The following is a 57,671-nucleotide window of genomic DNA, read 5'->3' as shown; positions in this document are numbered from 1 at the left end:
GGGCCTACCAAAAGTACTCCTTTAGGAATTTTTCCGCCCAGTTTGGTATATTTTTCAGAATTTTTTAAGAAATCAACGACTTCCTGTACTTCTTCTTTAGCACCTTCCAATCCTGCAACATCTTTAAATGTTACCTGAATTCTTTCTTTTTCATCAAAAAGCTTCGCTTTGGATTTTCCGATAGAGAAAATTTGTCCACCGGGACCTCCGCCACCGCCCATCTTTCTGAAAAGAAGGAAATAAAACAGTCCTAAAATTGCAATCCAGATTAAGGCTGACACTAAGATATCCATGAACGGGTTTTTCCCTGCTCCATAATCTTTTGTGGTCTTAATCGCCGGATCTGCGGCTTTTATCTGATCAAATTTTTGAAGGAAAAGCTGAAGGTCACCATATTTTACAGAAAAATCTGCTTTAGGAGCCATATCAAATGCAGAAAGAGGGTTATTTTCGCTGGCAGATTTATTCACCATGGCCGTCTTTGCTGCTTTAGTCAAGAAAACATCAGCTTTCTCCGTGTCTTTGTATATAATAATATTCTGGACTTTCCCTGCCTGCATTTCTCTAAAGAAACCATCTTCATCAATAGATTTTGCACTATCCCCTCCTAAGAAATTGGAACCAAAGAATAGCAAAAGAGCTATGATTGCAATAGGAAAAAACCAGTTGAATCCTTTATTGTTCATTTATACTTTTTAAAATTTATAATTACTCGTTTTCAATTTTGGTAATGACAGCGTCACCCCAAAGCTCTTCTATGTCATAGTACTCACGTACCTGTTTTTGAAATATATGAACTACCACCGAAACATAATCCACCAGTACCCACATTGCATTCTCAGTTCCTTCTACATGCCAGGGCCTTTCTTTCAGCTCGTTTCTTACTTTCTTCTCTACACTTCCCGCCAATGCTGCTACCTGTGTATTTGAGTTTCCACTGCATATTACGAACGTTTCTGCCACTGAGTTTTCGATGTTTGAAAGATCAAAGACCATGATATCTTCTCCTTTTACATCCTGGATAGCTTCAACGATTTTATCTAATAATTCTTGTTTTTCTGTTGTTTTATTCATTAAAAATATACTATAATCTGCAAATTTATTGTTTTTTCTTTACTTTAACCTTACTTTTACCCCCTTAATGTCTTAAAGTTTTCTTAAATGAGTCAACTATTCTACCTGAAAGAGTGTTCTTCTACTAATGACGAAATATCAAAGTTTTTACTTTATGAGAGTTCAGATTTTATAGGCCTCCATACTTTTAATCAGACAAAAGGTCGTGGCCAGTATGGAAATGTATGGACTCAGACTGCCGAAAAAAAATCTGGCGTATACGCTGGCAGTGAATATTCAAAACATCCTGTGTTCCGACTTTATCTTCAATTATTATACCGCAATTATTATCCGGGATTTCCTTGCCAAATTGGCTGATTATGATGTAAAAATCAAATGGCCGAATGATATCATACCTTAAAGGATAAAAAAATCGTCGGAATTTTAAATTGAAAAGAAAAAAAATTAATCAAAATAATTATTTCATCATAGGAGCCGGAATCAATATCCTTCAGGATAAATTCGAAGCTATATCTAACGCAGGCTCTCTTCTGACACAGACAGGCAAGCAATTTGACCTTGAAGAGCTGGCATTGAGCCTTCATGAATTCGTGTCTGAAAAACTGAAAAATATTCCCAGCGACCGGGAAATTCTTGATGAATTCAATAAACATTTGTTCCGAAAGGATGAGATCTCAGTTTTTGAGATTGAAAAAGAACGACAAAATGGCATCATCCGGAAGGCAGATGAACGAGGTGAACTGTGGATCGAACTGGAAGACGGAATGCGCTCTTTTTATCACAAAGAAGTAAAGCTTCTCTACTGATTGGCTCTTTTAAGGTAAAGATAAAGCGTAAGGGGCAGGAATACCAGATTGGGCAGCCACATCGCTAAAGCGGGAGGTAAGCTTTTATTTTCCGAAACAACTTTCAGGGCTTCAAAAGAGAACACAAAAAGGAAAGCCAATGAAATCCCTATTGCCAGGTTAATTCCGAGCCCTCCTCTTTTCTTTTGAGAAGAGAGCGAGAGCGCCAAAAAGGTCAGGATAACAATAGAAACAGGCATTGAAGTCCTTTGATACAGCTCATTCAGGTAAGAATTCAGGTTGCTGTTTCCTCTGGCTTTTTCCCTTTCAATAAACTTTAAGAGCTCAGGAGTGGTTTTGTTCTGGCCAAGGAGTTCATTAGGAAAAAGTTCTTCGGGGGAATGTCCGTAATTTTTTCTCAACTCCGATCCGTTACCTAATTTTTCAGTATTGTCTTTATTGATCGTTTTTTCAAGGTAATTATTCAAAACAAACTGCTTTTTGGAATTATCCCAGTATACTTCTCCTGCCTTCAGCTCATAAATCATCCTTCTGTTTTTATCAAACTTCTGATAAATAAAGCTGGAGCCTCTTTTTTCTCTTTTGTTCCAGGAATCTACAAAGATATACTCCGTTTTACTCAGCTGTGAAGAGGCAGGAGCTGTCCCTAATATTTTTTCCTTATTGGCTGCATTGTAAGTATAGGCTTCCAGTTCATTTTTTTTGATATTGGCCCATGGCAGTACCATATGATTCACCGTAAGGGAAATCAGGGCGATCAGTATGGAAGTATACAGATAAGGTTTTGCAAACCGGTGAAAGCTTGCCCCACTACTGATAATGGCAACAATTTCAGTATTATTGGCCATTCTCGAGGTAAAATAAATTACTGTAATAAATACCAGAATAGACAGGAAGGTCACCACAAGATTAATAATCCAGAAAGGATAAAAATGGATGAGGAAATACACCAGATCCAATTTAGGATCTATGGCTTTGGCATTTTCTATCCTGGGAATCTTTTGCTGGACATCGATTACGAGTACAACTATAGACAACAGTATCAGCATGAAACTGAACGTTCCAAGATATTTTTTGATGATATATCTGTCTATAATTTTAAGCATACTTTTTTTTTATAGTCTTTGTCTCAGGATTGGAACTACAGCGTTTTTCCATTCGTAGAAATCTCCTGCCAGGATATGTTCTCTTGCCACTTTTACCAGATCCAGATAAAATGCAAGATTATGAACAGAAGCAATCTGTTTTGCCAGATATTCCTTTGACACGAATAAATGACGAAGGTACGCTTTTGAATATTCTCTGTCTACAAAGCTGGTTCCGAATTCGTCCAATGGCGAGAAGTCACGTTTCCATTTTTCATTTTTAAGATTCATGACCCCATTCCAGGTAAAAAGCATTGCGTTTCTTGCATTCCTTGTAGGCATTACGCAATCCATCATATCAATACCCAATCCGATAGATTCCAGGATATTCCACGGAGTACCTACCCCCATCAGATATCTTGGTTTTTCTTTTGGAAGAATATCGGTAACCTCATCGGTAATTCTATACATTTCTTCTTCGGGCTCCCCTACCGAAAGGCCTCCGATTGCATTTCCTTCTGCACCTGCTTCTGAAATAACTTCAGCAGATATTTTCCTTAAATCCGAATAGGTAGATCCCTGCACAATCGGGAAAAGCCTTTGCTTATGTTCGTATAGCTCGGGGTTATTATTGGTCCAATCGATACATCTTTTCAGCCAACGATGCGTCAGCTCCATGGATGATTTTGCCTGGTTGTAATCACAAGGATAAGGAGTACATTCGTCAAAAGCCATAAAAATATCGGCCCCGATCTGTCTCTGGATCTCCATTGATCTTTCTGGGGAGAACATGTGATAACTTCCGTCGATATGAGATTTGAACCTCGCCCCTTCTTCTGTCATTTTCCTGCTGCCCGCCAATGAAAACACCTGGAAACCTCCCGAATCTGTAAGTATAGGCAGATCCCAGTTCATAAATTTATGCAATCCGCCAGCATCCTGCATTGTTTCCATACCCGGACGCAGGTAAAGGTGATAGGTATTACCCAAAATAATCTGGGCTTTTATGTCTTCTTTTAATTCTCTCTGATGAACTGTCTTTACACTTGCTACAGTTCCCACAGGCATAAAAATGGGAGTCTGAATTTTCCCGTGATCTGTGGTTATCTCCCCTGCTCTTGCTTTTCCTTCAGAGGTTTTTTCTATATTAAAAAATTTCATCCGTATTCTTTTTACATATCATCGTTACCCGATGACCGTTGCTTTTACTAAAAACGTGCCTTACCTTACAAGGGCCGGCGGGTTTCCGTTTTGTTTCAGCTTATCTTTTACATATTGAGCTGCCTTCGGATCTTTCTTTAATAAAATTTCCTGGGCATCGTTAGCAATATCCTGCATTTTTTCTTTAATCACATAATACTTGAAGCTTTCAATAAAGTCATCAGGTTTTATATGATGAGATTTCAGAATAAATCTGGTTCCGGCCTCCATATTTTTATCCGGATAAACGAAATTTGCCTGATCATTGATCATCAAATCTGCAATGACTTCCGCCATCACATTCTCATCAATAAGGTTTTTAGGTTTATCAATATAATCACTGCAGGAAAACATGGCCAATATCACAAAAACACAGATCAGCTTTTTCACCAGCCCATCTTTACATTTTGCAATGGTCTCCCGGAACTTCACATATACATGTTTTTCCATAGAAAAATTGTTCATGCAGTGTTTCATAACCTGTTGATTATTGATTTCCACTTTAAGTTTAAAACTCCAAACACAGCTTCATGGATAATTCCCCCGTTCATTTTGCTTTCTCCCAGCACCCTGTTGGTGAATATAATAGGAACCTCTACAATTTTAAAGCCTTTTTTATATGCCCTGAATTTCATTTCTATCTGGAATCCATAGCCTTTCAATCTCACATTATCCAATCCGATTTCTTCCAATACTTTCCGGGAAAAGCATACAAAACCGGCTGTAGTGTCATGAATCGGAAGTCCTAAAATAAACCTCACATATTTTGACGCAAAATAGGAAAGCAATACCCTTCCCATTGGCCAGTTAACCACATTCACTCCTTTTGAATAACGGGAACCGATAGCCATATCCGCGTTTAAACAAGCTTCAAAAAGCTTGGGTAAATCATTAGGGTCATGCGAAAAATCGGCATCCATTTCAAAAATATAATCATATTTATTTTCAATGGCCCATTTAAATCCATGGATATAAGCCTTTCCCAAACCGTCTTTAACATGTCTTACCGACAGGTGCAGATATTGGGGATAGTTCTTTTGCATTTCTTTTACAACCTCTGCCGTTCCGTCCGGAGAAGAATCATCCACTACTAAAACATGAAAGTCATCTTCCAATGCAAAAACCGCGGAAATAATATTTTCAATATTTTCCTTTTCGTTATAGGTTGGGATAATGACTAGTTTTTTCATTTCAGTTTGCAAAGATAGTTTATTTAACCTTTTTATTTTATACAAAATAATCTATAATTTTGCAAAAATATTTATCATTGGATTCAATGAATTAAATGAAAGCGTTATTCAGCTGTTCTGATAATTTGTAATTAATGATAATATATTTTAACGTCAGATTCACAGATCAGGTTAAAAGAGAAATCTATGCCAGCTATGTTGTTTGCCGTTAAATAACCCCAAAAAACGTAAAATTTGCCGTCATCACAAAACTTCATCAATCATGTAAGAATACCTGAGAACAACGATTGGGTAATCTTCATCCTCGTGGGTTGTATATTTTTATATGTTTTTATGATGAACATCATAGAAAGAGACGCCAGCCTGAAAGATTTTCTGCTTCAAAAATACTTTGATGCAAGCAATAACCTGCCAAGCTGGTTCATTACCTCTTGTGTAACGGCTCTTACCCTTTCTGTTTTAATTTCACAATACATTCCTGTGGTTCCGAAATATATTGCGGATTTGCAGGTACTGGGCTATCAGCTGAATAAATTTGGATATACCTTCCTGATCGTTGTATTTTTTTATGGTATAAAATCAGCATTAGGATTTTTATTTTATCAAAGTATAGGAGATGGAAAAAAATGGACAATTTTTTATTTTACCTCTACCAAATTTTATTTCATCCTGTCATTTTTACTGATAATCTTATGTGTAGCCCATTATTACTTCCCTGTCGACAGAAATAAAATGTTTTTATACTACTTCTGTTTCTTTTCTTTTGTGTTCATTTTCAAAGTATTTTTCTACTTATTTCACAAGAACAAGATTCTTCCGGAAAAATGGTATTATAAATTTTTGTATATTTGCACCCTCCAAATCGCACCATTATTACTGCTTTGGAAGTTGTTATTTTTTTAATAAATGTCAATGATGAGAATAAAGTCCATATTGGTTTCTCAACCAGCGCCTAGTGAATCTTCTCCATACTTGGATATTGCGAAGAAGGAAAAAATAAAGATTGATTTCCGTCCATTTATCCATGTCGAAGGAGTTGACAATAAAGAACTGAGAACTCAGAAAATAGATCTGACGCAATACACTGGAATTATTTTTACCAGTAAGAATGCGATTGACCATTATTTCAGATTGGCAGAAGAGCTGCGTTTTGCAGTTCCTGATACGATGAGATATATCTGCCAGTCGGAAGCCATTGCCAATTATCTGCAGAAACATATTGTCTACAGAAAAAGAAAAATCAGCTTCGGGGAGAAAAATTTCTCTGACCTGCTTCCTCTTTTTAAAAAATTCCCAACTGAAAAATACCTGTTGCCATCTTCAGATGTTTTAAGTCCGGATATTGTGAAGACTCTGGATTCTGCCAATGTTGAATGGACAAGGGCCATTATGTACCGTACCGTATGCAGTGACCTGACTGACATCAACATTAAGGACTACGATATGCTGATCTTCTTCAGCCCCCAGGGCATCAAGTCTCTGCAACAGAACTTCCCTGATTTCAAACAGGATGAAACAAAGATCGGAGTTTTTGGAAACACCACGATGGCTGCTGCGGAAGAAGCCGGATTAAAAGTAGATTTAATGGCCCCTACGAAGGAAACACCATCCATGACTATGGCCCTTGAAAAATATATTAAAGCACTTCACAAGTAGTCTTTAAACCCGAAAATAAAACTGCCATCTTTTCAATACGAGGAAAGATGGTTTTTTTTAACTAAATTTGAACAAAAATTAATATTAAATGAAAACGTCCTTTATTAAAGGTTTTCAAAAGGAAAAATAAAAAAGGACGGACCCGACCTCAAATAAACCATTAAATTATCCGGATGAAAGCTCCACAAGCAAAAAAAATAGAAAAAATAATAGAAACTCATGGCGACAGAAGAATTGACAATTACTTCTGGCTCAACGAGAGGGAAAATCCCGAAGTCATCAAATATCTTGAAGAAGAAAATGCTTACGAAGAATTCATCATGAAAGACACTGAAGCCCTTCAGGAAGAGCTTTTTGAAGAAATGAAAGCACGTTACAAAAAAGATGACGAATCCCTTCCTTACTTCTTCAATGAATATTGGTATATCGTACGTTACGAAGAAGGCAAAGAATACCCCATTTTCTGCAGGAAATACCAAAGCCTGGATCATCAGGAAGAAATTGTACTGGATGTTAATATACTGGCAGAAGGTAAAGAGTATTTCGAAGTGGGAAGCGTTGCCGTAAGCCCTGATAATGAACTGGCCTCTTTTTCGGCCGATGATGTAGGAAGAAGAATCTATACCCTGAACTTCAAAAATTTAAAAACAGGAGAAATCCTCCCTGACCAGATTCTCAATACAACCGGAAAAGCAGTATGGGCTAATGATAACAAACATGTTTTTTATATCAGAAAGGATAAAAGCCTCCGGGCCTTTCAGGTGTATAGACATGAACTGGGCACTGATGCATCAGAAGATGTTTTGATTTTCCACGAAGAGGATGAAACTTTTTGACGTCAATGTTTTTAAAACAAAATCTTTACAATATATTTTTATCGCAAGTTCCAGTACTATCTCAGATGAGCACCGTTTCATTCCTGCAGATAATGTTTTTGCTGACTGGACAATTATTCAGCCAAGAATAGATGACCTGGAATATTCCGTAGAGCATTATGAGGATGAATTCTATATCATCACAAACGCTGATGATGCTTTCAATTTCAAAATTGTAAAAACAAAGATCAACCATTGTGGTATGGAAAACTGGGTAGATGTAATTCCGCACCGGGCTGAAGTTTTATTGGAAGGCTTTGAAATTTTTAAGGATTATCTTGTCCTTGAAGAAAGAGAAAAAGGCCTGCTCCAAATCAGGATTATTGATGAAAAAAAACAGGAATCTTATTATCTCCCTTTCTCAGATCCTACTTACACCGCCTATATTGGCATCAATCTGGAATTTGATACGGAAGTATTACGCTATGGCTATACTTCTCTGACTCAGCCAAGCTCTACCTATGAGTATAATATGAAAGAAAAGACAACAAAGCTTTTAAAACAACAGGAAGTTTTGGGCGGAAAGTTTTTTCCTGAAAATTATATCTCTGAAAGAATCTGGGCTGATTCCCGGGATGGTAAAACGAAAATTCCGGTTTCTCTAGTTTACCATAAAGACACTCAGAAATCTGCCGATACTCCGCTTTTATTATATGGTTATGGCAGCTATGGACATACTGTGGATGCAAGCTTTTCAAATGTAAGGTTATCCCTTCTTGACCGTGGCTTTATTTATGCCATTGCTCATATCCGTGGTGGAGAATACCTGGGAAGGGAGTGGTACGAAGACGGGAAAATGCTGTTTAAGAAAAATACATTCTTTGATTTTATTGATGCCGGGAAATATCTGATCAAAGAGAATTACACGTCATCAAAACACATGTATGCTATGGGCGGCAGCGCTGGTGGTCTTTTGGTAGGTGCTGTGGTTAATTACAAACCCCGGTTGTTTAACGGAATTGTAGCACAGGTTCCTTTTGTAGATGTGGTAACAACCATGCTGGATGACACCATTCCTTTAACCACCGGAGAATATGATGAATGGGGAAATCCAAATGATAAAGAATATTACCAGTATATGAAAGAATATTCTCCTTATGACAATGTAGAAGCTAAAGAATATCCGCATATGCTTATTACAACAGGCTTTCATGATTCACAGGTTCAGTATTGGGAGCCTGCAAAATGGACTGCAAAACTGAGAGAACTCAAGACAGACAATAACATTCTGATCTTTAAAACAGATATGAGCTCTGGTCATGGCGGTGCAAGCGGAAGATTTGAATCTCTGAAAGAAGATGCGCTTGAATATGCGTTTTTATTGAAGATTGATAACAAAGGATAAAAGAGTTAATCATATAAGATTAAGATAACTTCTCCTTTTAAAAATAACCAGAGGAAGAAATTAAACAGTAACAACATTAATTATTAATCATCATTTATCAATTATATGAACGAGTCCGAATATTGGAAAAAGATAGAACAGTTTTTTGAAGATAACTTCCAGACTGAAAAAAATCCCCCGATTGAAACCCTGTTGTTTTTAATAGGACTGCAGGAACTGGGGAGTGGACAGCAGAAATATACCAAAGATGATAAAGTCAACCTGATTCATATTGCCGTATGCAGGCTGCTGGAGCCTTTTGGGTATTATAAGTTCACCCACTATGAAGACGGATGGCCACAGTTTGAAAAGCTGGAAGACCTTCCGGAACTTAAACCTAACGAACAAACTTTGCTTATGAAAAAAGCAATTATTCAATATTTCCAGGAGGAAGAATTGATTTAAAAGAGCTGTATCCGTGGATTGACGCCTGTTTTAGGGAACCGGTAATCCGCAGAACCTCATGAAATACTACCAAATGCAGGCTTTAAGGCCTGCATTTTTCATTAAAAATGAACAATTTGTTAATAAATACCATATTGTAAATAACATTTAGTTAACATAGGATTCGTGTTCATTCCCAATATATTACAATTTAAAATGGAGTTTTCTTTGTTCTTCATTTCATTGTGATCAACAAAAAAATTGCATTTTCTCCCATAAACAGGGCGTTTATACCATATTAGTTTTGTATTTTAGGCTCACCAGACCACATTCTTTCAGCCCTTTTGCTGTGCGCTGATTTCCCTCAGAATATTATGGTCAATTTCTTCAAACCCCAGGTTTGGAAAAAAAGGCAACCCATGTATATCCGATTCATTCTATGAATACGGACAGATAAAATATTGAATAAAAATACACCATCTAAAAAATTGAAAACCATGTATTTCAAAAAAATACTTCTGAACAAAACGGATTTTAAAATTAAATAGAATCGAATATGAAAAAAATTAACACTTCTTTGATGTTGATCATTTTTAGTCTGGCCTTTCCACAAGTAGGAATTTCAAAAAACAAAAAGTGCCGGGATTCACAGTAAAGCTATTTTACAGGTAGATGGCCAATATGGCGGAAAAAGTTGGGGAATGTTACTCCCCGAAGTTTCCACTCCGGAAAACCTTCCCCTCTACAATGCAGCTCCTGATAAAGAAATGACAGGAATGATGATGTTTGAAAAGACGCATGCTACCTTTTACTCTTATGACGGAACGCAATGGAATAACGAACCTGCACCTGCAGCTACCGGTTTCAATAAAAAGCAAAGCAGGTTTCTATCTACGGCCAATGAAGAGACGAGTGTGGTTTGCGTCCTTCTCGGATGTGGGCGGCACGTAGGCCTGGGATTCAGTGCGCCGGTTGATGGCATCCAGTCTTATAATAATCTTAATATAACAAGGGAGACAGCCATAGTACCGGGAGGAGGCTTATATGGCGACAAAAGTTTTGATAACGCAAAATTTGTAATTAATGAACCCGGTGTCTATGATATCTATCTGAATATTCCATCGAAAACCGGTGGAGCCGTTTCTTTAACGAGCGGACCTCAATATCAGTTAAGAGCTTATCTAAAGCAGGATGACGGAAGTTACAGTGAGGCAAAACTCAGTACTTTCTTCCCTGATTATTATGGAATCCTTGGTATTGGCGGCGATACCAACACTGCAGCGTTTACCACCACCAGAATTCGTTTGAAAGCCGGAGACTATATCATATCCAGGATACATTCTCCCCTGGCAACAGTATCTGTAGTGGTTACTTTAACGGCCGCCACGGGGATTAATATTGCCAAATATTATCCACGAGAAATAATGTTCACTAAAATAAGCGATTAAAATGACCATAAAAACACTTACCCTCAAAACCATTATTCTGATCACTACAGGACAATGGGGATATGCTCAGGTAAAAATGGGCAACAGACCTGAAATCATACATCCAAGAGCTGTATTACATGTAGAAAGCAATACAAAAGGCATCATGCTCCCTGTCGTGGAAAACCATACTGAACTTCCCCATTATAATTCCGCATTACCTGATCTGTATGAAAACAGCCCTGAAGATAACGGGCTCGTGTTTTATAATAAAGAAATTAGAGATGTTGTAAAATACGATGGATACAGATGGATAGCCGCTACAGAAAAAAGTATTAAAAATTATAAAAATGTAAGCATCCTGGGCTCTAACGCTTCAGATCATACTGTTGCCAATGTATTAGGAATTACGGGGCGTCCAACCTTAGTATTTAACATTCTTAATGATATTGACAGGAATAATGTAAATAACTTGGGGGTAACCGTCAATTCTAACGGAGAAATCACCATTCCGGCCGATGGCTTTTACAGAATCAATCCATCGGTAAAAACAAGTAGTGCCGGAGGATTATCTGTAGGTAATGCAGCAACTATTGTTTCCCTGCAGGCTCTGTACGTGAATGCCCAGGGAGACGGCTGGCAAAAAATACATGAAAACAGCTTTCTCTTATATGGATTACTGGTCACAGCAGGTAGCTCCAATTCCATCAACAGTTTTTCCACTATAAAATTTCTACATGCCGGAGATCAAATCCGTCTGAGAGCAGGCATCCAAGCTGATACCGGATTGAATGTAGGAACAGGAGTTACCTTTAAAATGAGCGATAAGGATACCTTTTTATACATTGAAAAATTAAATTAATATGAGAAAGAATATATATACCATCGGGTTATTGCTAACCGCAAAGCTGGCATTTTCCCAGGTTATCATAGGCAGTCATTCAACTCCAAGTTCCCATTCCATGCTTACTGTTGTCAATAAAAAAGATCATCCTGACACCTCCAAAGGAATGATTATTCCAACAGCTGATACCGAATCTGCCTTACCTTTATATAACATACATCAGGCCGATCACTTTGACGATGACCCCACTATGCAGGGAATGATCATGTATCAGAAAGATATCAAAAGAGTGGTGGTATATGATGGTGAAAAATGGAAACCCACTTTTTATGAAGACGGAGGCAGAATAACCCGTGCCAGCATGAATCCGGCAATGCCGGAAAACGAATTGCCCTCTGTAGCCTGTATACTTATCGGTTGTGGACAGAAAGATGTTCCGTTCGGATTCTATAACAGCACATCAGATATCGATAAACTAGGTATTATCGATCCTCAGGGAACAGTGAACAATAACTTTACTAATTTCACTTTCAGAGAATCTGGCTTTTATAAAGTGCTTATCAGCTTAAAGGTAAAAACATCGGGATTGCACGTGAGCCCGCCGACCATTTCTTTCAGAGCTCTTAAAAACGGAAATGTGCTCGCCCGAAATGATGTTTCTTTAAATGAAGCTATTCTCATTACAGCCGGAGCCAACAGAGTAGGAACGATGGAGTTCCTTGCCATGTTTGATAAAGGAGATCAGCTTAAGGTACAGGTTTCAGGAGGTGTTTCTATTCTCACCGTTGCCGATGTCTATAAAATTATTCCTACAGACGGAACTTTTATAAGTATAGAAAAGCTATGATTCCAACCATCATCTGAACAATTAAAGTAATAAAAGCAGGAACCTTTCTACGAAAGCCCTGCTTTTATTACCGATGTTTACTCGCCATCTCACTGACTAATTCCCGATAATTTCTTCAAGCTGATTCAGTCCCATGGCAAAGCCTTCTTCAAAGCCCATATCAAACATTTTTTTCATTATTTCCGCTGACTGATAATGAATATTGACTGTCACTTTGGTTCCTTCTTCTACTCCCGTAAAGCCAATCAGCCATTTTGACCTGGGAAAATCTTCATTGATCATTCCTTTTTCATCACAGAAAGCACTCATCCAATCCAGGCTTCGGTGTTCTATGATCTCACCATACTGAGACTGAGAGTAATGTTTCTCTCCATCAGGTCCCACCATTGCATACAGCCAGATTCCACCTTCTTTAAAATCCTGACGCAGCGTTTCGCATCTCCAGGGCTTTGGGCCCCACCACTGATCCAACAATTCGGGCAGGGTGAAATAATTCCATACTTTTGAAACATCTGCATTGTAAATTTTCATTACATAAGCAGTATTTGAATCAAAATCTTTGTTGAAAACAATATTAGATTTCATAAATAATATTTTAATAAAGGTAATATTTTATTTATTGACCGGACTTTTCCTATGACAAGTAATACATATTCATAAATAATTGTTAAAAAACTCTGTTTTAAGAAAAAAAATACAATTTTTTGGCTCGTTTTTTGTTTATGAAGTCTTAAAACAATTAATTTTAACATTCATTTTTCGAATATATATAAGCTACAATAATGAATAATAAGTTCATCCCAATAATTTCGGTGTTTATGACGATCTCACTGATTGTTTTTGTAACGCTCCAATTTTATTGGTTGAAAGGCTATTACGGTGCGCTGGAACAGGATTTTTCCAATAAAGTTTATTCCGCCCTGGAAAACACCTCAAAGAGTATAGAGGAAATTGAGGCCGACAAATATCTGAGTAAAGACAATAGAAATACAATCCTCGCCAACAATAGTCAGCCTTCTTTAACCACCATTCAGCAGGTAGAAGATTCCGGCACCCAGAGACAAATTATCTATTCAAAAAATATCATTTCAAAAACGCAGCTGCCGATCTCGCAAAAAGGGGATTCTGTAAAGCTGACAACTTTGTATACGGATGAGGCAGCCTATAAAATTAAAAGAGACACCACGAACCGTGAGCTTCTTACAGCCGATCTGAATACGGATATTGAAAATGGAGATTACGCCATCAAGGAGTTTGTAAAAGTATATGGAAACAATCTGCCGATTGCTAAAAGAGTTGATCCGGTTATTCTTGATTCTGTAATTGCTAAAGAGCTTAAAATAAGGGGTATTACTGCCAAATTCGGGTATGGCGTTGTTGATAAAAACAACAAGCTTACCAGTGTAGCCAATAAAGTATATAAAGAGAAAAAGGACAACAACACTTATACTTATCCTCTTTTTACGGATAAAAAAGACCGTACGCTTTATAGCCTGGCATTGGTTTTTCCCAAGAAAGAATATTCCCTGGCAATGAATAACTGGCCGATGTTATTGGGGACGTTTCTTTCATTACTTACCATTTTAGGGATTTATATTATTTCCATCAATTATATGATGAGGCAGAAGAAGCTTGCTGAAGTAAAAACAGACTTTATCAACAATATGTCGCATGAATTTAAAACTCCTCTGGCGACTATTTCAGTAGCTACGGATTCTTTGGCCAATGATAAAATTGCAACAAACCCGGATAAAGTAAAATATTATTCTGAACTGATCAAGCAGGAAAATCTAAGAATGAAAAAGCAGGTAGAAAATGTTCTTAATATGTCCAAGCTTGAAAGAAACGAAGTAGAACTATTCCTGAAAGAGACCAATGTAAGGGAACTGATCAAAAAAACGACAGAGTCTTTTAATCTTATCGTAGAGCAAAGAAACGGCTCTCTTACCCAAAAGTTTAATGCAACGAATTATATTTTTAAGATAGATGAATTCCACATTTCCAATATGCTGGTCAACTTATTGGATAATGCCAACAAATATTCCCCTGAAGCACCCGAAATACATGTAGAAACAAAAAATGAAGGACACTGGTATGTAATTGAGGTGTCGGATAAAGGAATGGGAATGGAAACCCAGAATAAAACAAAGATTTTTGAAAAATTCTTCCGGGAAGAAACCGGGAATATTCATAATGTAAAAGGACAGGGTCTGGGACTGTCTTATGTGAAAAAAATTGTGGAACTGCATAAAGGACAGATTATAGTAGACTCTCACAAAGGAAAAGGAAGCAAGTTTACCATCAAACTCCCGATGAGCTAAGTGAACAAGCAATAAGACGAACAGTGATCTATAGCCGGACGGCAATGGTCATATAACAGTTATAATAAATTGTATAACCAATAACAAAATATAGGAAGATAGAGTGAGAACGTTCATTCTTATTTATTAATTTTTAATTATTAAAATTATGAGCAACAGAATATTATTAGTAGAGGACGATCAGAGTTTTGGAGCGGTACTGAAAGATTATTTAACGATCAATAATTTTGAAGTTACCCTTGCAACAGATGGAGAACAGGGTCTTAAGGAATTTACAGAAAATGAATTTGACATCTGTATTTTTGATGTGATGATGCCTAAAAAAGACGGTTTTTCATTAGCTGAGGATGTAAAAAAGATTGATAAAAATACACCGATCATTTTCCTTACCGCAAGAAACATGAGAGAGGATATTTTAAAAGGATATCAGCTGGGTGCTGATGATTATATTACAAAGCCATTTGATACCGAACTTCTTCTATACAAAATCAAAGCAATTCTTCAAAGAAGCTCTACATTGGAAAATGAAGAACAGGAACAGTTCAAAATCAGTAATATTTTCTTCGATTCAATGCTGAGACAGTTAAAAGTAGGAGACAAAGAATACAAGCTTTCTCCGAAAGAAAATGAACTTTTAAAACTTCTTTGTGTCCATAGAAATGATTTCATGCCAAGAGATCTTGCTTTAAGAAAGATCTGGAAGAAGGAAAATTATTTTACGGCAAGAAGTATGGATGTTTATATTGCCAAGCTTCGTAAATTATTAAAAGATGACGAAGGGTTAGAAATCATCAACGTACACGGAGAAGGATTCAGACTTTTAGTGAAGAATTAATTCAAAAACCGGATTATAAATAAAAAATTAGCAAAACAATTAAAAATGTTTTGCTAATTTTGTTTCATACCTATGGATATGAAAAATACATTTTTAGGCCTGATAGCCATATCACTATTGACCATTGCCTGTAAAAAAGATGAAAGGGCAACATACATACAGGAAGAAGCCGGCACCCAGCAGCCCGGAATAGCTGTTAACAGTACTTCTAAAACATCATTAATGGATCAGGCCGGCATTCAGTCTGCTTCCAATCAGGCCCCTGTTGCCACCGCTCCCGGAATGAATCCTCCTCACGGACAGCCGGGACACCGATGTGACATTCCCGTAGGACAGCCTTTAAACAGCAACCCCGCTCCGGCTCCATCACCTGCTCCAGTATCACAGAATATAACGGTTAACGGAAACAATACCATTCAGATTGACCCCAATGCTGTATCTCCCGGAAAAATTGCCATTGATAATAATGGCAAACAAGTAAAAACAGCCCCGGGAATGAATCCTCCACACGGACAGCCGGGACACCGGTGTGATATTCCTGTAGGCCAACCTTTAAACAGTAAACCTGCTCCGGCTCCACAACCTGCCCAGAATACAGCACAAGCTACTCCTGCTCCTGCAGAACAAAACCTGGTTATGGGAGAAAAACCAAAAGCAAATCCTGCGCATGGAGAACCCTGGCATAACTGTTCGGTAAAAGTTGGTGATCCATTACCATAATTTTTGTAATTTTGCAGTCATGAAGCTGTTTCACCTATTTGCAATAGTTTTTTGTTTAGGAATTTTCTTGGTTCCTAAAGATAGCTTCTATGCCCAATCTATGCAACAAACCTGCTGCAAGGCAGACACTGGAAAAAGTGATTGCTGCAAAGATCACGGCTCAAAAAATGATCATAAAAACAATGGTTCAAAACCGTCCTGTAATGATGATTGCTGCTCATCATGTATTGCATGTTTCACTTATATAGAAACCCCGTTTTCTAAAAACCTCCGGCTGGAACTTTCTTATTATAAAGCCAATAAGAATCCGGAGTTTCAATATTCAGATCCTTATTTATCAGACCGTTTAAAAGAAATATGGCAGCCGCCGAAAATAGGTTAGTTAAAAATCCCAAGTTTGTTACATCCTGTAATGAACCGTTTTTAATTAATTTAAACTTTTAAACAATGAAATTATATATTTCCAGGTTGTTACTTGGTACATTATTCTTATTTACACAATTTATTGCTGCTCAAAACCTTTCAAAAAATCAGTTCAGAGTAAAAGGGAACTGTGAAATGTGCAAAACCAGAATAGAAGGTGCAGCTAAAAAAGCAGGAGCAAAAACAGCAGTTTATTCCATAGATCTTCAGACGCTGACCCTGGAGACAGATCATATTCCGGCAGATGAAATTTTAAAGAAAGTAGCAGAGGCAGGTCATGATAATGAAAAATTCAAAGCACCTGATACAACCTATAATGGTCTTCCCGGATGTTGTCATTACGAAAGAGACCTTCAGCCTATTCAATCAGAAACCTACCCTCATCATCCTGCTAAAAAAAATAATGAATTTTATGTAAGGGGGAACTGCGGCTCATGCAAAGCAAGAATTGAAAAAGCTGCAAAAGATGCCGGGGCTGATGGCGCTGAATGGAATGCAGAAAAGCAAACTGTTACCCTGGATTTCGATTCGTCAAAAACTTCATCAGATAAAATTTTAAAAGCCATTGCTGATGCAGGCCATGACAATGAAAAGTACAAAGCAACGGACGCTGTTTATAACAGTCTTCCCGGATGTTGCCTGTACGACAGGGATTTCACCTTTGGAGAAGCTAATCCTAAAGTACATGATGAAGAGAAGGCCACCAAACATGAAAACCACGATGAACACGGAACATCACCTGCCGATGGATCTCACAGCAAAAAGGAAAAAAGCATTGACGGTGTTGTTGTAACAGGTTCCAGAGCGGCCACTTCTTTAAATAAAAAAGAGACCGGACTTGTCTTCAATATTGATAAAAAAGAACTTTTAAAGGCTGCATGTTGCAATTTATCGGAGAGCTTTGAGACCAATGCAACCGTAGATGTTTCTTTCAGCAATGCCGTTACCGGAACCAAGCAATTAAAAATGCTTGGATTGGATCAAAAATATACAAGCCTCACTAAAGAGCAGCTTCCTGAAATTCGTGGGCTGGCTTCTGCTTATGGACTGAACTTTATCCCGGGAAGATGGATAGAAAGTATACAGCTGACCAAAGGAGGAAGTACGGTAACTAACGGGTACGAAAGTATAACAGGACAAATTAACACCGAACTTTTGAAAAATGCAAAGGCTCCTGAGACTTCTCTGAACCTCTTTTCTGACTTCAACGGAAGGGCAGAAGCCAACATTACCAGCGTATCTCCCATTAATAATAAATGGTCACAGACATTTTTACTGCATGGGAACGGGACCTTCGGAAATACGGATATGAATCACGATGGTTTCCTGGACAGGCCAAAAGGAACACAACTCAACGCAGCTTACTTATTAAACTATAATGATTTGGAAAAATCCGGATTCGGGTCCCATTTCGGAATCAATTTTATCCGGGATGAGAGAACAGCCGGGCAAATAGGTTTTGATAAAAAACTGGCTCAGAACGAACAACCTGCATATGGTGTAGGTATTGATATTTCAAGATTCCAGGTCTGGAACAAAACAGGATATGTTTTTAAAGGAAAGCCTTATCAGAGTATTGGCTGGATGAACCAGTATGTATATCACCAGCAAGACAGTTTTTTTGGATTGAGGAATTATTCAGGACAACAGCATACCTATTATTCCAATCTGATTTTTGAAAGTATTATTGGTAATACCAATCATAAATACAAAACCGGAGCAAGTTTTTTATATGACGGTTATAAAGAAACCTACCTTACCGATGATTTCAGAAGAAATGAGATTGTACCCGGGATTTTTGCCGAATATACTTTAACAGGGCTAAAGTATACTTTAGTAGCGGGCGCAAGGGTTGATTTCCATAACCTGGCAGGAACACAGTTTACCCCAAGATTAAATTTCAAATATGATATCACTCCTCAGACCATCCTGAGATTGTCTGCAGGAAGAGGGTTCAGAACGGCAAATGTTTTCGCTGAAAGCCAGCACTATTTTGCTTCCAACAGAAGTATCAATATTATACCGAATGGAGGAAACATTTATGGATTAAAACCTGAAATTGCATGGAATTATGGTGCCAGCTTGCAACAGGAATTTAAGCTTTTCGGAAGAAAATCTTCCATTATTGCTGATTTTTTCAGAACGGATTTCCAGGATCAGGTATTGGTAGATCTGGACCAGTCTCCACAGCAGCTTACATTCTATAACCTGGAAGGGAAATCTTTTGCCAACTCTTTACAGACCCAATGGGATTTTACTCCTTTCAGGAACTTTGATGTAAGGCTTGCTTATAAATATTATGATGTACAGGCAGATTATACCGGAGGAAGAAGAGAGGTTCCTTTCATGGCGAAACACAGAGGATTCGTAAACCTGGCCTATGCTACCAATAAGAATGACAAAGGAGGATTCTGGAGCTTTGATACCACTTTGAACTGGGTAGGTAAACAAAGACTTCCGGACACCTCAAGCAATCCGGCAGAATTCCGGTTGCCGGTATATTCCGAATCCTACGCTGTATTGAATGCTCAGGTTTCGAGAAACTTTAATAAAAAGATCAGGGCTTACCTGGGTGGAGAAAACCTGACTTCCTATTATCAGAAAAATGCAATTGTAGATTTTAAAAATCCATTTGGAAGTTATTTTGATGGTGGAATGGTATATGCCCCGATCATGAAAGCTAATTTTTATGTTGGTCTTGATGTAACATTCTGATTTCTATTACGTAAAACAAAAACAGCACCGGACCGGTGCTGTTTTTCATTACGAAAAATTAAACTTTAAAAAAATTACAGGTTTACAATATATAGAATTAATATATACTGGTATTTTAGGCTAGTCATAAAGATCTTTCTCTATAGGAAGACAAAATATATTACCTTTTTTGACAATTTTTAAATCATCAAAATAAAAATCAGCTTCTAGGTCCTTAATTTCTTCAACAGTTTCTCCGTTGTCATAGGAGCAACTGAGATTAAACAGGTTGTCACCGATCCTTTCAAGTTCCCAGTTCTGAACTTCATCATCCAGCTCGGGAAACAGTTGTTGATCTACAATAAGGTCCAGCAGCCAGAAACAATTTTCATAAACAGCTATATCATTTACCCCTTCTGTAAGTTTGTACCCATTCTTATACCCATGCAGTTTGTTCGGAAATGTATAAATATCATATAGTTCATTAGCCGAGTTTTTAACTTTGTTATGCTTATTAGTGCTCATGAAATTATTAATTTTTGTATTTCTGGTTTAATTATTAATTTTATTCCCTTATTATTTAACATTGCTATGTTAAATTTGTTTTCTATCTTTGACAAATATAGTCTAAATTTAGACCAATTTAAGAAATTATGGACAAAATTCAAACCATAAAAGAAAGAATTTTCTTTTTCCTTGAGAAAAAGGGCATTAAAAAGGAAACTTTTTATAAAGAAACAGGCATGTCTTCCTCTAATTTTAAAGGAGCAGCATTGAAAAGTGACCTGGGTGTTGATAAACTTGCAAAAATTTTGATTGTTTATCCGGAGTTAAAGGAAAATGAGAATCTGATATGGCTTATTACCAGTAACGGTGAATTGAATCTACATTCAAACCAGGGAAAAGATCAGCCGGCTGCCGAACTTCAGCATGAAGACACGCACGAAAAACTGGGGGATTTGCTTGCCAATCTGTTTGCACAATATAATACTCAGGATAAAAGTATTTTATTTGTCCAGAACCAGATTTCAAGGATCGAGAAAAAATATGACGAAGCGATCTTACAGCAGAATAAGTATTTGGAAGAAATCTTAACCTTAGCCAAGCTTGTAGCCAAATAACCTAATTTCTATTAATAATTATTTTTTCTGAACCTCCTAAAAGGGTTTTTGTAGGAGTATTTAAAATGAGGTATCCCAGGTCTTTTGCAAAAAGCTCAAGATCCTGCATTGTAGCTATAAATCCATTATTAATTTCTTTCTTTACCAGATAAATCTTTTTTAGATATTCTTCCTCCGAGATAAGGGTCTCAGAATAATCTTCCCATAATTTATCAGAAAGTGCTACAAGAATTTTTAATCTTTCTCTATGGCTATTCATTTTCTTTAATATCATTACGTTTAAAAAGAATATTAGAGAACCTGTCTAGCGTACTATTATTAAATTTATCAAGCAAATGTAATTTTCTATAATAGTTATCCAATCTAAAAAACTAAAAAAAATGATTAGTATCAGAAGCAATATAATAGCCATATCTGCTATTGCAGATATTTTATTCTGATTAAAAAATATGAATTTTATGTAGGTTACCAAATGGAAATAACCTGCCACCAATGCCACATAAAAAGTATATCTGTTGGCTTTAAACAAGCCTCCTAAAGCTAATAATATAAAGCATGATGATATTGATAAAAAATAAATAGATGAATCAAGATCAAGTCTTCTTTCTCCGGCATTATTATCTAACTGGACATTTACATCAATAAAATATCCAACTATATTATTCAGAAATGGTAATATAGCTGAAATTAAGACAAATGCTGAAGCTATTATTTCAATAGTCAGTTTATTTAGGCCGATCCGGTTTTGTTGGATCGATTGTTTCCTGGGCTGTTGCATTGACGTCTCCTTCTTTACTGTGGGTTCCATTTAAACTATCTTTTTTAATCAGGGAGTCATCCAAAAATCTCGCAGTTTCGGCTCTGTTCATTTCAATTTTATCTCCTTTTTGACCGGCTGGTGCATCAATTTCTCCTTCTCTATCTGAACATGCTGTTACAATAGATAGTAATAAAACTCCTGATAGTAATAATCTTGCTTTCATATATATTATATTTTTTAACAACTTAAAGATAAGACTTACCTCTTAAATTTGAGCCACAAAAAATATAATAATATTTCCTACTTTAAATAATTTTATAAAAATATTTTATATCACTATTTGTTGAAACCAAATGTAATAAATATTCTTGTGTTACCATTACATAATTGCAAAAAAAATCAATACAATTAAATAAAATAACAAAAAAACAAATAATCCTGCATCAATACTACAAAATCCAAAGAATCGACAATCCTATTTCTGCCCATAATTCACTATATCGCTGTTATTTTTTTCGGAAAATTTAGAATTTTGTAATCAAAATACACCAATTATAAGTAAAACATCAGTCAAAAAATTTATTTAAATTAAAAAAACACCTATTTATCAGAATAGCTATTAAGACAGAATTTAATGTAATCTCATATAAAAAGAAATCCCATTTTAGCCTTGATAAGTATCAAGCTGCTAAAATGGGATATTTTATTTATTTTGACGGCGGACTATCTTCCAAAATCGTCCTGTACCCTTACAATATCATCTTCATCTGAAGGATTGGAGGCATCGGTATGCTGCCAGATTTCTGCAACAATTCCCCATCCGTCGAGACCAATAAGACGGTGTCTTTCCCCCTGCTGAAGTTTCACCTGGTCTTTCGGGTGGTATTCTTTCAGCTCACCTTCTTCATCGGTATTACTCCTTTTAATTCCTACTGTTCCTTCTACCACCTGCCAGATTTCAGCTCTTCTGTGATGATACTGCCAGCTGAGTCTTGCCTGGGGAGCAACGATAAGAATTTTTGGGCTCAATTTTCCTCCTATTCGCAGGCTTTCTACATCAAGCCCATCAAAGTATTGGTTGGCAAAATCCTGTGCCTGGATTTCATCAATCACAAAAAAACCGCCCCATGGTCTTGTCTGATCCTGTGCTGCAATATTAAAACCTTGTGCCTGCAGCATTTTTTCTACTCTGTCGAATATTTCTTTCTTTTCTGTACTCATACAGTTGTATTTCTATATTAAATTATTATTTGTTTGTTTCTTCTTTTGACATTGAATAAGGAAAATCTTTTTCCTGCGAACCTCTTTCTTTATTGGGCTTATTATCCATTTTAAAATCAAGGACAGCCCCTTTCATTAATTCTTTATGGCTGAGCCAGTTTCTGGAATAAGGTTGCTGGTTGACGTTCAATGATTTTACATACAGGTTTCCGGAGTTATTTTCCGGTGCATTTATCTCAATTTTCTTGCCATTCTCAAGGTGAATAGTGGCTTCTTTAAATAATGGTGCTCCTAACACATACTGATCAGTGGCTGGGGTTACAGGATAAAATCCTAAAGCAGAGAAAATGTACCAAGCAGAGGTTTGCCCGTTATCTTCATCCCCGCAATATCCATCCGGTGTTCCCATGTATAATTTATCCATTACCTGCCTCACCCAATATTGTGTTTTATAGGGAGCTCCTGCATAATTATACAGGTAAATCATATGCTGTATCGGCTGGTTTCCATGGGCGTACTGCCCCATATTCATGATCTGCATTTCACGGATTTCATGGATTACGCTTCCATAGTAGCTGTCGTCAAAAACCGGCGGTAATGAGAAAACTTCATCCAGTTTGGCTTCAAACTTCTTTTTCCCACCCATTAATGTGGCCAGACCTTCAATATCCTGGAAAACTGACCAGGTGTAATGCCAGCTGTTTCCTTCGGTAAAGGCATCTCCCCATTTGAAAGGATTAAAAGGCTTCTGGAAACTGCCGTCTTTATTTTTACCACGCATTAAACCGGTTTCTTTATCAAACAGATTTTTATAATTGTATGCTCTTTTTTTGTAAATATCAATTTCTGAAGCAGGTTTTCCTAATGCCTTTCCAAGCTGGTAAATCGCAAAATCATCGTATGCATATTCCAGTGTTCTGGCTGCATTCTCGTTGATTTTCACATCATATGGAACATACCCCAGTGTATTGTAATACCCTACTCCTGCACGGCCTACAGCTTCTATAGGTCCCTCGTTATCGGCTCCGTGTTTTACCGCCTGCCAAAGGGTTTCTATATCATAACCGCGAAGTCCTTTCAGATAGGCATCCGCTACCACGGAAGCAGAATTATTTCCGATCATTATATCAGAATATCCCGGGCTGCTCCATTCCGGTAAGAAACCTCCTTCTTTGTAGGCATTCGCCAAACCTTCCTGCATTTCCACATTAATGCCTGGATATACCAGGTTCAGGAATGGGTACAATGCACGGAAAGTATCCCAGAAGCCTGTTCCGGCAAACATTCTTCCATCAACAATTTTACCGTTATAAGGACTCCAGTGTTTTATTGTATTCCGGGCATCAATTTCATATAGCTTTTGTGGAAAAAACAGGGTTCTGTACAAAGAAGAATAGAAGGTTCTCATTTGCTGATCTGTTCCTCCTTTTACTTCTATTTTACCTAATGTTTTATTCCAGATATTTTTAGCATCGGTTTTTACCTGTTCAAAATTTCTGTTCCCGATTTCCCTGTTGAGATTCAGCTCAGCCTGTTCAAAACTAATGAATGAAGAAGCTACTTTTGCATAGACTGCTTCTTTATTTTTTAATTTAAACCCAACCACTGCGCCTGCATGATCACTCGTAATTTCCAACTGATTGTTTACGAATTTATCATCTTTCCAGCCTGTCGTCACATCAAAGTGTTTGTCAAACTGAATGATGAAATAGTTTTTAAAATTTTCATATTTCCCCGTTGAATACCTGGTTGTATATCCCAGTATTTTTCTTTCTTTAGGAAGAATTTTAATATAAGAGCCTTTATTCAATGCATCGATCACTACATAAGCGCTATCGGTTTTTGGGAAATCAAATTTGAAAAAAGCGGCTCTTTCTGTAGGAGTAAACTCTGTGGTCACATTAATATCCGCCAGATAAACACTATAGAAATAGGGAGTTGAAACCTCAGCTTTATGGCTGAACCAACTCGCTCTTTCGTCTTCTTTAAATTTTAATTTACCTACACCCGGCATCAGAGTAAATGCTCCATAATCATTCATCCAGGGAGAGGGCTGATGGGTCTGTTTAAAACCTTTTATTTTGTCAGCATCATAAGTATAGGCCCATCCATCGCCCATTTTGCCCGTTTGCGGGGTCCAGATATTCATTCCCCAAGGAAGGCCTACCGCCGGATAGGTATTTCCGTTGGATAAAGAAGGTTTAGACTGGGTTCCCATTAATGGGTTCACATAATCTACGGGAGACCCGGTTTGTGCAAAAGCCCAGGCTTGTAATAAGAGAAAAAAGGTAGAAAATAGAGACTTCATTGTATCGTTTCGTTTAGTTTGTTGACACTTTTTTTAATGCATAGCTGGCAGCGCCCAAAATGGCAGCATCTTCAAAAATAGCAGAAATCCTGACTGGCAAACTGATGTTATTCTTTGCTAAATTTTCAGTAAATCTTTTTTCAAAATAAGGATAAGCCTTTGCAATATTGCCTCCTATAACTAACACTTCCGGTTTATAATGATCCACGTATTTCACGATAAACTCAGAGAAGGAGTCTGCATATTCATCAAATATTCTGGTTTGTATTTCTACAGGTTTATCCAACAGATCTTTGGTTCCGGAAATTTGTTCACCCGTTAATTCTGCGTAGTAATTAACAAACCAGCGTGTTGCCAGATAATCTTCACAAATAGATTTTTTGAAAGGTGAATCCCATAAATCTTCATCTGTTGCCAGTTCACCATTATAAAAAAGTAGTTCCCAGTCCTGTCCCAAGAGTCACTCCAAAAACTTTTTGGAATCCTTGCACACAGCCTCCGAAAACTTCGCCTTCCATAAAAGCTGCCGCATCATTTACAAAATGAATCTGATCTTTAGAAATAGCCAATCTTCCGGCCAGTTCGTTTTTGATATTGATCTGGTAGATATCGATAAATTTTCCTTGCTGCATCAGGGATATTCCATTTTCATAATCGAAAGGTCCGGGCATTGCAATTCCTATTAAAAGATCATCTTTATTCAAATCATGGGCTGCTTTTTTAATGGCAGAAACCCATGCTGAAAAGATAGTTTCCCTATCGTCAAAAGAATTGACATGCTCTCTTACATATGTTGAAGAAATAATTTCACGCTTTTCCGCGCTCACCTGAGCCAGCGTAATATGAGATCCTCCAATATCTATTCCTAGTATATTTTGCATTATTTTTCGCTTTATTTTACTTTCCAATATATCTGTGACTGAAAACAGGCAAACAAGAATAGTTAACCTGTCTGTTTTCTAAATCCCAGACTTTACAATTTTTCAGTCAGGAAATTTTGTAAAGATAAGTACCATCGACTAAATCCTGTGTATTACCTATATTATTATTTTAATTAATATTCGTTTTAGATAAATTTCCGGAGAAGCCAGGGAGCCGAAGTAACCGAAAAATCACCGGGCCTAAACCCGATGATTGATTAATTATTTTATTATTAATTTTTCACTTTGCTTCAGGCTTCCATCCTGAGATTCAAAGCGGACAATATAATTTCCTGCTGAAAGGCCGGATATATCATACTGATTATTTCCTGCTGTTAATGTTTTTGTTACCACAACATCACCCTTAAAATTATAAACCGTTAGTTTTCCTTTACTATATTCTTCAGGAACAGAAATACCAAGTGCTGAAGAGGTATTTACCGGGTTCGGATAGAGTTTTATTTGCTCTTTAGCGGTTATTTGTTCTGATATTTTTTGGCTTTCAACCATTCCGGCAGATTTCTGGGTGCCGGCCGGACACGGTACATCTGTTACCCAGCTTGAAGCATTAGTGCCTGTTAAAGTTAATGACATTCCATTTCCTGAGGTATCCTGTACTGATGAACCTGTTCCTTCATTAAATTTCCAGTAGGCTGCAAGAGTAGACGCTGGAACTGATACTCCACACATATTCTGGCTGATTTCCGTCTGGCTCAATGCCCGCTTCCAAACCCGGACCTCATCTATTTTACCATTGAAGTTCCGGGAAACATTATATAAATATCCTACATTGAAAGCTCCGTTTGAATTAACGTTTCCTGCTTGGGCTTTGCTTGCATCCAAAACTCCATTGATATACAATTTCATGGTAGCCCCATCGTATGTTGCTGCAACGTGGTACCATGTATTGGCGCTCAAGGCTGTAGTGGAAGCCAGTTTTTGCTGTACATTATTGATGCTTACCACAAACTGAAGCTTATTGTTGGCAAGGTTCCCGTCTCCTAATCGTAAAAATGCGGAATTGTTATCACCTACTTCTGTACCCATAATGGAAGAGATGTAGGGGAATGCTGATTTGAAAGATGATGGTTTTATCCAGCCTTCAAAAGATAATGCAGAACCGCTTAAATTGATATTTCCGGCAGCTCCTGATGTTGTACTTCCGTCTAAAGAAAGGGCGTAGGAACCTGTAGGTATTGTTGTTCCGCTTCCGCTGTTAAATCTTGGCGCAAACATATAAGTGCTTTTCACACTACAATTGGTTCTTATTCTCCAATCATATTCTGTATTTACCGTTAATCCTGATACCGTTACAGAGGTTCCGCTTACGGCAGTAGCAACGCTGGTCCAGGTAGCAGATGAAGCGGGCTTATAGTCTATATCATAAGTACTGGTTCCTACGGCAGTCCAGTTCAGTTTTGCACTTGTCCCTGTAAGATTGCTTGTATATAATCCGATAGGGGCATCGCAATTTGTTCCCTGTGTCCATGATTGTAAAGAACCACTTAAAACGGTTTGTTCTCCGTACAGTGTCTGGGTACCTGCAGAAAGCTGCGATGCCTGATTGGTTCCTTTTAAATCATACCAAAGATATAATCCGTATCCTCCGGTTTTGGTTTGACTGGCAAGGCTGGTTGTCGTTGAGTTAGAAGTGTTTCCTAACCAAACCGCAGCTGGGGAAATCTGGGCTTTCGTAAGAGGGGGAACGTTGGGTGCGGAAAATGTTCCATAGTTGGCATTCCAGCTGTAGTTGACATAGTCTCCCACTCTGCTTCCATTCCAGGATAGTCTTGAAGCTGCGGGGCCATAGTAATAAAATGTGATAAGCTTGTCCGGTAAAAGGGCTCTCAGTTCCTGGACGAGCATTACAAAAGAACTGTCATTAGGCTGTCCGGTTCCGTTATTACCATATTCCGAATATTCATCATCGAAATCGATCCCGTCCAATCCGTATGTATTGACAGTATTGGCCAGTTGTAATGCAAAATCTCTGGCAGCCTCGCGGGTAGGAAAATTGCAGATACCGGCTCCCTGGTGATTTCCCAGAATAGTCAGTACTACTTTCATTCCTTTTTGCTGAAGGGGTTTGATGTATGTATCCGCATTGGTCAATACTTTGGTCACATTGTTATTGCTATACAAATAAGCCCTTCCACGGTTTGCATCATAATTAATATTAGCCGCAAAAATATTTACAACATTAAATAAATAGCTATTTGATGTCTGCAGTTTGTACGCCCCTGCGTTAAGGATGTTATTGTTATTTACTTCTACATAGCATATTCCTGCGGGATTAAGCTGTTGTGCATTCAGTAGAGAGCCGGCCTGGAGGATCAGCGCCATCAGTGTAATAAAAATTGATTTTTTTTTCATTGTATATTTATTTTAAGGTTTGGTGTTTTCAATTTTATACAGCACTCCCCCGGCATCCTTCTTTTTCAAGAAAGACACCTTATACAAAAGGGCAATATAAAAGGGTGGACTATGTCAGTAGCTCCGGATTTTCATTAAATGTTTTCCATAGTAATTCTCCAAACAATGTATTGGACCATGCAAACCATTCCCTGGTAAACTTTTTATCATCATCTTTATGGAATGATTCATGCATAAATCCTGTCCCGCCATGGGTTTTCTGCAACGTATCAATACACCATTTAATCTCACCTTTATCCTTTGTGGTAAGGGCTTTCATAATGATACTCATCGGCCAGATCATATCGAGACCAATATGTGCCCCTCCGATTCCTTCCGCCAGTTTACCTTTGAAAAAGAATGGATTATCTTGTGACCATACATATTTTCTTGTATTCAGGTAGACAGGATCGTCTTCCTTTACGGCTCCTAAATATGGTAATCCCAGTAAACTAGGGCAGTTGGCATCATCCATCAGGTTATAACTTCCAAAACCATTGACTTCAAAAGCGTATATTTTCCCATATTCAGGATGGTTGTAAATTCCATATTTTTTAATGGCTGCATCCACCTCATCGGCAAGACTGGTTAATTGCTGAGCCAATGTTTTTTCATTTTTGATTTGCGAAACCATTTCCGCTGCCTGGCGAAGACTTACTACCGCAAATAAGTTGGAAGGGATCAAAAATCCGTAAATCGTAGCATCATCACTCGGACGGAACATTGAGCTGATTAGCCCAACCGGCTTCGTAGGATAACCGTAGCCTCCCATCGGCACTCCGTCTGTAGCCCACGCTGTGGTACGTTCAAACTTGTAAGGTCCAAGATCTTTTTTCCTTTGCTGCTCTGTAAATGTTTGCAAAGTAAGCCTGATCCCCTGCAGCCAGTTATTATCAAACGGTTTCGTATCTCCTGTTGTTTTCCAGAAATGGTAAGCCAGACGAATAGGGTAACACAGGGAGTCTATTTCCCATTTTCTTTCGTGGGTTCCCGGTTTCATGTCCGTGTGGTCATATTCTTTCCACTTGCTTATTTTTTGATCATCATTATAGAAAGCATTCGCGTATGGATCTTTCAGAATAAACGTGGTCTGTTTATGAATTACTCCTGAGATCAGCTTATGAAGTTTTTCATCTTTCTTTGAAAACTGCAGATAGGGAAAAACCTGGGCGGAACTGTCACGAAGCCACATTGCATCAATATCTCCTGTAATTACATATGTATCCGGTTGTCCGTTATTTTCACTATAGAAAACTGTAGTATCTAAAGTATTGGGAAAGCAGTTTTCAAACAGCCACGACAGTTCTTTATTTTTAACTTTTTTCTTAAAAGCCGTTATCGCACTTTCTACCGATTCACTGGTAAAATGTCTCTTATCTTTAGGGACCCGTACTACAGGAAAATCTCCCAGGTCCAGTGTCTTTGCAAAGACATTTTGAGTAAACAGCAATCCGGCTCCTGCCAGTGCACTTGTTTTAATAAAATTTCTCCTTTCCATTGATACTTTCGTTTATTTCTTTATTTTATTCGTTTTATTTTACAGGTTTACTACCCATTACAAATCTCAGTTCCCCGCCGTTCATAATATCACTATGATTAATCTCCCAGCTTTTGAATTCTTTTCCGTTCAGATACATTTTCTGCACATAGATATTTTTATCGGAAATTTTATCGGCAATGACCGTAAATGTTTTTCCGTTTTCAAGTTTGAGTGATGCCTTCGGAAACTGAGGAGCTCCGATGGCGTAGACAGGCTTCCCTGGTGTTACAGGATAAAACCCTAATGAGGAGAAAATATACCAGGCAGACATTTGCCCGCAGTCTTCATTGTTGACTATCCCGTCTGGTTTCGCCGCATACATATTGTCATGGATGTATTTTACCATTTTCTGGGTTTTATAAGGGCTTCCTGCATAGTTGTACAAATAAGGTACATGATGCCCGGGCTCATCCCCAAATCCCAGTGAACCGATAAATCCTGAAATGTCGACATGCTGTTCTCCCTGCATATTCAGGGCTTCTGTAAAAGTTTTATCCAGCTTTTCTTCAAAGCCTTTTTTTCCTCCGTACAGATTCATCATTTCATCAATCTGGTGCGGCACAAAGAAGTCATAAGCCCAGATATTTCCGGAAACCCAGTGAGGCTGTAATTTTTTCCAATCGTTTAAGGCAAAATCGGGGATAAATTTTCCATCTTTTTGTCTTGGCCAGAAATGGTTGTTTTCTTTATTAAATGTATTCAGGAAATTCATAGAACGCTTTTTATAAACTTCAGCTTCGTCCTTTTTTCCTAATTTTTCAGCAAGCTGCTGAATACACCAATCATCATAGGCATATTCCAGGGTTGCAGAGACAGATGCTCCGTTTTCCGATGGGGTATAGCCCAGTTTGATATAGTCGTTAAGGCCTCCACCTCCATCGCTGCTGCTCATTTTATCGGTTAAAGAGGCGTCCTTCATGGCTGCAAAAGCTTTTTCGGCATCAATTCCCGGTACTCCTTTAGAAATAGCATCCCAGATAACCGATACGCTGTGGTACCCCAGCATACAGAAGTTATCATAACCGCACAACTCCCAGATCGGCATATGATCTTTACGGTCTGTATAACGGCTTATCAGGGAGTTTGCAAACTCTTTGGTATGTTTCTGATCCATAATGGTCAGCAACGGATGTGTGGCTCTGAAGCCGTCCCAATACGAGTAAGTGCTATAGTTGGTAAACCATTTGGTATTCATATTTTCCTGGGCAGCGACATAGTCTCCGTTAACATCCATATAAAGATTAGGGGCGATGAAAGTATGATAAACTCCGGTATAGAAAATTTTTCTCTGGTCATCCGTACCTCCTGTTACCTGGAATCTTCCGATAAGATCTCGCCATGTTTTCTGGGCAGTCTCTTTGGCCTGGGCAAAGCTGACATTTTTGGCTTCTGTATCAAAATTCTCCTGGGCGTTCTCTGTACTTACCGGAGATAAGGAAACCTTTACTTCAATGCTTTCATTATCTTCAGTAGCAAATCTTACAAAAGCTTTGGCATCTTTGGCAAGAGCTATTTTTTCATTATTTTTTATTTTGCCTTCCGAGTAAACACCATACGATGTAAACGGTTTCGAAAACTCCATTACAAAATAGGCAAACCTTTTTCCTCCCCATCCATTACTGTAGCAATATCCTTTAATTTTGTTATTTCCTTCTATACTTACCAGGGTGTGGTAAATATTTCCGAAGATCTTATTGGTAGGATCAATAATGATATTGGATTCCTCACTTTTCGGAAATGTATATTTATGAAAACCTACTCGCGGGGAAGCTGTCAGTTCTGCTTTAATCCCATAGCTATCCAGCATTACAGAATAATATCCCGGTGATGCGGTTTCTTTTTCATGGCTAAATGTTGACCGGTAGCCTGATGAAGGGTTATCTTCTGTTCCCGGAGTCATTTTTACCTGACCTACCGTTGGCATTACCAAAATATCTCCGAGATCTGCCCAACCGGTTCCGCTAAGATGATTATGGCTGAACCCCATAATGGTCTTGCTGCTGTAATGATACCCGGAACACCAATCCCAGTCACCACTTTTTGTATTCTGATCAGGGCTTAGCTGGATCATTCCAAAAGGAGTGGTAGCTCCCGGAAACGTATGCCCATGTCCTCCTGTACCAATGAAAGGATCTACCCAGGATAAAACATCATTCTTATTTTGCTGGGCATTGACTACAGAAACCAGAGTGGTAAAAAAACAGATAAGCAATTCTTTTTTCATGATAAAAGTATCAGGATTTTTTAATTTAAAAGTTGGGTCTAAAATAGGAAAACCATTACAAAGATCCCAACAATAAAGGGAATTAAGCTGATCATCCTATTAAAAAACTTTATATTCTTCAGATTGAATTCTTTTTCATAAAATCAATAATTTCTGAAATATATCCGAAGGCAATCGCTACTACCGTATCGGCAGCGCCATAATACACGGTAACTTTATCCCCTTCTGTGAGTGCTGCACACGGGAAAACTACATTTGGTACGTCTCCTGTCAGCTCATACAATTCTGCCGGAGCCAGTAAATAGGGTTTGGTCCTGTACAACACTTTTGCAGGATCTTCAAGGTCCAGCAATGCTGCCCCCATTGAATAACGGAATCCCCTGCAGGTATTGATTACCCCATGGTAAAACAACAGCCATCCTTCTTCTGTTTTTATAGGGACCGGCCCTCCACCAATCTTTGTACACTGCCATGCACTGTCTTCAAATGGTGTTACTTTCATTACACAACGATGTTCACCCCAATATTTCATATCAGGGCTGTAGCTGATATAAATATCCCCGAAAGGCGTGTGCCCGTTGTCACTCGGACGGCTCAACATTGCATATTTACCATTGATTTTTTCCGGGAAAAGAACTCCGTTCCGGTTGAATGGAAGAAATGCATTTTCACACTGGAAAAATTCTTTAAAATCAAAAGTATATCCGATTCCGATCGTAGGACCGTTGTATCCGTTACACCATGTTATCCAGTAACGGTCTTCTATGAATGTTACTCTCGGATCATATTTGTAATCAGATTCGATCATCTCGGTATTTCCGGCCTTCATTTCAATGGGATCATGATTAATATCCCAATGGATTCCATCTTTACTGAAACCAGCAAAAATATTCATCTGTACTGCTTTGTTGTCACATCTGAATACTCCTGCAAATCCATCTTCAAAAGGAATTACCGCACTGTTGAATATACTGTTGGACGTTGGTATCGCATATCTGTTAATGATCGGGTTTTCGGAAAACCTCCACATAATATCACTGCAACCTTCCGGGCGATCCTGCCAAGGGATCATTACTGATTGAGCTGTCATAAAGTATTTTTACTTTTTATTTTAATTGTTTGAGTAATGTGTTATTTAAACCTAACAGGTTTTAAAAACCTGTTAGGTTTAGTGTTTGTTTAATTATGTTCTTCTTTATTTTCTGAATAAGGAAAAGGAACAAATAAGGTTACAAGGAATGCAGGAACTGTAGCAATCAGCACCCAGATAAAGAATAGTTTATATCCTACCCAGTCACTGATCATTCCGCTGAACATCCCCGGAATCATCACTCCGAGGTTCATAATTCCTGTAGCAAATGCATAATGGGCGGTTTTGTGTTTCCCCGGAGCAATCTGCTGCATCATATACAGCATTAATCCTACAAAACCGAATCCATACCCGAAATATTCCACCACTACGGCAATCCCTACAGGTAAAAGATCATCAGGCTGATAATGGGCCAACAGTGCGTATACCACAAACGGGATATTGAATGCACAACACAGCCATATCAATGATTTTTTCAGCCCGCGGGCCGAAATAAAATACCCGGCTAATACGGATCCTAAAATAAATGCTGCTGAGCCGTATGTTCCGTAAATAAGTCCTATATCTGATGTAGATAGTCCTAATCCTCCTGAAGATCTTGGTGCTTTAAAAAACAAGGGTGCTATTTTAATTGCAAAACCTTCTGCAAAACGGTATAATATAATGAACAATACACACCATACAATCTTGGGTTTGGTAAAGAAGGAGGTAATTACCTCCCACAATTCCTTACGAACATTTCCTGCTGTTTTCCCTTTTTTTTCTTCTTTATTTTCTTTGGGCAAGATCCATGAATGGTAAATTGCCAGGGCAAAGAAAACAGCTGCATAAATGCCCATGATGATCATCCAGGCATGCGTCACTCCTTTTGTTTTTTCCAATACCCCTGCAAAATAAACCAACGCTCCGCTGCTGATAATTTTCGCCAGGTTATAAAAAGCCCCCTGCCAGCCGATGTATTTTGCCTGTTCTTTATTTGTAAGGAAACTGATATAGGTGCCATCCGCCACAATATCATGTGTGGCTCCACAAAAGGCAATAATGGCAAACAGAGCAATGCTATATTTGAAAAAACCAGGTAAAGGAAGGCTTAATGCCACCAGGGCAAACAAAATTCCTATGGCAAACTGGGTCGCAACAACAAAGAACTTTTTTTGTTTTACAGATCTCCAGAAACGGGCTCCAAAGTGGTTTTAATGTCCATGAAAACATAATAAGGGCCGTCCAGAACGTAATCTGAGAATCTGAAATACCCATATCCTTATACATAATCCCGGAAACCGCATTAATTGTTACAAAAGGTACTCCCATTGCAAAGTATAATGTGGAAATCCAAAGAATAGGATGAATCAGACGAATTCCGGAGTTGTTCTTTCCCATATTAAAAATAAGATTCTAAAGAAACAAGACATCTCAAAAACTCTATTCCGGTTTAAAACGAAACTATAAATTTATTGGAGATATACTCCTCCCGAAATGAGTCAAATAGTTATTTGAACCTGAGATGTCTCTGTATATATTAAAAAATGTTTTGGCTTCTTATTTCTTATCCCACCATAATTTAGTTCCTCCATTATCCGGCCCGTTAAGTGTAGCAGCAGCTTTTTGATACCCGATTGGATTATTGTTACGGTATTTTGTTGGGATCGGTATTCTTCTTATCATTTTATCCGTATCAATACTTCCCTGACTGGAGTTCAAAATATTTTTAAATAATATTGGATAGCCCGTTCTTCTTTGTTCCGCCCAGGCTTCAGATCCATCGGGGTATAGAGCCAACCATTTCTGAGTCATAATCCTTTCAAGTTTTCTTTCCGGATTATCCGTTTCGTTCCATTTTATGGTAATTGTACTTAACATTGGATTTCCTGCCGGAACATTATTAACAGTATTTTTAGGGTCAATATAAGGCTGTTCCATGGAAGTATCATCCGCAATATATGTCCCATAATCGGCACTTTTCCCCCATTCTTCCATGGATATTCTTACTCCCGTTTCATAGTTGCTTTTCGCGTCACCAGCTCCAGCATACCCAAACAAAGCGGCCTCGGCCTTTAAAAACCAGGTTTCTGCGGCTGTAAATATTTTTCCTTTTCCATTCTGATTTCCCGGGGCGAAATAAGCTCCTCCGGCTGCATCCGCCAATGGAACAGAATAATTAACATAAAAAGTTTTATCTCCTTTCAGGTCAATACCTTGACGAATACCAATATATTGTCCTGCTACTGCAGGATCTGTTGCTTTAAAGGCATAGGCACTGATTCTAGGGTCTTTGAATCCATTCAGATATGCTAAAAGGGGGGCTCCTGATCTGCAATCTCCCCAATCGTAGATCACTCCTCCTATAGGTGAAGGAGTTCCATAATTAATTAACGCATTGTCAATATTACTTTCAATAAGGCCAGCCGGAGAGGCAAGTGCTTCCTCCGCGTACTTTTTGGAATCTGCAGGAGCTGCATATCGCATTCTCATAGCAATTCTGAACTTAAGAGAATTGGCAAATTTTACCCACTTTATCTGGTCTCCTCCATAAAATACATCAGCAGATTTCATTACAGCCTTGTCTTCAACAGCTATATTCGTGTTTTGAAGTACTGTAATAGCTTTGGTTAAATCTGCAATAAAATAATGATAGGCATTTTCCTGAGAATCAAAATCAGTAGACCCATCACTATTAGGCTTGTTAAATCTGCTATAAATTACCGGACCATGTACATCGGAAACTTTAAGACTGGCAACGACTTTGATAATATCCATAATGGCCAAAGATTTATCAAAGTTATACCCAGGATAAGTTTTCTCCATAACAGCCTTAAAAACATCTTTTTTGTTAAGAATATCTTCCAATTGAGTAATCATAATCCTTTCATTCCAGTTATCCATCATAAAATAAGTGGAGTTGAAATTATTTCCGTTGAAAGGATTAGAAGTACTAAAATACCCACTAAACATATCTGCATTCAAATTCTGTTGCAACTGATAAACGCCAAGATTATAATGGACTAGACCTCTTTGCATTAACTTCATAGAAGCCACCAGTTGACCAAAATCAGCATTAAGCTGCTCATCACCCAAACCAGGAGTATATTCACTATTAATTTTATCAAATTCACTCGTACAGCTTACAGTAAACAGGCCTGCAGCCATTAATAAATAAAACGCTTTATATTTAAAATATTTTTTTCATAACTACAGATTTAAAAATTTAATTTCACTGAAAATCCTAATGATCTCGTTATTGGAATTCCAAAAATATCTACTCCAACGCCTCCCGGGTTTACTCCTGAAACTTGTTCAGGATCAAAAGGAGCTTTCTTATATAAGAAGAAAAGATTTGTTCCGATGAAACTTACTGTAGCGTCTGTAAGATATTTTGAATTCAGTTTGAAGGTATAAGATACAGATGCCTGTCTCAATCGTACTGCCGTAGCTTTATACATATAGGCTTCAGTTAACGGATCTCTGCCTCCTACACTTGAATAATATGCTTGAGCATCTGTTTTTCCGTTATATGGCGTTCCATCCTCTTTAACTGCATTTTCTATAACAACACCGCCGGCATCACGCGCATCTGCAGATGCTTTACTTACTCCTAGCTGATCATTCATCGCCTGGGTAATGCTCAGGACCTGACCCCCGAACTTACCATCTATAAGGAAGCTCACATTAAGATTCCCAATATTGAATGTATTATTAAGACCAAGCATAAACTTAGGATTTGGATTTCCTAAATATTCTCTATTGGTGGTTCTTCTAGGAACCCCGTTCTCATCTACAATAATACGTCCCTGATCATCTCTTAAAAAAGCAAATCCATAAATATCTCCAAAAGATCCTCCTACTTTAAGTCTATTATAACCACTTCCTACTAATTCAAGGCTAATATTAGAATCCTGGAAGTACTTTACAGGAAGCAATTCTATAATCTTATTTTTATTGGAAGAAGCATTAAAAGTAGTAGTCCAGCCAAATTTCTGACCTTTAAAAATATCATAAGAAATAGCAGACTCAAATCCTGTATTTTGAATATTTCCTGCGTTGATTGTTACCTTTCCATTGTTATATGGATCTCCAAACCCTACTGCGCTCACATCTTTCAGCATCTGGTTCGTCGTATTTGATCTGTAATAGGTAAAATCGAAGCTTAACCTATTGTTTAAAAATCTTAATTCTGTTCCGGCTTCAAAAGTTTTGTTAAGTTCAGGTTTTAACCAAAGATCTTTAAATTCTTCCCCTGTAATTGGTGAACCACTGAAGCCTACAGGTGTTCCTGCATCAAAACCACTGATATGATTGATCAGAACAGGATCCAGGGCATTACCTACCCTAGCATAAGAAGCTCTTACCTTCCAGAAACTAATAGGTTTAGGAAGAGTGAAAATATCCGATAGAATGGCATTAGCGCCCACAGATTGATAATCAAAAGAAACATTGGTTTTACCATACAGATCAGCTAAAGTGGATGACCAGTCATTCCTGTATGTTAAATCGAGATACACCAATTTCTTATAACCAATCGTTGTACTGGCAAATACAGATTGGTCTTGTCTGTTTCCATTATATATCGTGTATGAAGCTACACTTTCATCACGCTCTTTTGGCCAATATAAATTATTAGCAGTAAACAGATTAGGTAACTTCAATAAACTGTTATCGATTTTAGAAGTTAAAGAACGTAAATCTGAAATGCTCGCACCTACCGTAAAATCAAAACTTATATCATCTGTGATATGTGGTGATCCAAGTAATATTACATCACCATATTTTGTTGTACGTTCAATCGTATTTTTAATAAGCCTACCATTTTTTTTTACCATCATAGGTTCCCGGCAAAACAGTAGAAAGAGAATATGCAGAAATTTGTCTTTCTGTATCAGAAAAATAATAACTATAATTTCCTCTGGCCTGAATATTTAGCCAGCTATTAATTGCATAATTTAATGAAGCTGATCCGTAAAAAATTTTTATTAGTTGTGGTCACCGGGTTTCTATTCAGCACCCACATCGGATTTTGGTCCTCGGTAGAAAACACCCCATTAGAATCTATGTTCCACCAGTTTTGAGCAGGCAGGTTTCTTGATTTGTCCAAATATGAATAATTATTTGCATAATAATCAAAATCTACTCCTCTTGGTAACCAATATAAGCTTGTGAGTGGAGAAAACCATCTTCCGGGAGATATCCTGTTTTTAGAATCCTGTAAAGAAGCCATTACATTAGCCTCTAAAGTAAGCTTATCATCTAAAAATTTACTTGAATTTTTAAAGTTGATATTATATTGTTTAAAATTAGAAGTTGGGATGATGCCTTCATTGGTTGTATTACCTATAGAGAAAAAGTTTTGTGATTTTTCATTTCCGGCACTGAAGGTAAGACTATTGGTTAAAGTAGTTCCGGTTTTAAGAAAATCTTTTACATAGTCTTTGGAAGCTCCTTTCACTCCCCAGCTGCTTTCAGAACCAGGAGTACGAGTAGCGGGGTCATGTGGAGTAGTTTGAAGATAACTGTATTGAAGTTTCGGCAAATCATATGCCTTGTCAAAAGTGAGACTGGATGTAAAAGATAATCTACTTTTTCCTTTTGAGCCTTTTTTAGTTGTAATTAATACTACACCATTACCTCCCTGGGCCCCATACAATGCTGATGCCGAAGCCCCCTTCAGGAAATTAATACTTTGTATATCCTCCGGATTAATCATACTGAAAATATCCCCGGTGTCCGGCATTTGAGAAAATACCATCGCATCCGGACCTCCGGTATTATTAATAATTGGTATACCATCTATTACAAAAAGGGGCTGGCTGTTTCTTGTAGACTTATCTCCACGCATTACTATCCTTACAGACCCTCCTACACCACCATTGGTTTTATTAATTTGTACATTGGAAACTTTCCCGTTGATTGAATTTAAAAGATTGGGCGTTTTCACTTCTGTCAGCTCATCTCCACCGATTTGCTGGCTGGAGTATGTTAAAGATCTGGCTTGCCTTTTAATCCCCAAAGAAGTAACAACAACCTCCTGAATATCGGTTGTCTTAGTGGTGTCGGTTGTTTTTTTTCTCCTGAGCGTTGGCTGCAAGGGAAAAAACTAATAGAACCGGTATAACTGCTTTTCTCATAAGGTTTAGATTAGTTAGAGTTAGTTGAAAATCAATTACATCGCTTTAAATAATTCCTTAGTGTTTAATACAAAAAATTTTTCTTTTTAAGCAACAATTTGCTCTTTATGCATTAAATAATTTAAAGTTTTGTTAAGATTTAATTCATATTAGCAAATCTAAATTTTGTTGACAGTCCGATATAATACTATTTTATCATAAAACGATATTATTTTTTCAGGGAATTCAAACAACCTTAGCTAACATCCTAACCACAAGACACTTATAAACAAACTCAAACCACATAAAAAGAGGATTTATTCTACTTTTTATTAACAATAAAATCCGGACGCACAGGTCCGGATTTTGGGAGTATATAATTTTATAGCATGGGCATTATTCAATTTTTTTAACACCTTTAAACTGTTCCTTAAATTCCGACGGGGTCGTTTTTTTTGATGGATTTAAAAACTTTATTAAAATTGGCAATATTATTAAAGCCTGCCTCAAAAGCAATTTCAAAAACAGTGAGATTTTTCTCCATCAGCCAACGGGCTGCATAGCTGATTCTTATCTCATTAAGATAATTCACAAATGTTTTACCTGTCCTTTTTTTTAATGAATCTGTTGAACGTCACATTACTCATATTCACAAGAGAAGCCACTTTGCTCAATGTTATTTTATTTTCAAAATTTTTTATGAACGAAGTCGTGTACAATCTTCATTTTATCATTATCGGCAAAAGTTTCCAATTCTATACTATATGATGATAGAAACTTTTTATCTTCTGCAACGGCCAATTCGTTGAGGATCTTCATAATCTCTATAAACGATTCAAAACTATTCATTTTTGAGAGATTCAAAAACGAGTCTTTTAGTTTTTCTGCAGTCTCAGTAGAAAACAGGATTCCCCTGATGGAATCTTTCATCAGATTATTAATAGGTTTCAGGATATTCTTCTCCATTAATGCCTGATGAAAGAAATCCTGATTGAATTGTATGGTAATCTCGTGGGTTTTTCTGTTTTTACACCGGTAGTTTGCCCAACAATGCGGCAAATTGGGGCCTACCAATACCAGTTCAATATTTCCTATCTCACCTGTATGGTCACCTATCATTCTGCGGTATCCTTTTCCCTTATATATAAAATTAATTTCAATTTCAGGATGATAATGATAAGGGAAATCAAACGACGCCTTGATCCTGTCAAACACAAGAAAACTATCTTCCGGAGAAAGTGGAGTTATTTCCCTCAAAATATTTTCTAATTCACTCATTCACCTTTTTTGAAAAATTATATAATATAAACCGCAGTACAAATCTTTGTAAAATTGATAAAATAATATCAATGTAAAAAACATATTTTGTTTTTTTTCATTCATCATATACTTTCAATAGATGAAGAAAGTACCGTCTGAATCATTGAGTCCTTTTGCAATCACACTTTTTCGTATCTTTAAAAATCATTATTAAATTAAACCACAAAATATTATGAGACGTAACGCAACAGCCGTTTGGAACGGTACCATCAAAGAAGGAAAAGGGCATTTAACTACCCAAAGCACCACTTTTAAATCAAACTCAGTATTCTTTTAACAGCCGTTTTGCGGATGGCGTGGGAACAAATCCGGAAGAATTATTAGCGGCTGCCCATGCAGGATGCTTCACTATGAAATTAGATGCGGAACTGTCACAGGCAGGTTATCAGCCTGAAGAGCTAAAAACAACTTCTGTCATCACCCTGGACCCCAATATCGGAAAAATCACTAAATCAGAATTGACTTTAACGGCTAAGGTTCCGGGAATTTCAGAAGAAGAATTTCAAAAATATGCTAAAATTGCAGAAGAAGGATGTCCTGTAAGTGCTGCCTTTAATTTTGAGATTACACTGAATGCCACCTTAGAACAGTAATCACTTACTCTATTAAATCTGGGTTCAGATCTGCTCAGATTTAATTTTCAATTAAAATATACCATTTGGTATATTTTTGTATATTTGTATTAGAATTAATTGTTTACATGTCTAAAGCAGAGAAAACAAAACAACTCATTATTGAGAAAACAGCGGCTCTTTTTTAATACAAAAGGCTACATCGCCACATCTCTTTCAGATATCACCCAGGCTACCGGACTTACAAAAGGAAGTATTTATGGAAATTTTGAAAATAAAGATGAAGTCGCTATTGAAGTTTATAAATATAATGCAGGCTTACTAAGCCAAACTATCAACCGTTCATTTGGGGATGAATATCCTACTGCTGTAAAGAAACTTAAGGCTTTTGTGGATTTTTACAGGAAAAACTGGCCGATTGTGTTTTCAAACGGAGGCTGTCCTCTGATGAATGCAGCAACTGAAGCAGATGATTCTTTTCCGGCTCTTAAAAAACACGTTAAAAACTCTTTTACGATATGGATGACGAAAGTATCTGAAGTGATATTACAGGGGCAAAAAACCGGAGAAATTAGTAAAAAAGTAAGTGCTGAGCAATATGCCTCACTATTTATTATGCTTATCGAAGGAGGAATACTGCTTTCGAAAACGCTGGGAGATCAAAGCTATCTGGATCGTGCTTTGGATAAAATTTCCCATATGATTGACCATGAATTAACAATCCTTCCATCATAAATTTACCCTTATGGAAACAAAAAAAGTGGCTATTGTAGGATACAACAGAATCCCATTTGCCAGAATGAATACTGCCTACACGGAACAAGGAAACCAGGAGCTATTATTAGTTGCTTTGAATGGTCTTATAGACCGTTATCACTTAAAAGGCAAACGGCTCGGGGAAGTTGCCGGTGGCGCAGTGATCAAACATATCTCTGAAAGTAACCTCATCAGGGAAACTGTTATGAATACTTCGCTTGATCCTGCTACTCCCGCCTGTGATCTTCAACAGGCTTGTGATACAGGTATTGAAGCAGCCATTTATATCGGGAATAAAATTGCTTTGGGCCAGATTGAAAGCGGTATCGCATGCGGTGTAGAAGCCATGAGCAACATTCCTTTTGAATCTTCATCAAGAGTAAGGAAAGCTTTATTAAAAGCCAATAAAGAAAAGTCTGCATTCGGAAAGATCAAACATCTGCTGAGCCCCCGGTTAAAAGACTGGATACCCATTCCCTATAAAGGGCAGGAGCCTAAAACCGGGCTGGTGATGGGAGAGCATACTGAAATTACAGCAAAATATTATCAGATTTCAAGACAGGAACAGGATGAATTAGCACTCAGAAGCCACCAAAATATGGCAAAAGCTTATGATGAAGGCTTTTTTGATGATATGATTACACCGGCTTTTGGCCTGGATAAAGATAACAACCTGCGCAGGGATACAAGTTTAGAAAAACTATCACAATTAAAGCCGGCTTTTGATAAGCAAAACGGAACACTTACAGCCGGAAATTCCACCCCTTTTACAGATGGTGCTTCAGCTGTATTATTAGCCAGTGAAGAATGGGCAAAAGCCAATAACCTTCCTGTTTTAGCTTATATTACTTTTTCAGAATTAGCCGGAATAGAATATGTTACAAACCAACAAAACCTGCTTTTAGCACCTGTTTTTGCTGCTGAAAGAATGCTTAAAAAAGCTGAAATGAATTTAGAAGATTTCGACTTTTATGAGATTCATGAAGCTTTTGCTGCACAGGTTTTAGCAACCTTAAAAATCTGGGAAGATGATACCCTCGCTAAGCAATTCGGATTAGAAAAATCGCTTGGAAAGATCGACAGAAATAAGCTGAATGTAAAAGGAGGCAGTCTTGCTGCAGCTCATCCTTTTGCGGCAACAGGTGGAAGAATCATCGCTACTTTGGCAAAACTTCTTCACGAAAAAGGGAACGGAAAGGGCTTTATTTCCATTTGCGCAGCCCGTGGACAGGGAGTAACCATGATTTTGGAAAAGTAATATTATAAGGTAACAAACTTGTTTTTCTAAAGGTAATTTTTATTATGCAATAAATAATATGGACAATTATTAGTCTATAGCGGAAGAAAAATGATAATATTGCAACCGAAATTATGCAGGTATGGGTAAATCGGTTTTACTCATAAAAATCAATCTATTAAAATTAATAACTAAAATATGAAAAGAGTTGTCATTACAGGATTAGGCGCTGTGACGCCTTTGGGAAATAATGTTGAAGATTTTTGGCAAAATAGTATTAAAGGTGTGAGCGGAGCAGGATTAATTACTCATTTTGATTCTGAAAAATTTAAAGTGCACTTTGCCTGTGAGGTAAAAAACTTTGATCCTAAAATTCACCTTACGCACAACGAAATTAAAAGAAGTGACCTATTCACTCAATATGCAATGTATGCTTCCTCAGAGGCCATTCAGGATTCCGGGCTGGAGCTGGAGAAAATGGATCCGTTTGATACCGGAGTTATCTGGGGTACAGGACAAGGGGGTATGTGGACCTTTGAAAAGGAAGTCATGGATTTTGCACAAGGGGACGGCACGCCACGCTTCAATCCGTTTTTCGTGCCCAAGTTCATTGCGAATATGGCCTCAGGAATGATTTCCATGAAATATGGACTTCAGGGAATCAATTATACAACGATTTCTGCCTGTGCCACAGGAAATACAGCATTGATGGATGCCTTTAATTATATCCGTCTTGGAAAAGCAAAGGTCATTATCAGTGGAGGCTCTGAAGCTGCGATCACACCGGCTTCCATAGGAGGTTTCTCCATTATGAAAGCCATGTCTACAAGAAATGATGATTTCACAACTGCAAGCCGTCCTTATGATGCGGAGAGGGATGGTTTTGTTATGGGTGAAGGTGCAGGAGCCTTGGTTCTTGAAGAATATGAGCATGCTGTAGCCAGAGGAGCGAAAATCTATGCGGAATTAGCAGGAGCAGCCATGACGGCAGACGCCTATCACATGACAGCACCTCACCCGGAAGGAGCAGGAGCTATAAAAGCTATGCAATTAGCCGTAAAAGAAGCCGGTGCCAATATGGAAGACATCGATTATATTAACCCGCATGCTACATCAACACCTCTTGGAGATTTGATTGAATTGAAAGCGATCAATAATGCATTCAAAGGAAGTAAAAGCCTTGATATCAGTGCAACGAAGTCTATGACCGGACACTTATTGGGTGCTGCCGGAGCAGTAGAAGCGATTCTTTCAATCAAAGCTATTCAAAACGGAATTATTCCTCCAACGATCAACCTGCACAGCATTGATGAGAATATTCCTCAGGATATCAATATCGTTTTCGGAGAAGCGAAAGAAAAAGAGATCAAATTTGCTTTGAGTAATGCTTTTGGATTTGGTGGACACAATGCAACTGTTGTTTTCAAAAAATTCAGCTAATTCTGAAATAAAAATATTTGTAATCCCTATGTTTCTGCATAGGGATTTTTTATTTGCTCTCGTAGATAGCACAAACTTTTAGTTATTGAAGGTAGATTGTATGAAAGTTTTTTATTAATCACAGATGGACATGGATTTTCACAGATGATAACGCATAACAATGACCTCATATTTTAGAAAAATGAATCTCCATTAATAATTTTAATTAAAGCATAAACATCTGTGCAGATCTGCTAAAATCTGTAGTTAATGATTTTGAACCCAATATACACACAACTATATGCTGCATTCAATTCATATATAAACAGAAAAGCAGTCTCACCGACTGCTTCTTTTCTTATGCTTTTAACCATTCCGAAGAGGAAAGATAATTCTGATCGGGATAGTAGATGAACAGAAGATTTCTTCCTTTTATCGTATTAATAATGGGCTGTGTAAGTTCTTTAGGAACTGCCGGACATCCCCAGCTTCTTCCAATTCTTTTGTGCATCGCAGCAAAGGAATCACTTACATAATCTGCCCCGTGCATGACAATTGCCCTTCTATACGCCGCATCATTAAATCCTTTATCCATTCCCAATAGTCTTAAAGAATATCCGTTGTCTCCCTGGTAGGTTGCATCCGTGATATAAAAACCTAAGCTGCTCTGCAACGAACTTTCCCTGTTAGAAAAATTCGTCGCAAATTCTTCGCCTGTATTTTTTCCGTGGGCAACCAATGAGTTGAATAATACTTTTTTATCATTAATATCAATAATCCAAAGCCTTTTTGTATTGGAAGACATAGAAAAATCGCAGATAGTTAATAAATGCGAATCCTGGTTAAGCAATCCTGCTTTCTTTAAATTTTCAAAACCAGTTAATGCTTTTGAGAAAACCTCATAATTTAATTCGTGTTCCGGGTCAAATGCAATGGATTGATATAGTGCTTCTGATGAAGATATGCTTGTATTCTTCTCAGATTTCGTTTCAATTACTCTTTCAGTTTTTTGTTGTTTTGACATGCTCATTCTTCACTACCGCTTTCGGAGAAATGTAGAATGACGTCGTAACCATGTATACAAGGCCTATTACGCCATAAAGTCCTTTCATTCAATAATATATTAATTCCAGATTAGTGGGGCAAAATTATAAAAACATCGTTACCAGCCAGTTATAAATCTAAAAAGTTTAACTGAATTTAAGAAACTTTAACGTCCTGATTTCGTGAATTAAAGGCTTATTTTTGAGTATCGGGGGCAAATTCCAGGCTAATGGAATTCATGCAATATCTCAATCCTGTGGGCTTTGGCCCATCGTCAAAAACATGTCCCAGATGAGAGTCACATCTTTTGCAAAGGACTTCTACCCTATCCATTCCGTAAGACTGATCTCTTTTATAGTACACTCCTTCTTTATCCGCTTCAAAAAAACTTGGCCAGCCACAACTGCTTGTAAATTTCGAAGTAGAGCGGAATAAATGGTTCCCGCAAACGGCACAATAATACTCTCCGGTTTCATCAAATTCATTGTATTTTCCGGTAAAAGCCCTTTCTGTAGCAGCTTCCCGGGCAATAGCATACAAATCGGGAGCCAGTATCTTTTTCCATTCTTCGTTGGAAATGTTCAATTTGGCAGTATCTGTTCTGGAATAGTATGGATTATTTTTTGCTTCTGTATTTTCCATAAGAGTCATTTTAATAGGTTGATGCTTCTGCTCGCATGCTTGCAGAAAAAATTAATATGATACCTGAAACTAAAAAATTTCATTACCGGGTAAGTGCTGTAAAGTTTTTAAAAATAAATTTTTATGACTTTTGAGTTTAATAGTAAATAGTTTCATAACCAAATTTAGTAAATTTGAGAATATGAATGACGAAGCAAAAAGAAAACAACTTAGGAAATATAAAGCATTTGCAACGGGGCTATTTGTTCTGATGGCTGTTATTTTCATTGTAACAACTATTGTACAGAAGTCTGATAATTCCCATTGGATCGGCTATGTACGGGCTTTTGCTGAAGCAGCCATGGTAGGGGCACTAGCAGACTGGTTCGCTGTAACCGCTCTGTTCCGCCATCCGCTGGGACTTCCGATTCCTCATACCAATCTGATTGAAAATAGTAAGCAAAGACTTGGGGACAATCTGGGAAGTTTTGTAGTCAGCAATTTTCTTTCTCCACAGAATATTCGTCCCTATATTCAAAAGCTCAAAGTATCCAGCTTCGTCGGAGAATGGATGAGTAAACAAAAAAACCAGGATATCCTGATTAAAAATCTTTCCGATATTGTACTTGATATTCTTAACAGGCTTGATGATTCCACAGTAAGCCAGTTTATCAGCAAAAAAAGTTTCTGAAATGACTGATGATGTTAAGCTTAATACTGTGGTAGGAAACGGAATCAATTATATTCTGGAGAAAAATGACCATCAGAGGATTATTACTAATCTTTCAAAACAGATTAAAGAGTACATTCTTGAAAATGATGAAATGATCAAAGAACGTGTGAAAAAAGGCAGCTACTCCTTTGTCCCGTCATTTGTAGATAATAAAATAGCTGATAAGATCGCTGATGGACTGGCAGAATTCTTTAAAGAAATTGAAGAAAACCCCCAACATGAGGTAAGAGCATTAATCACACAAAAAATCCATGAGTTTTCGGTTGACCTGAAAGAAGATCCTAAATGGGAAGATGAGTTTAAAACCATTAAAAACGGGCTTTTAAAGAATGACAAACTGGAAGAATATTCCAATGACATATGGATCTCTATTAAGCGGACCTTGATGAAAGAACTTCAGGATTCGCATTCAGCATTGAAAAATTATCTGACGAAAAACCTGAATGAATTTTCACAGAATTTAAAAACGGATGAAAACCTTCAGAATAAAATTGATCATTGGGTACGGGTAACTGCTTACAAATATATACTCAGAAATACCCACCAGTTTGGAAACCTCATCAGTACCACGGTAGGAAACTGGCAAGGAAAAGAGCTGAGTGAAAAACTGGAGCTGGAAGTAGGAAAAGACCTTCAGTTTATCCGCGTTAATGGAACATTAGTAGGAGGCCTGGTAGGTTTACTCATCTATACTGTTGCCCATTTCTTCATCTGAAACCCCTGATCATTAACCATGAAAAAAACTTTTACTCTATTCCTTTCGGGGATTTTCATCTTTTGCTTCAGCCAAAAGGTTGAGCTGAAATCAGTGACAGATTCTTCACAGGTTTTTAAAGGAGAAATTTCCGGTATCCCCATTACCCTGCACCTGAATTATACAGGGGTTATAGATTGTAACCAGTACCAGCATTTCGTGGAAGGATGGTATTATTATGATAAGTATCAAAAGAAAATTCCATTAACCGGAGTGTATGATGAAGGAGATCTATTGCTCTATTATTTTGGCAAAAAGCAACAGCAGCAAGCCAAGGCTTTTAAAGAAAAAATAACTTCTCCAAGATGGGTTGAAAAAACAGACAGTATCGCTCAAAAATTCCGTCCCGCCGAAAGCTTTACCTTTAAAAGATCAGCATCAGGCCATGACATTCAGGGAATCTTTACACTAGGGAATCAACCTCAACAGGCCAAGCTCTATACCAAAAACAGTATGATCTATCGGTATAACAATTATTTACTTCTCCCGAACAATAAAAAGATCAATACTTTTGACATCATCAACCGGGCCGGCGGAAACAGCCTGGTATCCACGGCATCAGATAGTTCCGGGAACAGGGTATTGCTCTATTTTGAGCAGGTTTCCAACTTTAATTACTGTGGGATGTGTGGTGCCAGTGACGGAGAAAAAGGCTACAGGGTCTTATATTTTACTAAAGACTGGAACTATAAAAATTATGAACAATTCCTTACCGAAAGCTGCAGGGAATCGATTTATAATACAATATCTTCTTCATCAAAAGACGCCAAAACATTAAAGTTCAGTGTTAAGAAAACCTCATCCTCCCCGGGATATTCATTTACAGTGGATGTCAGAAATGCTGCTATTACAAAATCCAAATAAAAGAGAGTCCGTGGCTGAACTCTCTTTTTGATATTTATCTTGGTAATCTGCTCGCTCTTTTCAGAAGCTCCCTATTGATGTCGTTAATCAATTCCGGGCCTTCGTAAATAAATCCTGTATAAAGCTGTATAAGGCTCGCTCCTGCGTCCAGCTTTTCAATCGCATCTTTCGCAGAGTGAATACCTCCTACTCCAATGATCGGGAATGCCCTGTTGCTTTTATCGGAAAGGTATCTGATCATTTTTGTACTCCTTTCACGAATTGGTTTTCCGCTTAAACCTCCGTTTCCTATTTGTTCCAGAACTTCAGGAGGGGTTTTCAGCCCATCTCTGTTGACAGAAGTATTGGAGACAATCACACCATCGATTTTGGTTTCTGCGATCAGTTCGACAATTTCATCTAACTGATTGTTGTTAAGATCTGGAGCAATTTTCAGGAGAATAGGCTTCTGTACAGATTTTGACTGATTGATTTTCTTTACTTCCGTAATCAATTCGCGCAGATAATCTACATCTTCAAGTTTTGCGTGACTACCCACATTCGGGCAGCTTACATTGAGTACAAAATAATCTACATGGGGATGAAGGCCTTCAAAACATTCAAGATAATCGCGGGTATAGTTTTCAGGACTTGTGTCTGTATTTTTCCCGATATTTCCTCCTATGATTATTTTTCCTTTGTTGGATTTCAGTTTTTCAATAGCGGCCTCAAGACCATCATTATTGAAACCCATCCTGTTGATGATTCCCCCGTCTTCGATTAAACGGAATAATCTCTTCTTCGGATTTCCAGCCTGAGCCTTTGGTGTTACCGTTCCGATTTCTACAAAGCCGAACCCCAAATCAGCCAATTCGTTGAACAAAACTGCATTTTTATCAAAACCGGCAGCCAATCCCACAGGATTTTTAAATTTCAATCCGAAAACTTCTCTTTCCAGACGCTTGTCTTCAATAGGTTTTGGGAAAAATAATCTGGTAAGAAATCCAAAAATTTTTTAGCATTGAAAACGTAAAATGATGAACTTCTTCAGGATCAAATTTAAAAAGAATCGGGCGAATGAGCGATTTGTACATTGAAAAAAAAGTTTTACAAAATTACTCATTTTAAAATTAATACATAGATTATCCTAGATGTTTTATCAAAATTGTATGATATACACTATCTATAAGAGATGAAAACAGCAGTAAATTTTTGAGATAATCCTTGTTCGAAATAATCCTTGTCAAGGATATGCTTCTTCTTGAATAAGTTAAGAATACTGGCCCAAATCAAAATTCAAAATCTCTCCTACTCTTTTGAACTCTTCATCTACAGTAGCGTTCAGGATCATTTTTTCATTGGTAACAGGATGATTGAAAATTAATTGGTGAGCATGCAGTGTCATTTTGTTAATACCGAATGTTTGGAGCCACAATTTGTTCTGTTTATTGCAGCCGTGTTTGCGACAGCCTAAAATGGGATGCAAAATATGTTTAAAATGTTTTCTCAACTGATGAAATCTCCCTGTTTCAGGAATAGCTTCCACTAAACAATATCTTGAAGTCTGATGTTTTAAAAAAGGTAAATCAATTTCTGATTTTTGCAAAAGATGATAATACGTAATGGCATTTTGCCTGACTTCATTTTCATTGATCAGATCATAATCGATGGTCTCTTCTTCTTTCGCCCAGCCTCGCAGAATAGCAATATACTTTTTTTCCACTTCCCGGGTTGCAAAACGTTCGCTCATGATTCTCAACATCTCTTTATCTAAGGTAAACAACAAAACACCCGAAGTTTTGCGGTCTAACCTATGCACAGGATAAACTTTTTGCCCGATTTGTCTTCTTAATTCCTGAATAGCATAAGTATCTGCCTCTCCTGTATAAAAAGATTTGTGAACCAATAATCCGCTGGGTTTGTTGATGGCGATAATATGCTCGTCACGATAAAGGATTTCTAACATGGAGCAAAAGTAGAGATTTTCGATTGATTCTTGTTTCATTAGAAACTTTAAAAATGTAAGAGATCATTGTTATTCTAAACCTAACGGGTTTTAAAAACCCGTTAGGTTTTGTAAGCAAACTAAAATCAATAGCTCTGATTGAGCGGCCTTTCTTCTTTTCCGGGATTAGGCGCGGCGGCGGAGCCGCCGCGCCTAATCCCGGAAAAAGCGAGTAACGAAAACAGGTCCCGGTTCCTGATAAATCTCAGCTAACATCTTTATTAGTTTTAATATTTTCGCAAAAAAATTAATCATGAAAAACTTTTTTAAGCGCTTTTATTGGTAAGCTTATTCTTTATGTCAACATCAGCCCAGGTTTCCGACTCTCTTAAATTAGGTAAGACCAACCGGGAATTTTTTATTAAAGGTGATCAGAAATATAAATTTTCCGAATACAAAAAAGTATTTACCAATCCCGAAGCACTGGCGTATATGAAAAAAGCCAATACCAACAGTACTGTTTCACAGGTTTTTGCAGCTGTAGGTGGCGGTTTTATAGGTTTCGGGCTTGCAAAGGAGCTACTGAGGAATAAAACAGTATACCGTAATGGTATTGCCTATAAAGAAAAGCAAGCTGGCGGCTGGGGGCTTATTGGTATAGGCCTTGGCTGTGTAGGAGTAGGAATTCCTTTTGCCATTAGTGCAGGGAAGAATTTAAAAAAAGCAGTCGATACCCAAAATCAGGGGGCAGGATCTGATGAGTCAAAGGTCACGTCCTACAGGCTTGATATCCGGGGAAACGGTATTGCGTTAAGCTATAATTTCTAAAAATATTTAAAAAGCAGTTTTTTAACTGCTTTTTTTGTTGAATCTCATGATTTTGGATCCAATTTGCTATTTTTGCACATCAGACGTAAAAAAATTATGGCAAAGCAAGAAGATGTTTTCAAGAAAGTGATTTCTCACGCTAAAGAATATGGTTTTATTTTCCCTTCGAGTGAGATCTATGATGGGTTATCCGCTGTTTATGATTATGGACAAAACGGGGCCGAACTCAAAAATAATATCAAGCAATACTGGTGGAAAGCTATGGTACAGCTTAACGAGAATATTGTGGGTATTGATTCGGCCATCCTAATGCACCCGACCACTTGGAAAGCATCCGGCCACGTAGACGCTTTTAACGATCCACTGATTGATAATAAAGATTCTAAGAAACGTTTCAGAGCAGACGTTTTTGGTGGAAGATTACTGTGCGAAAATAGAAGATAAGGAGAGTAAAGAAATCGAAAAAGCAGCGAAGAGATTCGGGGACGCTTTCGATAAGGCTCAATTTGAGGCTACGAATCCCAAAATTCTGGAGTACAGGGCGAAAAGAGAAGCTATCCTTTCAAGATTGGCAAAGTCATTGGAAAATGAAGACCTTGCTGATGTAAAGGCTTTGATTGAGGAGCTTGAAATTGCTGATCCTGATACGGGTTCTAAAAACTGGACCGAGGTAAGACAGTTCAACTTAATGTTCGGAACTAAGCTTGGAGCTTCTGCTGAAAATGCTATGGACCTTTACTTAAGACCGGAAACTGCACAGGGTATTTTTGTGAATTATCTGAATGTACAGAAGACCTCACGTCACAAGCTTCCTTTTGGTATTGCACAAATTGGTAAAGCCTTCAGGAATGAAATCGTGGCAAGACAGTTTATTTTCAGGATGCGTGAATTTGAGCAAATGGAAATGCAGTTTTTCGTAGCTCCGGGTACGGAACTTGAATTCTACGAGCAGTGGAAGCAGAAACGTCTGAACTGGCACCTGGCTTTAGGATTAGGGAATGAAAACTACAGATTCCATGACCATGAGAAGCTGGCTCACTACGCCAATGCTGCGGCAGATATTGAGTTTAATTTCCCATTTGGTTTTAAAGAACTGGAAGGTATTCATTCCAGAACGGATTTTGACCTGAAGGCTCATGAGAAATTCTCAGGAAGAAAATTACAATTCTTCGATCCTGAAAGAAATGAAAACTATGTTCCTTATGTAGTGGAAACCTCTGTAGGATTAGACAGATTATTCCTTTCTATCTTTTCGCACTGCTTAAAAGACGAAGTGTTGGAAGACGGTTCGGAAAGAACTGTTTTATCTTTACCTCCGGCTCTGGCACCCATCAAAGCTGCTATTCTTCCATTAATGAAGAAGGACGGACTGGCGGAATATGCAGAAAAAATCTTCAATGACCTGAAATACGATTTCAACTTATTCTACGAAGAAAAAGATGCTATCGGAAAACGTTACAGAAGACAGGATGCCATCGGTACTCCATATTGTATCACAGTAGATCATGATTCTTTAACAGATCATACAGTTACCATCAGAGACAGGGATACGATGCAACAGGAAAGAGTTCCGGTGTCAGAATTGAGAAGGATTATTGATGAAAAAACCAACTTCAGAAATTTACTTTCAAAAATATAGTATAAAGGCCCTGATTTTTTCAGGGCTTTTTCATTTTCAAAAAAAAAGTATATTCATATTGTGAAAATGATTATTTTTTGACGCAGCTTAAAAAAAACTAATTATAACCATGAAGAAATTAATTATCTCATCACTAGCGATAGCAGTGATCTCAAGTTGTAGCTCATCAAATGATGATATCTCAAACAACAATAACAATGATACTACTCCTTACCTCTTAAAAAAAATCGACTGAGCTTACTCAGGATGGCCAATCTTATGTTATAGAATATAAGTACAACGGAACTAAAATAACCGAATCCCTTGATGTTACAGACAATAAAAAGACAGTATATACTTATGACGGTGATAATATTGTAAAAACGGAAGTGTATAATAAGAATGGCGTACTGCAGGTTATGAGAGAGTTTACTTATTCCAACGGAAAACTGGTTTCTGAAAAAGTAACCGATAAACACCAGCTAGGGACATTGGTTTACACAGAAAATTATCAATATCTGAGTGACAACCATATAAAGCTCAATGATTTCCACTCCGTTACCTATGACCCGGCTACAGGGACGTATTCAAACATTCAATACGTAGAGAAAGATATTTATCTTGATGCTAACGGGAACCTGCTTTCCAGCACTTATACACATAATGGAACGACATACAGTACTACGTTTACTTATGACGGAAATAACCACCCTATGAAAAATGTAAAAGGCTTTGTGAAAATGGATATGTTCTCTCTTGGAGACGGCGAAGTGGCTTACAGCAATCTGGCTACAGCAAACGGGAAGTATACAGGAGCCGTGAGCGGAACAACTCAAACCAAAGGAACTCATACTCTTAATGCCGCCAATTATCCTACCAAATCGGTAATGAAGTATACAAGCTCTTCTTTCGGAACCAATGAGCATACTTATCTTTACGAATATAATAAGTAATTCTTTATTGTATCACAATATATAGCCCTGGAATTCTTTCAGGGCTTTTTTTATTTAATCATTTATCCATTCATTTTCATTTTTCTAACCAAATTATTTTACATTTGTTGAAGACGATTCACAAATAATATGAGAATACTGAAGTACATGATAGGAGGTGCCATAGCCGGTGCTGCCGCTGCTTATCTTATGGGATACGATTATTTATTCAGCGGAATTTCCAAAACGTATCTTAAAGGAAAATCAAGCGCCTATATTGATGACGGGAATCTTTTTCCCGGCAATCCTATTGTAACGGAATCTCCTAAGCTATGGGAAGAGGATCCTGAATATAACAAAAAAGAATTACCTAAACATTTAGTTGAAAACTTAAAACATTCCAGAACAGCAGCTTTTGTAGTGATACCGAAAAGGAAGGATTCTCCATGAGCAATATTGGGAAGGATATAATCAGCTGTCACAAACCAATTCTTTTTCTATGGCAAAAGCCGTTACCGTCATGCTTTTGGGAAAGGCTCTGGAAGAAGGCATCATTCAAACCATTGATGAAAGGCTGGCCAATCTGTATCCTGAGTTTAAAGAGAAAACATTTGGAGACCTGGTCACTCTTAAGAACCTGGCCCAAATGGAAGCAGGGCTTGATTGGGATGAAAATTACAACAACCCATTTCTGCCTAATGCAAAAGCCTATTATGGAAGAAGCCTGGTGAAGGCAGTATTTTCAAGAAAGTTTAAACAAGAACCCGGAACACAGTTTGAATATCAAAGCGGCTCTACCCAGCTTCTCGGATTCGCTCTGAAAAAAGCCTTAGGAAAACCATTGGCAACTTATCTTTCCGAAAAATTCTGGATCCCTTTGGGAATGGAACAAAATGCCAAATGGAGTACAGACGGGTATGGCATGGAAAAAACCTATTGCTGTATCCACTCCAATGCACGGGATTTTGCCAAACTGGGACAGCTCTTTTTAGATGACGGCAAATCAGAAAATCAACAGGTTCTCAATACAGACTTTATTGAGCAGATGAGGACTCCTACAGAGAAATCGGAAGGGATATATGGAATGGGGCTCTGGATCAATAATGATAATCCGGTCAGGCATTATTATTTCCAGGGATTACAAGGACAATACATTATTGTAGTTCCTGACTATGATATGGTCATTGTGAGAACGGGAAGCTATCTCAATAGTCCTAAAAACGACAGAGGAAGACCTGACCAGGTAAAATTCCTCGTTAATGAAACCGTACAATTATTCCAATAAATATATGACAGAGCAATACAGCATAAAAGTTGATGAATACATCGAAAAATCTCCGGATTTTGCTAAACCCATCTTAACCTACCTCCGTGAAATGATTCATGAAGTATGTCCGGATGCGGAAGAAACTATCAAATGGAAGTTTCCCACTTTCATGTATAAAGGAAAAATACTCTGCTCTATTACTTCTTTCAAGCAGTATTGCAGCCTTGGATTCTGGCTTCATCAGGAAATGAAAACGCTGAAAGAACTGGAAACTTCTGCTGAAAAAAGCTCGATGTTCAGTCTGGGAAAAATCACCAAAATGGAAGATCTCCCTTCCAGACATCAGCTCAAAAAGGCTATCAAAGAAGCCATGGAACTTACAGATATGGGGGTTACCATGAAAAAGGCAGCTCCTTCCAAAATGGAAATGGAAGTTCCTGATTATTTTCAGTCTGCCTTAGATACTAATAAAAAAGCGTTGGAAGTTTTTCAGAAAGCATCCCCATCATTCAGAAAGGAATATATCTCCTGGATTACTGAAGCGAAAACAGAAGCTACACGTAATAAAAGAATAGAACAGTCTTTGGAATGGATGGCTGAAGGTAAAGGTCGTAATTGGAAGTACGAAAAAAAATAACACAAAAACTCATGAGGAAAAGAAATTATTCCTTTTCCTAAGACTATCGACCTTTTAAAGATTAATGAAACCTGAAATTGGCTTCAGGCAAAATATTGTTTTTTAAGAAGGCCTCATATTCCGGGGAAAGTTTTGCACGGCCAAAAGTATTTTCACCACTCATGCTTCCCAGGCGGACCTTATCTTTACCGTATTTCCGGTTCATAGCATCCATAGCTCTCATAACGGGAAGATGCTGGTTTTGTATATCTTCTTCAAACAGGCTGATTTGTCTTTGATCCTCTGGCACAAAATCATTGACGATAACACCTGCTCTTTTATAATGAAAGCCGTCTTTATAGATTGCTTCAAAAAGTTCATTCACTACCCTTCCTATCAGAATAGAGGAATTGGTAGGATTGGAAAGGATACGGGTCATGGCATTCCTGTATTCAGGGAGATCCTTTCTGAAGCGGTTGGTCTGCACAAAAACGGTGATCATTTTACAGCACGTATTTTGTTTTCTGAGCCTTTCAGAGCAGTACATTCCGAAAGTTTCCACCCGTTCTCTCACCTCCTCCTTTCTGGTCAGCATCTCCATAAAACTTCTGGTTACTGCTATGGATTTTTTGGGAGCAGGAGTATCCAGCTCCAATTGCCGGATCCCTTTCAGCTCATTAATCATCCTTACCCCATGGATCCCCATAATCTTCCGTACCCACATTTCCGGCTTCTGAAGGAGGTCCCATGCCTTGTACACCCCATTATCGTGCATCTTAGCTGCCAATCTTCTTCCTATTCCCCATACAGCTTCTATTGGCAGCCATTTTAGTGCTTTTTCAATTTTTTCAGGAGTATCCAGGAGATAAACTCCATTAAAATTTTCCGGGAAATCTTTTACAATTCTATTAGCCACTTTACATAAGGTTTTTGTAGGGGCAATACCTATGCTTACAGGGATGCTCTCCTTCTCATAGATCTCAGTTTTAATTTTAAGACAATATTCGTGGATGTCAATATACTTATAGCCCGTAAGATCAAGGAAGAGCTCATCAATACTGTAAACCTCATGTTCCAATACATAGGATTTGGCAATATTAATAACCATTTGGCTTTTATAATTGTACAGCTCAAATTTGGCAGAAAAACTTTTCACATCATGCTTCTGAAAGAGCTCCTTGTATTTGAAAGCCGGGGCAGCCATGGGAATGCCCAGGTCTTTTGCTTCTTTACTTCTGGACACAACGCATCCGTCGTTGTTGGAAAGAACCACAACGGGCTTGCCTTCAAGTTCAGGATCCAGGGTCCTTTCACAGGAAACAAAAAAATTATTGCAATCTACCAGGGCATACATAGCAATTGTGTTGTAAATGTCTATACAAAATTATTGTTTTTAAAGAATAAAAAAATCTTTTAGACCAGAATTAACATCACATTTAACATATTGAAAAACAAATGAATGATCTTTTAAAATGCGACATGTTTTGTCGCATTAACCTGCTAGTTTTGTGTTCAAAAACATTTTTTTTGACAATGAATCCTCTTCAGCTGTCTTGCATCAATGCAAGAATAGCTCAATCTTATCAGAGCTTCAATAAGAACTTATAAAGCTCATCATCATTACGAAAGTATAACTTTCAACAAAAAGATTGAAATTGTTAAAAAAATTTCATCAAACACGTCAAGTTTCGTCGCAAAGACCCTGTA

General features: G+C 37.7%; 52 protein-coding genes and 5 pseudogenes (1 of these 57 running past the window's edge). 28 read left to right on the top strand and 29 right to left on the bottom strand.

Annotated features, from left to right (window positions below; all coding sequences use genetic code 11):
- Together ftsH and rsfS are read right to left on the bottom strand one after the other, a co-directional pair.
- Positions 1 to 686, bottom strand: partial view of an ATP-dependent zinc metalloprotease FtsH gene (gene ftsH / locus HX13_RS14010; RefSeq protein ID WP_050021623.1) — the 5' portion only. 1,336 nt of this gene lie to the left of the window's left edge; only the first 686 of its 2,022 coding nucleotides appear in the window; its start codon is at positions 684 to 686; the stop codon falls past the left edge of the window.
- A 22-nt stretch (positions 687 to 708) separates the two neighbouring features.
- Positions 709 to 1,074 carry a ribosome silencing factor gene (rsfS, locus tag HX13_RS14005; protein WP_050021622.1) on the bottom strand — a complete coding sequence of 122 codons (366 nt, stop codon included), beginning with the start codon at positions 1,072 to 1,074 and terminating at the stop codon, positions 709 to 711.
- Between the two features lie 214 nt (positions 1,075 to 1,288).
- Here rsfS and HX13_RS24415 point away from each other — a divergent pair, with 214 nt between their 5' ends.
- Both HX13_RS24415 and HX13_RS24410 read left to right on the top strand, forming a co-directional pair.
- The gene (locus HX13_RS24415) at positions 1,289 to 1,474 is read left to right on the top strand and encodes a hypothetical protein (RefSeq protein ID WP_238555355.1); all 186 of its coding nucleotides are present in this window, start codon (positions 1,289 to 1,291) and stop codon (positions 1,472 to 1,474) included.
- A 28-nt stretch (positions 1,475 to 1,502) separates the two neighbouring features.
- Positions 1,503 to 1,880, top strand: coding sequence for a hypothetical protein (locus tag HX13_RS24410; protein WP_238555354.1), 378 nt, complete (start codon positions 1,503 to 1,505; stop codon positions 1,878 to 1,880).
- Here HX13_RS24410 and HX13_RS13995 read toward each other — a convergent pair.
- From HX13_RS13995 to HX13_RS13980, 4 genes are read right to left on the bottom strand one after another with little or no spacing between them, the layout of a single operon-like run.
- Complete coding sequence (locus tag HX13_RS13995; protein WP_050021621.1) at positions 1,874 to 2,986, bottom strand: LptF/LptG family permease; 1,113 nt, start codon at positions 2,984 to 2,986, stop codon at positions 1,874 to 1,876. The two genes, HX13_RS24410 and HX13_RS13995, sit on opposite strands and share 7 nt — an antisense overlap.
- Before the next feature lie 9 nt (positions 2,987 to 2,995).
- Entirely contained in the window at positions 2,996 to 4,126 is a 1,131-nt protein-coding gene (gene tgt, locus HX13_RS13990; protein ID WP_050021620.1) for a tRNA guanosine(34) transglycosylase Tgt, read from the bottom strand.
- Positions 4,127 to 4,186: 60 nt separating this feature from the next.
- Positions 4,187 to 4,615: a DUF4296 domain-containing protein gene (locus HX13_RS13985; protein ID WP_128572423.1), complete on the bottom strand. Its 429-nt coding sequence runs from the start codon at positions 4,613 to 4,615 to the stop codon at positions 4,187 to 4,189.
- A gap of 23 nt (positions 4,616 to 4,638) precedes the next feature.
- Positions 4,639 to 5,355 (bottom strand): polyprenol monophosphomannose synthase, encoded by a 717-nt coding sequence (locus HX13_RS13980; protein WP_050021619.1) that lies wholly within the window; start codon positions 5,353 to 5,355, stop codon positions 4,639 to 4,641.
- A gap of 234 nt (positions 5,356 to 5,589) precedes the next feature.
- Between HX13_RS13980 and HX13_RS13975 the strand changes: the two genes are divergently transcribed.
- From HX13_RS13975 to HX13_RS13945, 7 genes and pseudogenes are all read left to right on the top strand, one after another.
- Positions 5,590 to 6,258, top strand: a complete 669-nt coding sequence (locus HX13_RS13975) for a DUF4271 domain-containing protein (RefSeq protein WP_050021618.1) — start codon at positions 5,590 to 5,592, stop codon at positions 6,256 to 6,258.
- Between the two features lie 12 nt (positions 6,259 to 6,270).
- Positions 6,271 to 7,011: a uroporphyrinogen-III synthase gene (locus HX13_RS13970; RefSeq protein WP_050021617.1), complete on the top strand. Its 741-nt coding sequence runs from the start codon at positions 6,271 to 6,273 to the stop codon at positions 7,009 to 7,011.
- 173 nt (positions 7,012 to 7,184) lie between these two features.
- Positions 7,185 to 9,231: pseudogene (locus HX13_RS13965) on the top strand (S9 family peptidase).
- Positions 9,232 to 9,336: 105 nt separating this feature from the next.
- On the top strand, positions 9,337 to 9,675 hold the full coding sequence (locus HX13_RS13960; RefSeq protein ID WP_050021616.1) for a hypothetical protein: 339 nt from the start codon (positions 9,337 to 9,339) through the stop codon (positions 9,673 to 9,675).
- A 680-nt stretch (positions 9,676 to 10,355) separates the two neighbouring features.
- Complete coding sequence (locus HX13_RS13955; protein ID WP_050021615.1) at positions 10,356 to 11,102, top strand: hypothetical protein; 747 nt, start codon at positions 10,356 to 10,358, stop codon at positions 11,100 to 11,102.
- A 1-nt stretch (position 11,103) separates the two neighbouring features.
- Positions 11,104 to 11,943: a hypothetical protein gene (locus HX13_RS13950; protein WP_050021614.1), complete on the top strand. Its 840-nt coding sequence runs from the start codon at positions 11,104 to 11,106 to the stop codon at positions 11,941 to 11,943.
- A 1-nt stretch (position 11,944) separates the two neighbouring features.
- Positions 11,945 to 12,772, top strand: coding sequence for a hypothetical protein (locus tag HX13_RS13945; RefSeq protein ID WP_050021613.1), 828 nt, complete (start codon positions 11,945 to 11,947; stop codon positions 12,770 to 12,772).
- A gap of 96 nt (positions 12,773 to 12,868) precedes the next feature.
- Here the strand turns inward: HX13_RS13945 and HX13_RS13940 are convergent, their stop codons facing one another.
- Positions 12,869 to 13,357 carry an SRPBCC domain-containing protein gene (locus HX13_RS13940; RefSeq protein ID WP_050021612.1) on the bottom strand — a complete coding sequence of 163 codons (489 nt, stop codon included), beginning with the start codon at positions 13,355 to 13,357 and terminating at the stop codon, positions 12,869 to 12,871.
- 197 nt (positions 13,358 to 13,554) lie between these two features.
- Between HX13_RS13940 and HX13_RS13935 the strand changes: the two genes are divergently transcribed.
- The 5 genes from HX13_RS13935 (at position 13,555) to HX13_RS13915 (ending at position 19,786) form a co-directional block, all read left to right on the top strand.
- Complete coding sequence (locus HX13_RS13935; RefSeq protein WP_050021611.1) at positions 13,555 to 15,093, top strand: sensor histidine kinase; 1,539 nt, start codon at positions 13,555 to 13,557, stop codon at positions 15,091 to 15,093.
- 148 nt (positions 15,094 to 15,241) lie between these two features.
- The gene (locus HX13_RS13930; RefSeq protein WP_050021610.1) at positions 15,242 to 15,928 is read left to right on the top strand and encodes a response regulator transcription factor; all 687 of its coding nucleotides are present in this window, start codon (positions 15,242 to 15,244) and stop codon (positions 15,926 to 15,928) included.
- A gap of 78 nt (positions 15,929 to 16,006) precedes the next feature.
- Positions 16,007 to 16,648 carry a hypothetical protein gene (locus HX13_RS13925; protein WP_238555353.1) on the top strand — a complete coding sequence of 214 codons (642 nt, stop codon included), beginning with the start codon at positions 16,007 to 16,009 and terminating at the stop codon, positions 16,646 to 16,648.
- An 89-nt stretch (positions 16,649 to 16,737) separates the two neighbouring features.
- Positions 16,738 to 16,896 carry a hypothetical protein gene (locus tag HX13_RS22565; protein ID WP_156173252.1) on the top strand — a complete coding sequence of 53 codons (159 nt, stop codon included), beginning with the start codon at positions 16,738 to 16,740 and terminating at the stop codon, positions 16,894 to 16,896.
- Between the two features lie 199 nt (positions 16,897 to 17,095).
- Positions 17,096 to 19,786, top strand: coding sequence for a TonB-dependent receptor domain-containing protein (locus tag HX13_RS13915; RefSeq protein ID WP_050021607.1), 2,691 nt, complete (start codon positions 17,096 to 17,098; stop codon positions 19,784 to 19,786).
- A 120-nt stretch (positions 19,787 to 19,906) separates the two neighbouring features.
- Here the strand turns inward: HX13_RS13915 and HX13_RS13910 are convergent, their stop codons facing one another.
- Complete coding sequence (locus HX13_RS13910; RefSeq protein WP_050021606.1) at positions 19,907 to 20,290, bottom strand: DUF6876 family protein; 384 nt, start codon at positions 20,288 to 20,290, stop codon at positions 19,907 to 19,909.
- Between the two features lie 128 nt (positions 20,291 to 20,418).
- Between HX13_RS13910 and HX13_RS13905 the strand changes: the two genes are divergently transcribed.
- Complete coding sequence (locus HX13_RS13905; RefSeq protein WP_050021605.1) at positions 20,419 to 20,886, top strand: hypothetical protein; 468 nt, start codon at positions 20,419 to 20,421, stop codon at positions 20,884 to 20,886.
- Position 20,887: 1 nt separating this feature from the next.
- Here the strand turns inward: HX13_RS13905 and HX13_RS13900 are convergent, their stop codons facing one another.
- From HX13_RS13900 to HX13_RS13840, 16 genes and pseudogenes are all read right to left on the bottom strand, one after another.
- Positions 20,888 to 21,160: a hypothetical protein gene (locus HX13_RS13900; protein ID WP_128572422.1), complete on the bottom strand. Its 273-nt coding sequence runs from the start codon at positions 21,158 to 21,160 to the stop codon at positions 20,888 to 20,890.
- 451 nt (positions 21,161 to 21,611) lie between these two features.
- Positions 21,612 to 21,869 carry a hypothetical protein gene (locus tag HX13_RS13895; protein WP_050021603.1) on the bottom strand — a complete coding sequence of 86 codons (258 nt, stop codon included), beginning with the start codon at positions 21,867 to 21,869 and terminating at the stop codon, positions 21,612 to 21,614.
- 500 nt (positions 21,870 to 22,369) lie between these two features.
- A complete protein-coding gene (locus HX13_RS13890) occupies positions 22,370 to 22,867 on the bottom strand; it encodes a phosphoheptose isomerase (protein ID WP_050021602.1) in 498 nt (165 codons plus the stop codon).
- A 25-nt stretch (positions 22,868 to 22,892) separates the two neighbouring features.
- Positions 22,893 to 25,175 carry a GH92 family glycosyl hydrolase gene (locus HX13_RS13885; RefSeq protein WP_050021601.1) on the bottom strand — a complete coding sequence of 761 codons (2,283 nt, stop codon included), beginning with the start codon at positions 25,173 to 25,175 and terminating at the stop codon, positions 22,893 to 22,895.
- Between the two features lie 13 nt (positions 25,176 to 25,188).
- Positions 25,189 to 25,632, bottom strand: a complete 444-nt coding sequence (locus tag HX13_RS24405) for a hypothetical protein (protein ID WP_238555352.1) — start codon at positions 25,630 to 25,632, stop codon at positions 25,189 to 25,191.
- Positions 25,601 to 26,056: an ROK family protein gene (locus HX13_RS24400; RefSeq protein ID WP_238555351.1), complete on the bottom strand. Its 456-nt coding sequence runs from the start codon at positions 26,054 to 26,056 to the stop codon at positions 25,601 to 25,603. The genes HX13_RS24405 and HX13_RS24400 overlap by 32 nt, the downstream gene beginning before the upstream one ends.
- A gap of 261 nt (positions 26,057 to 26,317) precedes the next feature.
- Positions 26,318 to 28,468, bottom strand: a complete 2,151-nt coding sequence (locus HX13_RS22115) for an endo-beta-N-acetylglucosaminidase H (protein WP_128572421.1) — start codon at positions 28,466 to 28,468, stop codon at positions 26,318 to 26,320.
- A gap of 109 nt (positions 28,469 to 28,577) precedes the next feature.
- On the bottom strand, positions 28,578 to 30,005 hold the full coding sequence (locus HX13_RS13870; protein WP_050021600.1) for a glycoside hydrolase family 125 protein: 1,428 nt from the start codon (positions 30,003 to 30,005) through the stop codon (positions 28,578 to 28,580).
- A gap of 34 nt (positions 30,006 to 30,039) precedes the next feature.
- Positions 30,040 to 32,271, bottom strand: a complete 2,232-nt coding sequence (locus HX13_RS13865) for a GH92 family glycosyl hydrolase (protein WP_185113609.1) — start codon at positions 32,269 to 32,271, stop codon at positions 30,040 to 30,042.
- A gap of 118 nt (positions 32,272 to 32,389) precedes the next feature.
- Positions 32,390 to 33,361, bottom strand: coding sequence for a glycoside hydrolase family 130 protein (locus HX13_RS13860; protein WP_050021598.1), 972 nt, complete (start codon positions 33,359 to 33,361; stop codon positions 32,390 to 32,392).
- 89 nt (positions 33,362 to 33,450) lie between these two features.
- Positions 33,451 to 34,741, bottom strand: a pseudogene (locus HX13_RS13855) (MFS transporter).
- A 159-nt stretch (positions 34,742 to 34,900) separates the two neighbouring features.
- Positions 34,901 to 36,508: a SusD/RagB family nutrient-binding outer membrane lipoprotein gene (locus HX13_RS13850; protein WP_050021597.1), complete on the bottom strand. Its 1,608-nt coding sequence runs from the start codon at positions 36,506 to 36,508 to the stop codon at positions 34,901 to 34,903.
- 50 nt (positions 36,509 to 36,558) lie between these two features.
- Complete coding sequence (locus tag HX13_RS24395; protein ID WP_238555350.1) at positions 36,559 to 38,181, bottom strand: hypothetical protein; 1,623 nt, start codon at positions 38,179 to 38,181, stop codon at positions 36,559 to 36,561.
- Positions 38,182 to 38,285: 104 nt separating this feature from the next.
- Complete coding sequence (locus HX13_RS24390; RefSeq protein ID WP_238555349.1) at positions 38,286 to 39,440, bottom strand: TonB-dependent receptor plug domain-containing protein; 1,155 nt, start codon at positions 39,438 to 39,440, stop codon at positions 38,286 to 38,288.
- Between the two features lie 449 nt (positions 39,441 to 39,889).
- Positions 39,890 to 40,051 carry a helix-turn-helix domain-containing protein gene (locus HX13_RS26075; protein ID WP_316931319.1) on the bottom strand — a complete coding sequence of 54 codons (162 nt, stop codon included), beginning with the start codon at positions 40,049 to 40,051 and terminating at the stop codon, positions 39,890 to 39,892.
- Between the two features lie 95 nt (positions 40,052 to 40,146).
- Complete coding sequence (locus HX13_RS13840) at positions 40,147 to 40,737, bottom strand: AraC family ligand binding domain-containing protein (RefSeq protein ID WP_316931317.1); 591 nt, start codon at positions 40,735 to 40,737, stop codon at positions 40,147 to 40,149.
- 214 nt (positions 40,738 to 40,951) lie between these two features.
- Here HX13_RS13840 and HX13_RS13835 point away from each other — a divergent pair.
- The 4 genes and pseudogenes from HX13_RS13835 to fabF all read left to right on the top strand — a co-directional run bounded on the left by HX13_RS13835 (position 40,952) and on the right by fabF (position 44,784).
- Positions 40,952 to 41,372, top strand: a pseudogene (locus HX13_RS13835) (OsmC family protein).
- A gap of 141 nt (positions 41,373 to 41,513) precedes the next feature.
- A complete protein-coding gene (locus tag HX13_RS13830; RefSeq protein ID WP_238555348.1) occupies positions 41,514 to 42,086 on the top strand; it encodes a TetR/AcrR family transcriptional regulator in 573 nt (190 codons plus the stop codon).
- A 10-nt stretch (positions 42,087 to 42,096) separates the two neighbouring features.
- Positions 42,097 to 43,365, top strand: coding sequence for an acetyl-CoA C-acetyltransferase (locus tag HX13_RS13825; RefSeq protein WP_050021596.1), 1,269 nt, complete (start codon positions 42,097 to 42,099; stop codon positions 43,363 to 43,365).
- Positions 43,366 to 43,542: 177 nt separating this feature from the next.
- On the top strand, positions 43,543 to 44,784 hold the full coding sequence (gene fabF, locus HX13_RS13820) for a beta-ketoacyl-ACP synthase II (RefSeq protein WP_050021595.1): 1,242 nt from the start codon (positions 43,543 to 43,545) through the stop codon (positions 44,782 to 44,784).
- 337 nt (positions 44,785 to 45,121) lie between these two features.
- Here fabF and HX13_RS13815 read toward each other — a convergent pair whose 3' ends face one another.
- The gene (locus HX13_RS13815; RefSeq protein WP_238555347.1) at positions 45,122 to 45,787 is read right to left on the bottom strand and encodes a murein L,D-transpeptidase catalytic domain family protein; all 666 of its coding nucleotides are present in this window, start codon (positions 45,785 to 45,787) and stop codon (positions 45,122 to 45,124) included.
- A gap of 215 nt (positions 45,788 to 46,002) precedes the next feature.
- A complete protein-coding gene (gene msrB / locus HX13_RS13810; protein ID WP_128572420.1) occupies positions 46,003 to 46,449 on the bottom strand; it encodes a peptide-methionine (R)-S-oxide reductase MsrB in 447 nt (148 codons plus the stop codon).
- Between the two features lie 181 nt (positions 46,450 to 46,630).
- Here msrB and HX13_RS24385 point away from each other — a divergent pair, with 181 nt between their 5' ends.
- From HX13_RS24385 to HX13_RS13800, 3 genes are read left to right on the top strand one after another with little or no spacing between them, the layout of a single operon-like run.
- Entirely contained in the window at positions 46,631 to 47,119 is a 489-nt protein-coding gene (locus HX13_RS24385; RefSeq protein WP_238555346.1) for a DUF445 family protein, read from the top strand.
- A 1-nt stretch (position 47,120) separates the two neighbouring features.
- Complete coding sequence (locus HX13_RS24380; protein ID WP_238555345.1) at positions 47,121 to 47,876, top strand: DUF445 domain-containing protein; 756 nt, start codon at positions 47,121 to 47,123, stop codon at positions 47,874 to 47,876.
- A gap of 18 nt (positions 47,877 to 47,894) precedes the next feature.
- Positions 47,895 to 48,779: a hypothetical protein gene (locus tag HX13_RS13800; protein ID WP_050021593.1), complete on the top strand. Its 885-nt coding sequence runs from the start codon at positions 47,895 to 47,897 to the stop codon at positions 48,777 to 48,779.
- A 34-nt stretch (positions 48,780 to 48,813) separates the two neighbouring features.
- Here HX13_RS13800 and HX13_RS13795 read toward each other — a convergent pair.
- Together HX13_RS13795 and HX13_RS13790 are read right to left on the bottom strand one after the other, a co-directional pair.
- Positions 48,814 to 49,852: pseudogene (locus tag HX13_RS13795) on the bottom strand (quinone-dependent dihydroorotate dehydrogenase).
- 176 nt (positions 49,853 to 50,028) lie between these two features.
- Positions 50,029 to 50,724 carry a pseudouridine synthase gene (locus HX13_RS13790; protein WP_050021592.1) on the bottom strand — a complete coding sequence of 232 codons (696 nt, stop codon included), beginning with the start codon at positions 50,722 to 50,724 and terminating at the stop codon, positions 50,029 to 50,031.
- 336 nt (positions 50,725 to 51,060) lie between these two features.
- Here HX13_RS13790 and HX13_RS13785 point away from each other — a divergent pair, with 336 nt between their 5' ends.
- The 6 genes and pseudogenes from HX13_RS13785 (at position 51,061) to HX13_RS13765 (ending at position 55,985) form a co-directional block, all read left to right on the top strand.
- Complete coding sequence (locus HX13_RS13785; protein WP_050021591.1) at positions 51,061 to 51,531, top strand: hypothetical protein; 471 nt, start codon at positions 51,061 to 51,063, stop codon at positions 51,529 to 51,531.
- Positions 51,532 to 51,627: 96 nt separating this feature from the next.
- Positions 51,628 to 53,170, top strand: a pseudogene (locus HX13_RS13780) (glycine--tRNA ligase).
- A gap of 368 nt (positions 53,171 to 53,538) precedes the next feature.
- Complete coding sequence (locus HX13_RS13775) at positions 53,539 to 54,102, top strand: hypothetical protein (RefSeq protein WP_128572419.1); 564 nt, start codon at positions 53,539 to 53,541, stop codon at positions 54,100 to 54,102.
- Between the two features lie 129 nt (positions 54,103 to 54,231).
- Positions 54,232 to 54,531: a hypothetical protein gene (locus HX13_RS24375; RefSeq protein ID WP_238555344.1), complete on the top strand. Its 300-nt coding sequence runs from the start codon at positions 54,232 to 54,234 to the stop codon at positions 54,529 to 54,531.
- Positions 54,521 to 55,366 (top strand): serine hydrolase, encoded by an 846-nt coding sequence (locus HX13_RS13770; RefSeq protein WP_316931320.1) that lies wholly within the window; start codon positions 54,521 to 54,523, stop codon positions 55,364 to 55,366. The genes HX13_RS24375 and HX13_RS13770 overlap by 11 nt, the downstream gene beginning before the upstream one ends.
- Complete coding sequence (locus tag HX13_RS13765; protein WP_238555343.1) at positions 55,341 to 55,985, top strand: YdeI/OmpD-associated family protein; 645 nt, start codon at positions 55,341 to 55,343, stop codon at positions 55,983 to 55,985. The genes HX13_RS13770 and HX13_RS13765 overlap by 26 nt, the downstream gene beginning before the upstream one ends.
- 61 nt (positions 55,986 to 56,046) lie before the next feature.
- On the opposite strand, the gene HX13_RS13760 is transcribed toward HX13_RS13765, so the two are convergent.
- Complete coding sequence (locus HX13_RS13760) at positions 56,047 to 57,318, bottom strand: Y-family DNA polymerase (RefSeq protein WP_050021589.1); 1,272 nt, start codon at positions 57,316 to 57,318, stop codon at positions 56,047 to 56,049.
- Positions 57,319 to 57,671: the final 353 nt, after the last annotated feature.

This window comes from Chryseobacterium sp. P1-3, assembly GCF_000738495.1.
Taxonomy (GTDB): Bacteria; Bacteroidota; Bacteroidia; order Flavobacteriales; family Weeksellaceae; genus Chryseobacterium; species Chryseobacterium gallinarum.
Note: the sequence above shows the minus strand (reverse complement) of the source record. Positions and strands in the feature narration are given on the sequence as shown.

Bases quoted from the DNA above. Each gene is read 5' to 3' on its own strand.
- HX13_RS13995 (WP_050021621.1), bottom strand. From the start codon at position 2,986: ATGCTTAAAATTATAGACAGATATATCATCAAAAAATATCTTGGAACG.
- HX13_RS24385 (WP_238555346.1), top strand. From the start codon at position 46,631: ATGAATGACGAAGCAAAAAGAAAACAACTTAGGAAATATAAAGCATTT.
- HX13_RS13800 (WP_050021593.1), top strand. From the start codon at position 47,895: ATGAAAAAAACTTTTACTCTATTCCTTTCGGGGATTTTCATCTTTTGC.
- HX13_RS22565 (WP_156173252.1), top strand. From the start codon at position 16,738: ATGCCCAATCTATGCAACAAACCTGCTGCAAGGCAGACACTGGAAAAA.
- HX13_RS13980 (WP_050021619.1), bottom strand. From the start codon at position 5,355: ATGAAAAAACTAGTCATTATCCCAACCTATAACGAAAAGGAAAATATT.
- HX13_RS13970 (WP_050021617.1), top strand. From the start codon at position 6,271: ATGAGAATAAAGTCCATATTGGTTTCTCAACCAGCGCCTAGTGAATCT.
- HX13_RS13900 (WP_128572422.1), bottom strand. From the start codon at position 21,160: ATGATATTAAAGAAAATGAATAGCCATAGAGAAAGATTAAAAATTCTT.
- HX13_RS13895 (WP_050021603.1), bottom strand. From the start codon at position 21,869: ATGAAAGCAAGATTATTACTATCAGGAGTTTTATTACTATCTATTGTA.
- HX13_RS13790 (WP_050021592.1), bottom strand. From the start codon at position 50,724: ATGTTAGAAATCCTTTATCGTGACGAGCATATTATCGCCATCAACAAA.
- HX13_RS13865 (WP_185113609.1), bottom strand. From the start codon at position 32,271: ATGAAAAAAGAATTGCTTATCTGTTTTTTTACCACTCTGGTTTCTGTA.
- HX13_RS24400 (WP_238555351.1), bottom strand. From the start codon at position 26,056: ATGCAAAATATACTAGGAATAGATATTGGAGGATCTCATATTACGCTG.
- HX13_RS13930 (WP_050021610.1), top strand. From the start codon at position 15,242: ATGAGCAACAGAATATTATTAGTAGAGGACGATCAGAGTTTTGGAGCG.
- HX13_RS13815 (WP_238555347.1), bottom strand. From the start codon at position 45,787: ATGTCAAAACAACAAAAAACTGAAAGAGTAATTGAAACGAAATCTGAG.
- HX13_RS13785 (WP_050021591.1), top strand. From the start codon at position 51,061: ATGTCAACATCAGCCCAGGTTTCCGACTCTCTTAAATTAGGTAAGACC.
- HX13_RS13905 (WP_050021605.1), top strand. From the start codon at position 20,419: ATGGACAAAATTCAAACCATAAAAGAAAGAATTTTCTTTTTCCTTGAG.
- HX13_RS24415 (WP_238555355.1), top strand. From the start codon at position 1,289: ATGGAAATGTATGGACTCAGACTGCCGAAAAAAAATCTGGCGTATACG.
- tgt (WP_050021620.1), bottom strand. From the start codon at position 4,126: ATGAAATTTTTTAATATAGAAAAAACCTCTGAAGGAAAAGCAAGAGCA.
- HX13_RS13945 (WP_050021613.1), top strand. From the start codon at position 11,945: ATGAGAAAGAATATATATACCATCGGGTTATTGCTAACCGCAAAGCTG.
- HX13_RS13825 (WP_050021596.1), top strand. From the start codon at position 42,097: ATGGAAACAAAAAAAGTGGCTATTGTAGGATACAACAGAATCCCATTT.
- HX13_RS13960 (WP_050021616.1), top strand. From the start codon at position 9,337: ATGAACGAGTCCGAATATTGGAAAAAGATAGAACAGTTTTTTGAAGAT.
- HX13_RS13910 (WP_050021606.1), bottom strand. From the start codon at position 20,290: ATGAGCACTAATAAGCATAACAAAGTTAAAAACTCGGCTAATGAACTA.
- HX13_RS24375 (WP_238555344.1), top strand. From the start codon at position 54,232: ATGAGAATACTGAAGTACATGATAGGAGGTGCCATAGCCGGTGCTGCC.
- HX13_RS24380 (WP_238555345.1), top strand. From the start codon at position 47,121: ATGACTGATGATGTTAAGCTTAATACTGTGGTAGGAAACGGAATCAAT.
- rsfS (WP_050021622.1), bottom strand. From the start codon at position 1,074: ATGAATAAAACAACAGAAAAACAAGAATTATTAGATAAAATCGTTGAA.
- HX13_RS13940 (WP_050021612.1), bottom strand. From the start codon at position 13,357: ATGAAATCTAATATTGTTTTCAACAAAGATTTTGATTCAAATACTGCT.
- HX13_RS24395 (WP_238555350.1), bottom strand. From the start codon at position 38,181: ATGATGGTAAAAAAAAATGGTAGGCTTATTAAAAATACGATTGAACGT.
- HX13_RS13870 (WP_050021600.1), bottom strand. From the start codon at position 30,005: ATGGAAAGGAGAAATTTTATTAAAACAAGTGCACTGGCAGGAGCCGGA.
- HX13_RS13885 (WP_050021601.1), bottom strand. From the start codon at position 25,175: ATGAAGTCTCTATTTTCTACCTTTTTTCTCTTATTACAAGCCTGGGCT.
- HX13_RS22115 (WP_128572421.1), bottom strand. From the start codon at position 28,468: ATGAAAAAAAAATCAATTTTTATTACACTGATGGCGCTGATCCTCCAG.
- HX13_RS13955 (WP_050021615.1), top strand. From the start codon at position 10,356: ATGTTACTCCCCGAAGTTTCCACTCCGGAAAACCTTCCCCTCTACAAT.
- HX13_RS13840 (WP_316931317.1), bottom strand. From the start codon at position 40,737: ATGAGTGAATTAGAAAATATTTTGAGGGAAATAACTCCACTTTCTCCG.
- msrB (WP_128572420.1), bottom strand. From the start codon at position 46,449: ATGGAAAATACAGAAGCAAAAAATAATCCATACTATTCCAGAACAGAT.
- HX13_RS13850 (WP_050021597.1), bottom strand. From the start codon at position 36,508: ATGGCTGCAGGCCTGTTTACTGTAAGCTGTACGAGTGAATTTGATAAA.
- HX13_RS13890 (WP_050021602.1), bottom strand. From the start codon at position 22,867: ATGAGTACAGAAAAGAAAGAAATATTCGACAGAGTAGAAAAAATGCTG.
- HX13_RS13950 (WP_050021614.1), top strand. From the start codon at position 11,104: ATGACCATAAAAACACTTACCCTCAAAACCATTATTCTGATCACTACA.
- HX13_RS13760 (WP_050021589.1), bottom strand. From the start codon at position 57,318: ATGTATGCCCTGGTAGATTGCAATAATTTTTTTGTTTCCTGTGAAAGG.
- fabF (WP_050021595.1), top strand. From the start codon at position 43,543: ATGAAAAGAGTTGTCATTACAGGATTAGGCGCTGTGACGCCTTTGGGA.
- HX13_RS13915 (WP_050021607.1), top strand. From the start codon at position 17,096: ATGAAATTATATATTTCCAGGTTGTTACTTGGTACATTATTCTTATTT.
- HX13_RS13985 (WP_128572423.1), bottom strand. From the start codon at position 4,615: ATGGAAAAACATGTATATGTGAAGTTCCGGGAGACCATTGCAAAATGT.
- HX13_RS13860 (WP_050021598.1), bottom strand. From the start codon at position 33,361: ATGACAGCTCAATCAGTAATGATCCCTTGGCAGGATCGCCCGGAAGGT.
- HX13_RS13935 (WP_050021611.1), top strand. From the start codon at position 13,555: ATGAATAATAAGTTCATCCCAATAATTTCGGTGTTTATGACGATCTCA.
- HX13_RS13925 (WP_238555353.1), top strand. From the start codon at position 16,007: ATGAAAAATACATTTTTAGGCCTGATAGCCATATCACTATTGACCATT.
- HX13_RS13765 (WP_238555343.1), top strand. From the start codon at position 55,341: ATGAAACCGTACAATTATTCCAATAAATATATGACAGAGCAATACAGC.